Source organism: Streptomyces sp. NPDC000878 (assembly GCF_053599695.1).
In genome coordinates this window covers 1-55,594 of the sequence record NZ_JBSFMT010000069.1, presented here as the reverse complement: position 1 = coordinate 55,594, position 55,594 = coordinate 1, and the positions used below count along the sequence as shown (strand labels likewise).

54 protein-coding genes (1 of these 54 cut by a window edge) are annotated in these 55,594 nt (G+C 71.0%); 23 read left to right on the top strand and 31 right to left on the bottom strand.

Annotation, left to right across the window (positions count from 1 at the left end):
• Both ACWDR4_RS39745 and ACWDR4_RS39740 read right to left on the bottom strand, forming a co-directional pair.
• Positions 1-127: the beginning of an NfeD family protein gene (locus ACWDR4_RS39745; protein WP_450415791.1), read on the bottom strand. It extends 308 nt beyond the left edge of the window; the window shows 127 of its 435 coding nt (coding positions 1-127); the start codon lies at positions 125-127; the stop codon falls past the left edge of the window.
• Between the two features lie 104 nt (positions 128-231).
• Complete coding sequence (locus ACWDR4_RS39740; protein WP_450415789.1) at positions 232-1,023, bottom strand: ABC transporter ATP-binding protein; 792 nt, start codon at positions 1,021-1,023, stop codon at positions 232-234.
• 129 nt (positions 1,024-1,152) lie between these two features.
• Between ACWDR4_RS39740 and ACWDR4_RS39735 the strand changes: the two genes are divergently transcribed.
• Positions 1,153-1,935 carry a hypothetical protein gene (locus tag ACWDR4_RS39735; RefSeq protein WP_450415788.1) on the top strand — a complete coding sequence of 261 codons (783 nt, stop codon included), beginning with the start codon at positions 1,153-1,155 and terminating at the stop codon, positions 1,933-1,935.
• A 224-nt stretch (positions 1,936-2,159) separates the two neighbouring features.
• Here ACWDR4_RS39735 and ACWDR4_RS39730 read toward each other — a convergent pair whose 3' ends face one another.
• The 4 genes from ACWDR4_RS39730 to ACWDR4_RS39715 form a co-directional block, all read right to left on the bottom strand.
• Positions 2,160-2,399, bottom strand: a complete 240-nt coding sequence (locus tag ACWDR4_RS39730) for a chaplin (RefSeq protein WP_450415786.1) — start codon at positions 2,397-2,399, stop codon at positions 2,160-2,162.
• Between the two features lie 151 nt (positions 2,400-2,550).
• Positions 2,551-2,796, bottom strand: coding sequence for a chaplin ChpE (gene chpE, locus ACWDR4_RS39725; protein ID WP_450415785.1), 246 nt, complete (start codon positions 2,794-2,796; stop codon positions 2,551-2,553).
• A 147-nt stretch (positions 2,797-2,943) separates the two neighbouring features.
• Positions 2,944-3,585 carry a response regulator gene (locus ACWDR4_RS39720; protein ID WP_450415783.1) on the bottom strand — a complete coding sequence of 214 codons (642 nt, stop codon included), beginning with the start codon at positions 3,583-3,585 and terminating at the stop codon, positions 2,944-2,946.
• Positions 3,578-4,723 carry a GAF domain-containing sensor histidine kinase gene (locus ACWDR4_RS39715; protein ID WP_450415782.1) on the bottom strand — a complete coding sequence of 382 codons (1,146 nt, stop codon included), beginning with the start codon at positions 4,721-4,723 and terminating at the stop codon, positions 3,578-3,580. Before ACWDR4_RS39715 ends, ACWDR4_RS39720 begins: the two co-directional genes overlap by 8 nt.
• Positions 4,724-4,908: 185 nt before the next feature.
• On the opposite strand from ACWDR4_RS39715, the gene ACWDR4_RS39710 reads away from it, so the two are divergent.
• The 3 genes from ACWDR4_RS39710 (at position 4,909) to ACWDR4_RS39700 (ending at position 7,732) form a co-directional block, all read left to right on the top strand.
• Entirely contained in the window at positions 4,909-5,604 is a 696-nt protein-coding gene (locus ACWDR4_RS39710) for an SDR family NAD(P)-dependent oxidoreductase (RefSeq protein WP_450415780.1), read from the top strand.
• A complete protein-coding gene (locus tag ACWDR4_RS39705) occupies positions 5,601-6,650 on the top strand; it encodes an S-adenosylmethionine:tRNA ribosyltransferase-isomerase (RefSeq protein WP_450415779.1) in 1,050 nt (349 codons plus the stop codon). The genes ACWDR4_RS39710 and ACWDR4_RS39705 overlap by 4 nt, the downstream gene beginning before the upstream one ends.
• Positions 6,651-6,991: 341 nt before the next feature.
• A complete protein-coding gene (locus ACWDR4_RS39700) occupies positions 6,992-7,732 on the top strand; it encodes a transglycosylase SLT domain-containing protein (RefSeq protein ID WP_450415778.1) in 741 nt (246 codons plus the stop codon).
• Positions 7,733-7,808: 76 nt separating this feature from the next.
• Here the strand turns inward: ACWDR4_RS39700 and ACWDR4_RS39695 are convergent, their stop codons facing one another.
• Positions 7,809-10,328 (bottom strand): FHA domain-containing protein, encoded by a 2,520-nt coding sequence (locus ACWDR4_RS39695; RefSeq protein ID WP_450415776.1) that lies wholly within the window; start codon positions 10,326-10,328, stop codon positions 7,809-7,811.
• A gap of 239 nt (positions 10,329-10,567) precedes the next feature.
• On the opposite strand from ACWDR4_RS39695, the gene ACWDR4_RS39690 reads away from it, so the two are divergent.
• Both ACWDR4_RS39690 and serB read left to right on the top strand, forming a co-directional pair.
• Entirely contained in the window at positions 10,568-12,748 is a 2,181-nt protein-coding gene (locus ACWDR4_RS39690) for a streptophobe family protein (RefSeq protein ID WP_450415775.1), read from the top strand.
• 105 nt (positions 12,749-12,853) lie between these two features.
• On the top strand, positions 12,854-14,056 hold the full coding sequence (serB, locus tag ACWDR4_RS39685; RefSeq protein WP_450415774.1) for a phosphoserine phosphatase SerB: 1,203 nt from the start codon (positions 12,854-12,856) through the stop codon (positions 14,054-14,056).
• 159 nt (positions 14,057-14,215) lie between these two features.
• Here serB and ACWDR4_RS39680 read toward each other — a convergent pair whose 3' ends face one another.
• The 4 genes from ACWDR4_RS39680 to ACWDR4_RS39665 form a co-directional block, all read right to left on the bottom strand.
• Complete coding sequence (locus tag ACWDR4_RS39680) at positions 14,216-14,734, bottom strand: SixA phosphatase family protein (protein ID WP_450415772.1); 519 nt, start codon at positions 14,732-14,734, stop codon at positions 14,216-14,218.
• 85 nt (positions 14,735-14,819) lie between these two features.
• Positions 14,820-15,026: a hypothetical protein gene (locus ACWDR4_RS39675; RefSeq protein ID WP_369033738.1), complete on the bottom strand. Its 207-nt coding sequence runs from the start codon at positions 15,024-15,026 to the stop codon at positions 14,820-14,822.
• A 157-nt stretch (positions 15,027-15,183) separates the two neighbouring features.
• Positions 15,184-15,300, bottom strand: coding sequence for an SGM_5486 family transporter-associated protein (locus ACWDR4_RS39670; RefSeq protein ID WP_105974872.1), 117 nt, complete (start codon positions 15,298-15,300; stop codon positions 15,184-15,186).
• Between the two features lie 96 nt (positions 15,301-15,396).
• On the bottom strand, positions 15,397-16,770 hold the full coding sequence (locus ACWDR4_RS39665; protein ID WP_450415770.1) for a CynX/NimT family MFS transporter: 1,374 nt from the start codon (positions 16,768-16,770) through the stop codon (positions 15,397-15,399).
• Positions 16,771-16,828: 58 nt separating this feature from the next.
• Here ACWDR4_RS39665 and ACWDR4_RS39660 point away from each other — a divergent pair, with 58 nt between their 5' ends.
• Positions 16,829-17,518 (top strand): FadR/GntR family transcriptional regulator, encoded by a 690-nt coding sequence (locus ACWDR4_RS39660; protein WP_450415768.1) that lies wholly within the window; start codon positions 16,829-16,831, stop codon positions 17,516-17,518.
• Here ACWDR4_RS39660 and ACWDR4_RS39655 read toward each other — a convergent pair.
• The 3 genes from ACWDR4_RS39655 to fabG all read right to left on the bottom strand — a co-directional run bounded on the left by ACWDR4_RS39655 (position 17,493) and on the right by fabG (position 19,506).
• The gene (locus tag ACWDR4_RS39655; protein WP_450415766.1) at positions 17,493-17,846 is read right to left on the bottom strand and encodes a hypothetical protein; all 354 of its coding nucleotides are present in this window, start codon (positions 17,844-17,846) and stop codon (positions 17,493-17,495) included. The genes ACWDR4_RS39660 and ACWDR4_RS39655 overlap by 26 nt on opposite strands.
• Positions 17,847-18,028: 182 nt before the next feature.
• Positions 18,029-18,796, bottom strand: coding sequence for an enoyl-ACP reductase FabI (gene fabI / locus ACWDR4_RS39650; protein ID WP_450415764.1), 768 nt, complete (start codon positions 18,794-18,796; stop codon positions 18,029-18,031).
• Between the two features lie 5 nt (positions 18,797-18,801).
• Positions 18,802-19,506: a 3-oxoacyl-[acyl-carrier-protein] reductase gene (gene fabG, locus ACWDR4_RS39645; RefSeq protein ID WP_450415763.1), complete on the bottom strand. Its 705-nt coding sequence runs from the start codon at positions 19,504-19,506 to the stop codon at positions 18,802-18,804.
• 257 nt (positions 19,507-19,763) lie between these two features.
• Here fabG and ACWDR4_RS39640 point away from each other — a divergent pair, with 257 nt between their 5' ends.
• The 3 genes from ACWDR4_RS39640 to tyrS all read left to right on the top strand — a co-directional run bounded on the left by ACWDR4_RS39640 (position 19,764) and on the right by tyrS (position 24,018).
• Positions 19,764-21,287, top strand: coding sequence for a TldD/PmbA family protein (locus ACWDR4_RS39640; RefSeq protein WP_450415761.1), 1,524 nt, complete (start codon positions 19,764-19,766; stop codon positions 21,285-21,287).
• A complete protein-coding gene (locus ACWDR4_RS39635) occupies positions 21,284-22,678 on the top strand; it encodes a metallopeptidase TldD-related protein (RefSeq protein WP_450415759.1) in 1,395 nt (464 codons plus the stop codon). Before ACWDR4_RS39640 ends, ACWDR4_RS39635 begins: the two co-directional genes overlap by 4 nt.
• A gap of 74 nt (positions 22,679-22,752) precedes the next feature.
• Complete coding sequence (tyrS, locus tag ACWDR4_RS39630) at positions 22,753-24,018, top strand: tyrosine--tRNA ligase (protein WP_450415757.1); 1,266 nt, start codon at positions 22,753-22,755, stop codon at positions 24,016-24,018.
• An 83-nt stretch (positions 24,019-24,101) separates the two neighbouring features.
• Here tyrS and ACWDR4_RS39625 read toward each other — a convergent pair whose 3' ends face one another.
• The gene (locus ACWDR4_RS39625; protein ID WP_450415801.1) at positions 24,102-24,377 is read right to left on the bottom strand and encodes a GlsB/YeaQ/YmgE family stress response membrane protein; all 276 of its coding nucleotides are present in this window, start codon (positions 24,375-24,377) and stop codon (positions 24,102-24,104) included.
• A gap of 244 nt (positions 24,378-24,621) precedes the next feature.
• Here ACWDR4_RS39625 and ACWDR4_RS39620 point away from each other — a divergent pair, with 244 nt between their 5' ends.
• Together ACWDR4_RS39620 and ACWDR4_RS39615 are read left to right on the top strand one after the other, a co-directional pair.
• Complete coding sequence (locus ACWDR4_RS39620; protein ID WP_450415755.1) at positions 24,622-25,020, top strand: DUF3099 domain-containing protein; 399 nt, start codon at positions 24,622-24,624, stop codon at positions 25,018-25,020.
• A gap of 220 nt (positions 25,021-25,240) precedes the next feature.
• Positions 25,241-25,468 carry a hypothetical protein gene (locus tag ACWDR4_RS39615; protein WP_450415753.1) on the top strand — a complete coding sequence of 76 codons (228 nt, stop codon included), beginning with the start codon at positions 25,241-25,243 and terminating at the stop codon, positions 25,466-25,468.
• 90 nt (positions 25,469-25,558) lie between these two features.
• Here the strand turns inward: ACWDR4_RS39615 and moaA are convergent, their stop codons facing one another.
• From moaA to ACWDR4_RS39600, 3 genes are all read right to left on the bottom strand, one after another.
• Positions 25,559-26,548: a GTP 3',8-cyclase MoaA gene (gene moaA / locus ACWDR4_RS39610; protein WP_450415752.1), complete on the bottom strand. Its 990-nt coding sequence runs from the start codon at positions 26,546-26,548 to the stop codon at positions 25,559-25,561.
• 177 nt (positions 26,549-26,725) lie between these two features.
• Positions 26,726-28,351 (bottom strand): solute symporter family protein, encoded by a 1,626-nt coding sequence (locus ACWDR4_RS39605; protein ID WP_450415750.1) that lies wholly within the window; start codon positions 28,349-28,351, stop codon positions 26,726-26,728.
• Positions 28,348-28,704: a DUF485 domain-containing protein gene (locus ACWDR4_RS39600; RefSeq protein WP_450415749.1), complete on the bottom strand. Its 357-nt coding sequence runs from the start codon at positions 28,702-28,704 to the stop codon at positions 28,348-28,350. Before ACWDR4_RS39600 ends, ACWDR4_RS39605 begins: the two co-directional genes overlap by 4 nt.
• A 462-nt stretch (positions 28,705-29,166) precedes the next feature.
• On the opposite strand from ACWDR4_RS39600, the gene ACWDR4_RS39595 reads away from it, so the two are divergent.
• From ACWDR4_RS39595 to ACWDR4_RS39580, 4 genes are all read left to right on the top strand, one after another.
• Positions 29,167-30,702 (top strand): S8 family serine peptidase, encoded by a 1,536-nt coding sequence (locus ACWDR4_RS39595; protein ID WP_450415748.1) that lies wholly within the window; start codon positions 29,167-29,169, stop codon positions 30,700-30,702.
• An 84-nt stretch (positions 30,703-30,786) separates the two neighbouring features.
• Positions 30,787-32,316 carry a S8 family peptidase gene (locus tag ACWDR4_RS39590; protein WP_450415746.1) on the top strand — a complete coding sequence of 510 codons (1,530 nt, stop codon included), beginning with the start codon at positions 30,787-30,789 and terminating at the stop codon, positions 32,314-32,316.
• Between the two features lie 110 nt (positions 32,317-32,426).
• The gene (locus ACWDR4_RS39585; RefSeq protein WP_450415744.1) at positions 32,427-33,827 is read left to right on the top strand and encodes a CoA transferase; all 1,401 of its coding nucleotides are present in this window, start codon (positions 32,427-32,429) and stop codon (positions 33,825-33,827) included.
• A 143-nt stretch (positions 33,828-33,970) separates the two neighbouring features.
• Positions 33,971-34,975, top strand: coding sequence for a CopD family protein (locus ACWDR4_RS39580; RefSeq protein ID WP_450415743.1), 1,005 nt, complete (start codon positions 33,971-33,973; stop codon positions 34,973-34,975).
• Here the strand turns inward: ACWDR4_RS39580 and ACWDR4_RS39575 are convergent.
• A complete protein-coding gene (locus ACWDR4_RS39575) occupies positions 34,941-35,648 on the bottom strand; it encodes a lysoplasmalogenase (protein WP_450415742.1) in 708 nt (235 codons plus the stop codon). The two genes, ACWDR4_RS39580 and ACWDR4_RS39575, sit on opposite strands and share 35 nt — an antisense overlap.
• Positions 35,645-36,517: a sterol desaturase family protein gene (locus ACWDR4_RS39570; RefSeq protein ID WP_450415740.1), complete on the bottom strand. Its 873-nt coding sequence runs from the start codon at positions 36,515-36,517 to the stop codon at positions 35,645-35,647. Before ACWDR4_RS39570 ends, ACWDR4_RS39575 begins: the two co-directional genes overlap by 4 nt.
• 164 nt (positions 36,518-36,681) lie before the next feature.
• On the opposite strand from ACWDR4_RS39570, the gene ACWDR4_RS39565 reads away from it, so the two are divergent.
• The 6 genes from ACWDR4_RS39565 (at position 36,682) to ACWDR4_RS39540 (ending at position 44,652) form a co-directional block, all read left to right on the top strand.
• Complete coding sequence (locus ACWDR4_RS39565) at positions 36,682-39,771, top strand: NACHT domain-containing protein (protein WP_450415738.1); 3,090 nt, start codon at positions 36,682-36,684, stop codon at positions 39,769-39,771.
• Positions 39,772-39,810: 39 nt separating this feature from the next.
• Positions 39,811-40,815: a DEDDh family exonuclease gene (locus ACWDR4_RS39560; protein WP_450415737.1), complete on the top strand. Its 1,005-nt coding sequence runs from the start codon at positions 39,811-39,813 to the stop codon at positions 40,813-40,815.
• 79 nt (positions 40,816-40,894) lie between these two features.
• Positions 40,895-41,128, top strand: coding sequence for a hypothetical protein (locus tag ACWDR4_RS39555; RefSeq protein WP_450415735.1), 234 nt, complete (start codon positions 40,895-40,897; stop codon positions 41,126-41,128).
• Positions 41,129-41,183: 55 nt separating this feature from the next.
• The gene (locus ACWDR4_RS39550) at positions 41,184-41,996 is read left to right on the top strand and encodes an SURF1 family cytochrome oxidase biogenesis protein (RefSeq protein ID WP_450415734.1); all 813 of its coding nucleotides are present in this window, start codon (positions 41,184-41,186) and stop codon (positions 41,994-41,996) included.
• Positions 41,997-42,073: 77 nt separating this feature from the next.
• On the top strand, positions 42,074-43,891 hold the full coding sequence (locus ACWDR4_RS39545) for a glycoside hydrolase family 15 protein (RefSeq protein WP_450415732.1): 1,818 nt from the start codon (positions 42,074-42,076) through the stop codon (positions 43,889-43,891).
• Positions 43,892-43,896: 5 nt separating this feature from the next.
• Entirely contained in the window at positions 43,897-44,652 is a 756-nt protein-coding gene (locus ACWDR4_RS39540; RefSeq protein ID WP_450415731.1) for an SDR family oxidoreductase, read from the top strand.
• A 93-nt stretch (positions 44,653-44,745) separates the two neighbouring features.
• Here the strand turns inward: ACWDR4_RS39540 and amaP are convergent, their stop codons facing one another.
• From amaP to ACWDR4_RS39495, 9 genes are all read right to left on the bottom strand, one after another.
• Positions 44,746-45,324 (bottom strand): alkaline shock response membrane anchor protein AmaP, encoded by a 579-nt coding sequence (gene amaP, locus ACWDR4_RS39535; RefSeq protein ID WP_450415729.1) that lies wholly within the window; start codon positions 45,322-45,324, stop codon positions 44,746-44,748.
• 6 nt (positions 45,325-45,330) lie between these two features.
• Positions 45,331-46,029: a DUF6286 domain-containing protein gene (locus ACWDR4_RS39530; protein WP_450415727.1), complete on the bottom strand. Its 699-nt coding sequence runs from the start codon at positions 46,027-46,029 to the stop codon at positions 45,331-45,333.
• Positions 46,026-46,376 (bottom strand): hypothetical protein, encoded by a 351-nt coding sequence (locus ACWDR4_RS39525; protein WP_450415800.1) that lies wholly within the window; start codon positions 46,374-46,376, stop codon positions 46,026-46,028. The genes ACWDR4_RS39530 and ACWDR4_RS39525 overlap by 4 nt, the downstream gene beginning before the upstream one ends.
• Positions 46,377-46,431: 55 nt before the next feature.
• The gene (locus ACWDR4_RS39520; RefSeq protein ID WP_450415725.1) at positions 46,432-46,617 is read right to left on the bottom strand and encodes a hypothetical protein; all 186 of its coding nucleotides are present in this window, start codon (positions 46,615-46,617) and stop codon (positions 46,432-46,434) included.
• A 53-nt stretch (positions 46,618-46,670) separates the two neighbouring features.
• On the bottom strand, positions 46,671-47,171 hold the full coding sequence (locus ACWDR4_RS39515) for an Asp23/Gls24 family envelope stress response protein (protein WP_450415724.1): 501 nt from the start codon (positions 47,169-47,171) through the stop codon (positions 46,671-46,673).
• 139 nt (positions 47,172-47,310) lie between these two features.
• The gene (locus ACWDR4_RS39510; protein WP_450415723.1) at positions 47,311-48,411 is read right to left on the bottom strand and encodes a threonine synthase; all 1,101 of its coding nucleotides are present in this window, start codon (positions 48,409-48,411) and stop codon (positions 47,311-47,313) included.
• A gap of 389 nt (positions 48,412-48,800) precedes the next feature.
• Complete coding sequence (locus tag ACWDR4_RS39505) at positions 48,801-49,607, bottom strand: enoyl-CoA hydratase/isomerase family protein (protein ID WP_450415721.1); 807 nt, start codon at positions 49,605-49,607, stop codon at positions 48,801-48,803.
• Between the two features lie 116 nt (positions 49,608-49,723).
• Positions 49,724-49,945, bottom strand: a complete 222-nt coding sequence (locus ACWDR4_RS39500) for a helix-turn-helix domain-containing protein (protein ID WP_006123601.1) — start codon at positions 49,943-49,945, stop codon at positions 49,724-49,726.
• Positions 49,946-50,331: 386 nt separating this feature from the next.
• A complete protein-coding gene (locus ACWDR4_RS39495; RefSeq protein WP_450415719.1) occupies positions 50,332-51,930 on the bottom strand; it encodes an ABC-F family ATP-binding cassette domain-containing protein in 1,599 nt (532 codons plus the stop codon).
• A gap of 265 nt (positions 51,931-52,195) precedes the next feature.
• Between ACWDR4_RS39495 and ACWDR4_RS39490 the strand changes: the two genes are divergently transcribed.
• A complete protein-coding gene (locus ACWDR4_RS39490; protein ID WP_450415718.1) occupies positions 52,196-52,609 on the top strand; it encodes a VOC family protein in 414 nt (137 codons plus the stop codon).
• A gap of 26 nt (positions 52,610-52,635) precedes the next feature.
• Here ACWDR4_RS39490 and ACWDR4_RS39485 read toward each other — a convergent pair whose 3' ends face one another.
• Together ACWDR4_RS39485 and ACWDR4_RS39480 are read right to left on the bottom strand one after the other, a co-directional pair.
• Entirely contained in the window at positions 52,636-54,042 is a 1,407-nt protein-coding gene (locus ACWDR4_RS39485) for a hypothetical protein (RefSeq protein WP_450415716.1), read from the bottom strand.
• 254 nt (positions 54,043-54,296) lie between these two features.
• Entirely contained in the window at positions 54,297-55,424 is a 1,128-nt protein-coding gene (locus ACWDR4_RS39480; protein ID WP_450415714.1) for an alpha/beta hydrolase family protein, read from the bottom strand.
• Positions 55,425-55,594: the final 170 nt, after the last annotated feature.

Below are 55,594 nucleotides of genomic sequence, written 5' to 3'. Positions count from 1 at the left end.
CCGCGCAGGCAGCCGCCAGGGCGCCCACGGCCAGCATGCCGAGTTCCGGCATCGCGGTCACCACGAGCGGGATACCCAGCGCCGCCGCGCCGACGAGCCACCACACCCATGCGTCGATGTCGTCCACGTCGTCATGGTAGGTCCGCGGGCCTGGTCACCGACAGGGCGCCGATCAACTTGGCACAGGCTTCTTCCAGTTGTTTTACAAGGCAGCTCATGTGCCGTGCGCCGTCAGGCCATTGGCAGGCCCTGCGCGGTCCAGCGTTCGCCGCGCTGCTCGACGACGAGGGGGAGGCCGAAGCACATCGACAGGTTGCGGGAGGTGAGTTCGAGTTCCAGGGGGCCGGCGGCGAGTACCTTGCCCTGCCGGATCATCAGGACGTGGGTGAAGCCCGGCGCGATCTCCTCCACATGGTGCGTCACCATGATCATGGAGGGCGCGATCGGATCACGGGCGAGACGGCCGAGACGGCGTACAAGGTCCTCCCGGCCGCCGAGGTCGAGGCCGGCGGCGGGCTCGTCGAGGAGCAGCAGCTCGGGGTCGGTCATCAGGGCGCGCGCGATGAGGGTGCGCTTGCGCTCACCCTCGGAGAGGGTGCCGAAGCGGCGGTCGAGGAAGTCGCTCATGCCGAGGCGGTCGAGGAACGCGCGGGCGCGCTGCTCGTCGATGTCCTCGTACTCCTCCTGCCAGCCGGCCGTCATGCCGTACGCGGCGGTCAGCACCGTCTGGAGCACGGTCTGGCGCTTGGGCAGCTTGTCGACCATGGCGATGCCGGCCATGCCGATGCGCGGGCGCAGTTCGAAGACGTCGACCTTGCCGAGGGTCTCGCCGAGGATGGTGGCGGTGCCCTGGCTGGGGTAGAGGTAGCTGGACGCGAGGTTCAGGAGGGTCGTCTTACCGGCGCCGTTCGGGCCGAGGATGACCCAACGTTCGCCCTCCTTGACCGACCAGGAGACCTGGTCCACCAGAGCCCGGCCCTCGCGGACCACGGATACGTCCTCCAGCTCCAGAACATCGCTCATGAGCGGGTTGTCTCCCATTGAAGTGTCGGCCAGTCTCGCGTTCGTGTGCGCCTGTGGGCGCAGCCCCCCACGAAATCTACGCCACCGGTCGGCCGGTCCCGCCCCTCGGTCGGTCCTTAGGGTGGAGGCATGCTCTCGGAACCACGCTCAGGACGACTGGCCGCATGGGGAAATGCCCTGTTGGCCGGACTTGTTTCGCCGGACGACGCGGTAGTGGCCATCGTCGGGGAGGATGCCGTGCACCGGGTCGAGGGGCTGCCCGGTGAATCGGCGCCCGTCGGTCTCACGCTCGCGCTGGGGCGGCTGCGGACGCTCGGTGCGTCCGGGCTGCGGATCGCGCTGCCCGCGCCCGGGCATCCGCTCGGGCTGAGCGGGCCCCCCGAGTTCAACGCGCGGGCGCTGGACGCGGAGGAGGCGGTGATCTGCGAGGACGCCGCGCTGGGGCTGGTGCCTGAGGTGTACGAGGCCGGGCCGGCCGGGGACGTACACGTCGAGGTCGTCTGGCACTGTCTGCCCGTACGGGAGGCGCCGCCCGCCGATGTGCCGTCCCTCGGGGAGGCCGAGCGGGAGTTGGCGGAGGCGTTGCGGGACGCGACGGCGGTGTTGTCGCGGCTGGACGTCGCCGGGTCGGGGCCGGTCGCGGAGGCGGCGATCGACGCGTACCGGGCGCGGGCGGAGGTTGGGCGCGAGGTGTTGGCGCCGGGGTATCCGCCGCGGGCGGTGCGGGTGCTGGAGTTGGCGCAGCGGGTGGGGTTGCTGATCTCGGTGGCGTCCGAGAACGGGCCCGGCGGGGCGGTCAGCGCGTCGGAGATCGCGGCGCGGGCTGAGGCGTTGCGGCCGGTGGAGCGGACGGCTCGGCGGGCGCAGGTCGCGGCGTACAACTCCGTTGTGGTGGAGCGGGGGGTGCGGTGAGGTGTGATCGGGGCTGCGGGTCGGTTGGTGTGGGCGTCTCTGGGGGCTGCCGCCCCCAGGCCCCCGCTTCGGCCTGGACGGCCTCGTCCTCAAACGCCGGACGGGCTGAAGATGCGGGCCGGTGCTTGAGCGGCTCACCCTCGGACACCGGGACGGGCTGACACTCAACGCCGAGAGCCCCGCGAACCGTTCTCGTTCGCGGGGCTCTCTGGGACCGTCCGGCGTCAGTCGTTCACGCCGTTGTTGCCGAAGGCCGGGTTCAGCAGGCCGATGACGTTGACGCTGTTGCCGACGGCGTTGACCGGGACGTGCACGGGGACCTGGCCGAGGTTGCCCGAGCCGACGCCCGGGGACTTCGCGGTCACGCCGTGGGCGCCCGAGTCTGCGACCGCGATACCGGCACCCGCGCCCGCGGCGGCACCGGCGATGGTGACGGCCACGGCGGCCTTCTTGGCGATGTTCATGGGAAGCGTCCTCCTGCGATTGCGTGGGCGACCCGGCCGCGGGTCGTACGCTGCGCAACGCGGGAGGGGTGCCGGGCGATACGGATCCCTACGACGAAATGCCCGTTTGGGGCAATCCGCGACACCCGGCCGGCCTCCTCTCCCCGGTTCCTCAGTGGTTGAGGCCGAGGTTGCCGAACGCGGGGTTCAGCACGCCGATGACGTTGACGCTGTTGCCCACCGCGTTCACCGGGATGTGCACCGGGGCCTGGATGAGGTTGCCCGAGGCGACACCCGGCGAGCCGACGGCCTTGCCGTCCGCGTGCGCGCCGTCCGTGGCGGAGGCGAAACCGGCGCCGGCGGCGACCAGGCCACCCGCGACCATCGTGACAGCAGCGGCCTTCTTCAGGTTCTTCACTTCTGAGCCCTCCCATTGCGTTCACCGCGGCAGGTCGCCGCAGCACGCACTGAAGAACGCCGGAGATCCCCGAAGGATGCGCCATCCGGGGGACATTCCCACGACGGTATGAATCTCAGCCCGGAAGGGAACGCTCCGAATTGCCGGTCATCCGGTCACACCATGACGTACCGCCCACAACGCCGCCTGCGTCCGGTCCGCCAGGTCGAGTTTCATCAGGATGTTCGAGACGTGTGTCTTGACCGTCTTCTCGGACAGGACCAGGGCTCTGGCTATCTCCCGGTTCGAGCGGCCGTCCGCGATCAGGGTCAGTACTTCCCGCTCCCGCTCGGTGAGCGAACCGCCCCTCCCCTGGCCCGAGTGGGTCTCCTCCTGGGTCAGCAGCGCGCCCGCGACCTCGGGCTGGAGCAGGATGTGCCCGGCGTGCACGGAGCGGATGGCGCCCGCGAGGGCGTCGGGGTCGATGTCCTTGTAGACGTACCCGGCGGCGCCCGCGCGCAGGGCCGGGACCACCGTGCGCTGCTCCGTGAAGCTCGTGACGATCAGCACGCGCGCGGGGTTGTCGAGTTCGCGGAGCTTGCGCAGCGCCTCGACGCCGTCCATGCCCGGCATCTTGACGTCCATGAGGACGACGTCGGGTTTGAGTTCCTCCGCGCGGTCGACTCCCTCGGCGCCGTCCGACGCCTCGCCCACGACCTCGATGTCGCCCTGCACTTCGAGGAACGTGCGCAGGCCGCGGCGGACCACTTGGTGGTCGTCGACGAGCAGCACCTTGATTGCGTCAGCCACCGGGGACCTCCATCTCGATCGTGGTGCCCTTTCCGGGCACCGACTGCACATCCAGCCGGCCGCCGGCGCCGCTCGCCCGGTCCCGCATGGAGACCAGGCCGAGGTGGCGTCCGGCGCTGCGTACCGCCGTCGGGTCGAAGCCGCCGCCGTCGTCGGTGATGCGCAGGGCCGCGCCCTGGCCGCGCTTCGTCAGGGTCACCTCCACCAGGGCCGCCCCGGAGTGCCGCAGCGCGTTGTGCAGGGCCTCCTGGGCAACCCGCAGCAGCGCCTCCTCCTGGGCCGCCGGCAGGGCACGTACCCCGCGGCTGTCGAAGGTCACGCGCGCGGAGTGCGCGCGGTCGAGGACCTGGACGTGGGTGGCGAGCGTGGCGATCAGGCCGTCCTCGTCCAGGGCGGCGGGGCGCAGTTCCACGACCGCGGCGCGCAGTTCGTCGGCCGCCTCCGCGGCGAGCGCGGCCACCTGCTGCAGCTCGCCCTTGGCGCGGTCGGGGTCGCGGTCCACGAGGGTGGCGGCGGCCTGGGCCGTCAGGCGCAGGGAGAACAGCTTCTGGCTGACCGCGTCGTGCAGTTCGTGGGCGAGGCGGGAGCGTTCCTCGGCGATGGTCAGTTCGCGGCTGCGTTCGTAGAGGCGGGCGTTGGTCAGGGCGATCGCCGCGTGCTGGGCGAGGATCGACAGGAGTTCCTGGTCGTCCTCGGTGAAGCCGCAGCCGCCGTCCTGCTTCGCGGAGTTCTTGTTGGCCAGGAACAGGGCTCCGAGCACTTCGTCGCCGTCCCGGATCGGCAGGCCCAGGAAGTCGGACATGTCGGGGTGGGCGGAGGGCCAGCCCTCGAAGCGCGGGTCCTTGCGGACGTCGGCGAGGCGCTCGGGCCGGGCCTCCTGCAGCATCGCGGCGAGGATGCCGTGCTGGCGCGGAAGCGGGCCGATGGCCTTCCACTGGGCGTCGCTGACGCCGTCGACCACGAACTGGGCGAAGCCGCCGTGGTCGTCCGGGACGCCCAGCGCCGCGTACTGCGCGTCGAGCAGCTCTCTGGCGGAGGCGACGATCGTCTTGAGGACGTCGCGCACCTCCAGATGCCTGCTCATGGCCAGCAGCGCGGCGCTCACCGCGGACAGACCGGACCGTGGTCCTTGACTCATGTCCTCACGGTACCGGCGGGGTGTGACAGTGCGTATCGGACCTGTGGCGGGCCTGCCTGGGTCCGATGGCCTAGGCCGAAGGGCCCCACCCTATTGCGGCCCCCGGACGAGGCGGCCCGGACGGTCCCGTTCCTACGTTGGGTGCACTGCCGATCACGGCAGCCTGGGACGAGGGGACGCATGTCATGCCGGTAGCGATCATCACGGGGGCTTCCAAGGGTCTGGGGCGGGCGCTGGCCTCGGCGCTCGCACAACGCGGCTGGGACCTCGTCCTGGACGCCAGAACCCCGGAGGCCCTGCATGCCACCGCCGAGGCGCTCTCGGCGCACGGAGGGCGGGTGGAGGCCCTACCAGGGGACGTCACGGACGTCGGTCACCGGGTCGGGCTGGTCTCGGCGGCGTGGAACCTGGGCGGCGTCGATCTGCTGGTGAGCAACGCGAGCGCGCTGGGCGCCGAACCCCTCGTACGGCTGGAGGGGCTGCCCCTGGAGGGACTGCGGCGGGCGCTGGAGGTGAACGTGGTGGCCGCGCTGGGCCTGGTCCAGGAGGCGCTGCCGCTGCTGCGGGAGTCCGCGGCCGGGACGGTGATCGCCGTCAGTTCGGACGCGGCGGCCGAGGCGTACGAGACATGGGGCGGCTACGGGGCGTCCAAGGCGGCCCTCGATCAGCTGGCGGCGGTGCTCGGGGAGGAGGAGCCCGGGGTGCGGGTCTGGGCGGTCGACCCCGGTGACATGGGGACGGACCTGTACGCGGCGGCCGTACCGGACGACGACGATCCGCGTCCCGAGCCCGGCAGCGTCGTACCCGCGTTTCTGCGGCTGCTGGACGAGCGGCCGGCCAGCGGGCGGTACTCGGCGCCGTCCCTGCTGGAAGTGCGATGACGCTGACAGTGCGGGTGCCGGAGGAGTTGTCGGCGCGGGTGCCGGCCGAGCAGCGGGGGCCGGGGCTGGACCGGGACGACGTACGGCTGCTCGTGTCGCAGGGGACCGCGGTGTCGCATCACGCGTTCGCCGAGCTGCCCCGGCAGTTGCGGGCCGGGGATCTGCTCGTCGTCAACACGTCGCCGACGCTGGCCGCCGCCGTGGACGGGTGGATCGGGCACGCGCGCGTGGTGGTGCATTTCTCGACGCGCGGGGACGACGGGCGGTGGGCCGTAGAGCTGCGGGATCCCGACGGAACGGGCACCACGCGCGCGCGTGCGGGCGGGCCCGCGGGAACGGCCGTACGGCTGCCCGGGGGCGTACGGCTGGCCCTGGAGGAGCCGCTGACCGCGTGCGGTGCCCGGCTGTGGTGGGCGCGGGCGGACGGGCAGGTGCCGCCCGTGCTGCGGGCGCACGGGCGGCCCATTCGTTACTCCTATACGGAACGGGACCAGCCGCTGGCCCTCTACCAGACGGTGTTCGCGCTGCCGTCCCGCGACGGGGCGGGCAGCGCGGAGATGCCGAGTGCCGCGCGGCCCTTCACCGCTCGGCTGGTGGCAGAGCTGGTGAGCCGGGGTGTGCAGTTCGCGCCCGTCCGGCTGCACACCGGGGTCGCGTCGGCGGAGGCGCACGAGCCGCCGTACCCGGAGCGGTTCGCGGTGCCGGAGACCTCGGCACGGCTGGTCAACGCCGTACGCGCCGGGGACGGGCGGGTCGTGGCGGTCGGTACGACGGCGGTGCGGGCCGTGGAGTCCGCGGCCGGGCCGGACGGTGTGGTCCGGGCGGCCGAGGGGTGGACCGACCTGGTGGTGACGCCCGAGCGCGGGGTACGGGTCGTCGACGGGCTGCTGACGGGGCTGCACGAGCCTCAGGCGTCGCATCTGCTGATGCTGGAGGCGGTCGCGGGGCGGGCGGCCATCGACCGTGGGTATGAGGAGGCGCTGCGCGAGCGGTACCTGTGGCACGAGTTCGGGGACGTGCATCTCCTCCTTCCGGCGGAGGCCTGAATCAGGAGCCTCACGCTGAGCATTGCTCTCGCAACTATTGGTGAGATGCGCCTGCGGCCCGTGTGACCCCGCACATAGGACGCACATCACTTACTAGGGGGCATAGGAGACAAAGACTCACACGGTGAGCGGGAAAGACGCTCCGATCTGTCCTATTTTGCCCTTCACGGGTCCACTACCCCTCGTAGTACGTCACACCTTTGCCACACAATTTTGCGGCCGCTAAGAATGGCAGCCGTCGCTCAGCGCCGCGGGTTCCGCCCGCGGCGTTCGTGCCGGAAGCACCACTGTCCCCACCGGACGCCGAGCGACCTCCGCGCTATTCGAAGAGGTCCACCGCCATGCCCAAGAACACCGCCACTTCCGGTCATAGTCGCAAGCTGACCAGGATCCACAAGTTCTCGATCGCCGGTGTCGCCACGCTCGGCGCCGCCGCCCTCGCGTTCACCGCGGTGCCGGGCAACGCGCAGACGACGTCCGAGGCCGTCTCCGCCGCCCCGGTGGTGTTCAGCCAGAGCCAGATCAAGGACGTGAAGGCGAGCGTCACCGACCAGCTGGCCGGCGCGACCGTGAAGGCGGAGGCCGCCGCGGCGAAGAAGAAGGCAGCCGACGCGGCTGCCGCCAAGAAGGCCGCCGCCGCGAAGAAGGCAGCCGCCAAGAAGAAGGCCGCGGCGAAGGCGGCGAAGGCGCGCGCCGCGAAGGCGGCCGCGAGCCGGTCCGCCAAGCGCGCCGCGATCAAGAAGGCCGCCGTCAAGTCGTACAGCAACAACCTCGACGGCTGGATCAAGGAGTCCCTGGACATCATGAAGTCCAAGGGCATCCCCGGTACGTACAACGGCCTGTACCGCAACATCATCCGGGAGTCCTCGGGCAACCCGAACGCGATCAACAACTGGGACATCAACGCGATCAACGGCACCCCGTCGATCGGTCTGCTGCAGATCATCAAGCCGACCTTCGACGCGTACCACGTCTCGGGCACCGTCCACAGCCAGTACGACCCGGTCGCCAACATCACGGCCGCCGCCAACTACGCGGCCGACAAGTACGGCTCGATCGACAACGTCAACGGCGCGTACTGAGGCCGCGCGGACCTCTCGTACGCCGAAGGGCGGCACCCCCACCGGGGTGCCGCCCTTCACCGTCGTACGGGCACGGTCACTTGCGCATGACCTCGGGCTCGTGGCGGCGCAGGAAGCGGGCCACGAAGAAGCCGCAGATCACGCCGAGGGCGATCAGGGCGACCATGTCGATGCCCCAGGCGGTGGCCGTGTGGTCCCACAGGGGGTCCGTGTTGCCGGGGTCGTCGACGTTCGGGCTGATCTTGTTGAAGTCCAGCGTGGCGCCGGCGGCGGCGACCGCCCAGCGGGACGGCATCAGGTACGAGAACTCGTTGACGCCGATGTTGCCGTGCAGGATGAACAGGCAGCCGGTGAACACGACCTGGATGATCGCGAACATGACGAGCAGCGGCATGGTCTTCTCGGAGGTCTTCACCAGGGACGAGATGACCAGGCCGAACATCATCGAGGTGAAGCCGAGCGCCATGATCGGGATGGAGAGTTCGAGCAGCACGAACTTGCCGAAGATCAGACCCTCCTCCGGGATCGTGCGGCTGGCGAAGCCGATCGCGCCGACCATGAGGCCCTGAAGGACCGTGATGAAACCGAGGACGATCACCTTGGACATCAGATACGCGGAGCGCGACAGGCCGGTGGCGCGCTCCCGTTCGTAGATGACCCGTTCCTTGATCAGTTCGCGGACGGAGTTCGCGGCGCCGGCGAAGCAGGCGCCCACCGCGAGGATGAGGAGGACGGTGGTGGCCGTGCCGTTCGGGATGTTGACGCCGTTCCTGGCCAGCTTGCCGGGCAGCAGGGTCTTGTCCGGGTCGATGAGCAGGCTCACCGCGCCGAGCACCGCGGGCAGGATCACCGTCAGCGCCAGGAAGCCCTTGTCGGAGACGATGACCGCCGTGTACCGCCGGATCAGGGTCATCAGCTGGGAGCCCCAGCCCTGCGGCTTGGGCGGGCGCATGGCCTGGGCGGGCGGCATGTGTACGGACTGCGGGGCGACGGCGTCGATGTCCGCGGCGTACATCTGGTAGTGCTGCGAGCCCTTCCAGCGGCCCGCCCAGTCGTAGTCGCGGTAGTTCTCGAAGGCGGAGAAGACATCGGCCCAGGTGTCGTACCCGAAGAAGTTCAGGGCCTCCTCGGGCGGACCGAAGTACGCCACCGCGCCGCCCGGCGCCATCACCAGGAGCTTGTCGCACAGCGCGAGTTCGGCCACGGAGTGCGTGACGACGAGGACCGTACGGCCGTCGTCGGCCAGGCCGCGCAGCAGTTGCATGACATCGCGGTCCATGCCCGGGTCGAGGCCGGAGGTCGGCTCGTCCAGGAAGATCAGCGACGGCTTGGTGAGCAGCTCCAGGGCCACCGAGACGCGCTTGCGCTGGCCGCCGGAGAGGGAGGTGACCTTCTTCTCCTTGTGGATGTCGAGCTTCAGCTCGCGCAGCACCTCGTCTATGCGGGCGTTGCGCTCGTCCGTCGTGGTGTCGGCGGGGAAACGTAGTTTGGCCGCGTACTTGAGGGCCTTCTTGACGGTCAGTTCCTTGTGCAGGATGTCGTCCTGCGGGACCAGGCCGATGCGCTGGCGCAGCTCGGCGAACTGCTTGTACAGGTTCCGGTTGTCGTAGAGGACATCGCCCTTGTTGGCCGGCCGGTAGCCCGTGAGCGCCTTCAGGAGCGTCGACTTGCCGGAGCCGGACGGGCCGATGACCGCGATCAGCGACTTCTCCGGTACGCCGAAGGAGACGTCCTTGAGGATGTCCTTGCCGCCGTCCACGGTGACCGTCAGATGGCGGGCCGAGAAGGAGATCTCGCCGGTGTCGACGAACTCCTCGAGCCGGTCGCCGACCAGGCGGAACGTGGAGTGGCCGACGCCGACGATGTCGTTCGGGCCGAGCAGCGCGGTACCGCCCTTGGCGATCGGCATGCCGTTGACGTACGTGCCGTTGTGCGAGCCCAGGTCACGGATCTCGAAGCGGCCGTCGGGCGTCGCGTGGAACTCGGCGTGGTTGCGGGAGACCTGGAGGTCGGAGACGACCAGGTCGTTCTCCAGCGCGCGGCCGATGCGCATCACCCGGCCGAGGAGCAGCTGGTGGAAGGTGGTCGGGCTGCGGTCGCCGTACACCGGCGGCGCCCCCGCGCCCGGCTCCGGCCCCTGCTGCTGCGGGATCGCGGCGGGCTGCTGCTGCGGCTCGGACCGCGGCCAGCTCTGCTCCGGTGCCTGCTGCTGCGGCGGCTGCTGAGCCCAGCCGGGGCTCGCGCCCTGGGCCGCGAACGGCTGCTGCTGCGGCTGTGCCACCTGCGGTGTCGCGACCGAGGCGGCACTGCTGGACAGGTTCAGCCGCGGGCCGTCGGTGGCATTGCCGAGATGGACGGCCGAGCCCGGCCCGATCTCCATCTGGTGGATGCGATGCCCCTGCACGAAGGTGCCGTTGGTGCTGCCGTGGTCCTCGATGGCCCAGCTCCGGCCCCCCCAGCTGATCGTGGCGTGCCGCCAGGAGACCCTGGCGTCATCGAGCACGATGTCCCCCTGCGGATCACGTCCGAGGGTGTAGGGCCTGGACGAATCGAGCGTCCAGGTCCGTCCGTTCAATTCGAGTACGAGTTCAGGCACTCCAGCCCCACTGAGTTGTCCCCCGAAATTAGCCCCAACACGGGGAGTCTAGGGATGTCGAACATCGTGGGGAACTATTTCAGGCTCAGCCCCCTGACCGAAAGTCGGGCCTTGCGGACGGCGCGTGCAAGCGGGCGGCCACGCGCCGTTGACGGGGTGGAAACCGGCCCGGAGAGTGGTAATCCCACGCGAGGGGGACACGCGGGGTGGACCGCCGCCGCGCGGATCGGGGGCTGACGATGAGCATCGAGACCGCCGAGCACGGCAGGAGGCTGCCGTGGGGAGACGTACTGCTCTCCGCGATCGCCGCTGTGAGCTGGGCGTTGATCGGAATGGCGGGCACGGCCGCGCTCGGACTGCATCTGCTGGAGGCGGACTCCACGGCGTCGCTCGGGCCGATGACCGCGGCGGTTGTGGCACTTGGGGCGGGTGGTTCGGTCACCCCGACCGGTGATGTGTCGGCCTTCGGCCTGAAAGGAGCGGAGGCGGCCACCGCCATCGAGATCACGCCACTGGGCGTCGGCCTGGTGGGCGCGGTGCTTCTGTCCTGGTTCTTCCTACGGTCCCTGCGTGGAGCGGGACTTGTGATCTCCCGGTCCGAACTCCTCACGCGCGCGGGTGCGGTGATCGCCCTCTTCGTCGCGACCCTGGGCGGGCTGGCCTGGGCGGGGCACGATGTCATCACGATCGACGGCGGGGCTCTGGGCCTCGACGATCTGCCGGGCACGGGCGGCGGGGGCGGTGGTCTCGACATCCCCGGGCTCGGTGACATCAGCGGTCTGCTGCCCGACCGGGTCGGCGACCTGGTCGACGCGAAGGCGGCGGTCGGCTTCACCGTCGACACGCTGCCCACCCTGCTCGGCGGCCTGGTCTGGGCAGCCGGAGTCCTGACGGTCGCCCTCCTCGCCTCCCGCCGCACTCCCCTGCCGCCCGGCTGGGAAGCGGTCCACCGTGTCGTACGTCCGGCTGCGTCCGCCCTGGTCACGGTACTGCTGGTGGCGGTGGCGGCGGGGCTCGCGGCGGCTGCGTACGCGGCGATCGGCGACGACCATCCCAAGCGCATCGCGGGCGCGGCCCTGCTCGGCGCCCCCAACGGGGTCTGGCTGGGCGTCCCGATCGGCCTGTTCGTCCCGTTCGACGGCAGCGCGTCCGGAATCCTGGTGAACGTCCTCCCGGACCCCCTGGACCGGCTCCTCAGCAGCTCGGCGACCGATCAGTCGGTCAGCCTCGGCAAACTGGCCGAACTGGACAGCCGGGTGTGGCTGTTGGGCGTCGCGGCGGTGCTGATGATGGTGCTCGCGGGCATCCTCGCGGCGGCCCGGACACCGCTGGCCCGCGGTGTCGGCCCGGACGACGTCAACGGACGGGTGCCTCTCGCCGTACGGGATCCGGGCGCCCTGCGTTTCGCCGGTCGCTGCGCGTTGCGGCTGGGGGTGGTGACGGCGGTGGCGCTGCCGCTGCTCTCCTGGCTGGCGGAGGTGTCAGTGGACGCCTCGATCTCGGTCCTGGGCTTCGACGCGTTCGGCGCCGGAATCCAACTCCACGGGCAACTGGTCGCGGCTGTGCTGCTGGGCGCGCTGTGGGGCTCGGGCGCGGGAGCCGCCGGCGCACTGCTGGCGTACGCGAGCGGGGCGGCGGGGTGGCGGGCGGTGCCGTTGGCACTGGGTGACGCGTGGGCGGGTCCGGCCGGACCGGGAGGGGCGGGAACGGCGACCGGGGCCACCGGGGCGCTGGGGGCTGTGGGGACGACCGGGGTGACGGGTACGGCCGCCGAGGAAGCGCGGTACGGCGGCCACCCGGAGCAGGCCGGCGGGCCCGGGCCGTATCCCGGCCCGTATCCCGGACCGCCTTCCGGACCGTACGTGCCCGGTTCGTCGTACCCGCCGCCCAACCGCGACACCAATCCGTATCTGCGGCTGCCCGACGGGCTGCTGGAACCCGAGGACGCCCGGCCGGCCGAGCCGGAGCGGCCTTACGGGGGCGGGCAGCAGCCGGGGTCCGGAGCCGGTCAGCAGTACGAGAGCGGTCGGATCCCGTACGGCCGACAGCCGTACGAGGGCGGGTGGGCGCCCGATGCCCCGGGTACGGGAGCGGGGTCGCCCGAAAGGAGCAGTGGGCCCGGGCGGGCCGGTTCCGGCGACGATCCCGGTGGGAGGGGCGGCTCCGGTGAGTGGAGCGAGAGCGGGAGCGGTTCGGGTGAGGGGCTCGGCCCGGGTGAAGGGCGCGGCTCAGGTGAAGGTGAGCAGCCGCCCGAGAACTTGTACGGCCTTCCCACCATGGCCAAGCCGGTGTCGCCGCCGCCGCGACGGCCCGGGTGGCGCAGGGGCGGCTCGCCGGAGTCCACGCCGGAGAAACGGACCCCTCCCCCGCCACCGCCGCCTCCGCCCCCACCGCCACGCACCCCCAAGGGACGGCGCTGACCTGCGCGTAGGGTTTTCGTCACACACCCGAAACGTATTGTTCCCCGTCCGTCAGGCGGACCACGTGCGCGGTGGGCACTGGGTGCCGGATACGGTGGAAACACCATGAACGCTGCGCAGACAGTTGACGTACCTACTCTTCTCGTCAAAATCTTCGGCAAGGACAGGCCGGGCATCACCGCCGGTCTGTTCGACACACTTGCCGCCTACTCCGTGGACGTCGTCGACATCGAGCAGGTCGTCACGCGTGGCCGCATGGTGCTGTGCGCGCTCGTGACACAGCCGCCTGCCGGGCTCGAAGGGGATCTTCGGGCCACCGTCCACAGCTGGGCGGAGTCCATGAAGATGCAGGCCGAGATCATCTCCGGGCTCGGGGACAACCGGCCGCGCGGGCTCGGGCGTTCGGTCGTCACCGTGCTCGGACATCCGCTGACCGCCCGGTCGACCGCCGCCATCGCCGCGCGGATCACCAGGACCGGCGGCAACATCGACCGTATCTTCCGGCTCGCCAAGTACCCCGTGACGGCGGTCGAGTTCGCCGTCTCCGGCGTCGCGACCGAGCCGCTGCGCACCGCCCTGGTCACCGACGCGGCGGCACTCGGTGTCGATGTCGCGGTCGTCGCGGCGGGGCTGCACCGGCGGGCGCAGCGTCTGGTCGTCATGGATGTGGACTCGACGCTCATCCAGGACGAGGTGATCGAGCTCTTCGCCGCGCACGCGGGCTGCGAGGACGAGGTCGCCCAGGTGACCGCCGCCGCGATGCGCGGGGAGCTGGACTTCGAGCAGTCGCTGCACGCGCGCGTGGCGCTGCTCAAGGGGCTCGACGCGTCGGTGGTGGACAAGGTGCGCAGCGAGGTCCGGCTCACGCCGGGGGCGCGCACGCTGATCCGTACGCTGAAGCGGCTCGGCTTCGAGGTCGGGGTCGTCTCGGGTGGGTTCACTCAGGTCACGGACGATCTGAAGGAGCGGCTCGGGCTGGACTTCGCCCAGGCCAACACCTTGGAGATCGTCGACGGGAAGCTGACGGGCAAGGTCGTCGGCGAGATCGTGGACCGGGCGGGCAAGGCCCGGCTGCTGCGGCGGTTCGCCGCGGAGGCGGGGGTGCCGCTGGATCAGACCGTGGCGATCGGTGACGGGGCGAACGACCTGGACATGCTGAACGCGGCGGGGCTGGGCGTGGCCTTCAACGCCAAGCCGGTCGTGCGGGAGGCCGCGCACACGGCGGTGAACTTCCCCTTCCTGGACACCGTGCTGTATCTGCTGGGGGTCACTCGGGAAGAGGTCGAGGCGGCGGACACCCACGAGTAGCCCTCTGGGAGTTGGGCGGGGCGGCGACTCTTGGGTGGGGCTTGCTCGTCGTCGCCGGGTGCGGGTCGCAGGCTGTGCCCACCCGTTCCGCCCTGCGGAACGCCTGCCCACAGCCTGTGCCGCCTGCCGCCTGCCGCCTGCCGTGACCGAACCGGGGATTTACTCCGTCGGGGCCCAGTAGTCGAGCAGTGTTGCCGTGCCCGGTTCCAGGGCCTTCCAGGAGCCCTCGAAAGACAGCACCGTGAAGGCCGCTGCCGGGAAGCCTCGGTTGTTCAGCCTGGTGCGGGTGTCGCTCTCGGTGTCGCCGCTCAGGATGTCAGTGAGGGCCTGTACTCCGGGGTTGTGGCCGATCAGGACCACGTTGCGGGTGTCTTCCGGGGTTTCGTTGAGCAGGGCGATGAGCTCGCCGGGTGAGGCATCGTAGATCCGCTCCTCGTAGACCGTCTTCGGCCGTTGCGGGAGTTCCTGGACCGCGAGTTTCCACGTCTCGCGGGTCCGGGTGGCCGTGGAGCACAGGGCCAGGTCGAAGGCGGTGCCGGTGTCGGCCAGCCTGCGCCCGGCGACAGCGGCGTCCTTGCGGCCCCGGTCAGCGAGCGGGCGCTCGTGGTCGGTCACCTCGGGCCAGTCGGCTTTCGCATGCCGGAAGAGGACGATCCTGCGGGATTCTGCGACGCTCATGGCAACCAGCTTCGCATGAAACACGCCATGGGGCGCAGGGAGTTGACGGGCGGCTCCGCAGGTGGGAATGAGGCATTCACGGCGCTCAACGCACCACCAGCTCCCGCGCGCGCTCAAGGAAGTGGGCGATCACCGGGTCGCCCGTCGCCGCCTGTGCGTCGGTCGGGTTCAGCATCAGCGCGAGCAGCACGACGAACGCGAGCGTCGGCAGGGCCAGGGCCCACCATGGCAGCCGTATGTCGACTCCACGCGTGGTCGCCGGAAGGGGCCGGGAGTGCGTGCGGGCCGACATGATGCCTCCGTGGGTCTTCGAGCCGTCCGTGGCTCGCGCCTCGCGGCCACACCTCGAAGTTACGGAACCGGCGGGCCTCAACCCATCCGGAGATCCACCCACTTGACCCTGAGACTCGCCCCCTAGGGGATGGTGGGGATACCCCCACCAACGGCCCTCACGGTGAGGCGATCGTCGCGATGACGGCGATGATCACGAAGATGGCGAAGAAGGAGCCGAAGACGAGCAGCATCTTCTTCTGGCCGTTCTGGGGGTTCGGGTCGAGCACTGGCATACGGCCAGTCTCGCACCAGTCGCACCGGCCCGTGCCTCCGGGGTGCCCGGGGGCCCCGGAGTGCCTTTGGGTCTCCGCGACGCCCCTGGGGTGGGGTCAGCGGGCCGCCTCCGCCTCGTCCTCGACCGTGCGATCGCGTCCGGCCAGTACGCCCACCACCATCTGCGGCAGCATCAGACCGGCCATCAGCGCGAGCGGCAGCCCCCAGCCGCCGCTGTGCTGGTAGAGCACGCCCACGAGGAGCGGCCCGGGGATGGAGATCAGATAGCCGGTGCTCTGCGCGAAGGCCGACAGCTGGGCGACGCCCGCACCCGTCCTGGCCCGCATCCCGACCATCGTGAGGGCCAGCGGGAAGGAGCAGTTGGCGGTGCCGAGCAGGACCGCCCAGACCCAGGCGCCGCCGGCCGGCGCGAGCCACAGGCCCGCGTACCCGAGGAGTCCGCACACGCCGAGGAAGATCACGATCGGGCCCTGGCGGGGCAGGCGTGTGGCGACGCGCGGGATGAAGAAGGCGAGCGGCACGCCCATCGCCATGGTCACGGCGAGCAGCAGTCCGGCGGTGCCGGCCGGGACGCCCGCGTCCCGGAAGATCTGCGCCAGCCAGCCCATGCTGACGTAGGCGGCGGTGGCCTGGAGCCCGAAGAACACGGCGAGCGCCCAGGCGGTACGGCTGCGGGTGATGCGCAGTGCACCGGCCCCCTGCCCGGTGACGGACGTCCCGCGCGCGGGTGACGGCACGGAGGACTGCATGGGGGACGGCGCGGGAGACGCCTCCCGCTGGTCACCGCCCGGGCCCCGTTCCCGTACGAGCGGAAGCCAGGGCACCACGGCCACCGCCGCGAGAACCGCCCAGACGGTCAGTCCCGCCTGCCAACTCCCGCCCAGCGCCTCGGTCATGGGCACGGTGACCGCCGCCGCGACGCCGGTCCCGAGGGAGAGGGCCATCGAGTACAGGCCCGTCATGGAACCGACCCGGTCCGGGAACCAGCGCTTGACGACGACCGGCATCAGGACGTTGCTGACCGCGATGCCCATGAGGGCGAGCGCGCTGGCGGCCAGGAAGCCGGCGGTGGTGCCCGTGTAGGGCCGGATCGCCAGTCCTGCGGCGATGGCGGCCATACCCCCGCACACGACCGCGCCGACGCCGAAGCGCCGGGCCAGGCGCGGTGCCATGACCCCGAAGAGGGCGAAACAGAACGAGGGCAGGGAGGTGAGCACTCCGGCCAGGGTTCCGCTCATGCCGAGTCCGTCGCGCACCTCTTCGAGGAGGGCGCCGAAACTGGAGATGGCGGGGCGGAGGTTGAGGGCCGCCAGCACGATGCCGACGACGACCAGCCGCGTGAGCCACGCGCGCGGGGCAGTTCCCCCGGCTTCGCTCTGCGGCCCGGCGGAACTTCGTATGGACGTGGACGTGGACGGGGACATGGACGTGGGCGTGGACGTCGTCGTCCGGGTTTCCTTGCTCACCATGGCCACTATCATAGAATCATGGGATGATTGGCTGTAGTCCCCCGTGCGAAGATGTGCCATGCCACCGCTGAGCCACCCTCGCCGTTCGGCCCTGTCCGAGCAGGTCATCGCCGCGCTGCGGAGTCAGATCACCTCGGGCGAGTGGCCCGTCGGCGCCCGTATCCCGACCGAGCCGGAGCTGGTCGAGCAGCTCGGAGTGGCCCGGAACACCATCCGTGAGGCGGTCCGGGCCCTCGCGCACAACGGGCTGCTGGACATCCGCCAGGGCTCGGGCACCTACGTCGTGGCGACCAGTGAGCTGGCCGGGGTGATGCACCGCCGGTTCGCCGACGCGGACCCCCGGCACATCGCCGAGCTGCGGTCCACGCTGGAGTCGGGCGCCGCCGAACTGGCGGCCCTGCGCCGTACCGAACGCGACCTCAAGCAGCTGGACGCGCTCCTGGCGCGCCGGGAGGAGGCCTGGGCCTCCGGCGACGCGGAGGCGTTCGTGACGGCCGACGCGAGCCTGCACATGGCCGTGGTGGCCGCGTCCCACAACGACGTGATGACGGCGATGTACGCGGACCTGGGCGAGGTGCTGCGGGACTGGCTGCGCGACGACGTGGGCGAGGAGCTGGCCCATCGGTCGTACGTGGAGCACGCGCCGCTCGTCGACGCGATCCGCGCGGGCGACGCGGCGGCAGCCGCCAGGGAGGCGGCGGGCTATCCGTTCTCGTGCCGGCTCAGGTCGTCCGCTTCTCGTGGCTGACCCACACCGAGCGGACTTCCTTCCAGCAGCGGCCGGTGAGCCGTACGGTCTGTGCGGGCCCGGCCTCGACCGAGGTGCCGTCGCTGTCGAGGTCCCACCAGCGGTCGCACTCGATGTGCAGCCGGACGCGGTCGGTGGCCACGTAGGGGTTGTGGCAGTACGCGGTCACCTCGGAGCCGGTGACCCGGGTACGGCACGTGGCGCCGAAGGGATCGGGCCGCTCCGGCTGCCGTGCCTCCACGCGCGCGTGGGGAACGGCCTCGTACGGAAGGGCGCCGGCGAGGGCTACGGCGACGAGCAGCGGGGCGAAGCTGCGGGACAGGCGCACAAGGGAGACCTCCTCGGCCGTGCTGGGGAGGAACGCGCGGTGAACGCGTAATCCAGAGTGCCCAGTTACCCCTGTCCCCCGCTCGGCCGGATGAGCCGAACGGGTGACGCGCCGAGGGCCCGCGCCGGAACGGAACGCGAGCCCTCGGATGTCGGCCGAGCCTCAAGGGGCGTCGGCAGTGGTCACGCGCCGATCGCGTGCAGCCCGCCGTCCACGTGGATGATCTCGCCGGTGGTCTTCGGGAACCAGTCGCTGAGCAGGGCGACGATGCCGCGGCCGGCCGGCTCCGGGTCCTTGAGGTCCCATTCCAGGGGCGAGCGGTTGTCCCACACGGCGGCCAGGTCGCTGAAGCCCGGGATGGACTTGGCGGCCATCGAGGCGAGCGGGCCCGCGGAGATGAGGTTGCAGCGGATGTTCTGCTTGCCCAGGTCGCGCGCCACGTAGCGGCTGGTGGCCTCCAGGGCGGCCTTGGCCGGACCCATCCAGTCGTACTGCGGCCAGGCGTACTGGGCGTCGAAGGTGAGACCGACGACCGAGCCGCCGTTCTGCATCAGCGGCAGGCAGGCCATGGTGAGCGACTTCAGGGAGTACGCCGAGACGTGCATGGCGGTGGCCACGGACTCGAACGGGGTGTTGAGGAAGTTGCCGCCCAGGGCGTCCTGCGGCGCGAAGCCGATGGAGTGGACGACACCGTCGAGGCCGCCGAGCTCCTCACCGACGACGTCGGCCAGGCGCCCGAGGTGCTCGTCGTTGGTGACGTCGAGCTCGATGACCTTGGTGGGCTTGGGGAGCTTCTTGGCGATGCGCTCGGTCAGCGTGGGCCGCGGGAACGCGGTCAGGATGATCTCCGCGCCCTGCTCCTGGGCCAGCTTGGCGGCGTGGAAGGCGATGGAGGACTCCATCAGCACACCGGAGATCAGGACGCGCTTGCCCTCGAGAATTCCGCTCATGGTGATCAGTGACCCATTCCCAGTCCGCCGTCAACGGGGATGACGGCTCCAGTGATGTACGAGGCGTCGTCCGAGGCGAGGAACCGCACCGCTGCGGCGATCTCCTCCGGCTGCGCGTACCGGCCGAGCGGCACCTGCGAGACGATGCCCGCGCGCTGCTCGTCGGTGAGGACCTTGGTCATGTCGGTGTCGACGAAGCCTGGCGCGACCACGTTGAAGGTGATGTTGCGCGAGCCCAGCTCACGGGCGAGGGAACGGGCGAAGCCGACCAGGCCGGCCTTGGAGGCGGCGTAGTTGGCCTGCCCCGGCGAGCCGTACAGCCCGACGACCGACGAGATCAGTACGACACGGCCCTTCTTGGCGCGCAGCATGCCGCGGTTGGCACGCTTGACGACACGGAAGGCGCCGGTGAGGTTGGTGTCGACGACGGACGTGAAGTCGTCCTCCGACATACGCATCAGGAGCTGGTCCTTGGTGACACCGGCGTTGGCGACGAGGACCTCGACCGGGCCGTGCTCGGCCTCGATCTCCTTGTAGGCCTGCTCCACCTGCTCGGTGTCGGTGATGTCGCACTTGACGGCGAGGAAGCCGGCCGGCGGCTCACCGGAACGGTATGTGACGGCGACCTTGTCGCCTGCATCGGCGAACGCGCGGGCGATGGCGAGGCCGATGCCCCGGTTGCCTCCGGTGACGAGAACCGAGCGGCTCAACGGATCACCCTTTCGTTAGCGGTTCAACACCTGTCCGAACACCCGGTTGACAGGCTGCTTCTCCGAAAACCTATCGGTCCGTCCGCATCCGCGGACAATCGGGCACCGACAGTGGCGCACCCCTGGTCCTGTCGGGTCTCTACAGTCGATGGGCCCGGACCGAACGAAGCGAATCCGTTGGAAGCCTCGCTGTCAGACCTGCATGATTCACTGCGAGACAGACGCATCACACTCACCGTGACAAGGAGAGGCCGCTCATGGCCCATGAGGTCGATCAGTCATTCCTGGCACTGCCCCTACGTGCCCTGGCCGACGCCGCCCTCGCACGCGCGCGTGCGCTCGGTGCCGACCACGCGGACTTCCGGTTCGAGCGGGTGCGCAGCGCGTCCTGGCGGCTGCGGGACGCCAAGCCGTCCGGATCGTCCGACACCACGGACCTGGGGTACGCGGTGCGGGTGGTGCACGGCGGTACCTGGGGGTTCGCGTCGGGCGTGGATCTGAGCATGGACGCCGCCGCGAAGGTCGCCTCGCAGGCCGTGGCCATGGCGAAGCTCTCCGCCCAGGTGATCAAGGCCGCAGGGTCCGACGAGCGCGTGGAGCTGGCCGACGAGCCCGTGCACGCGGACCGGACGTGGGTCTCGTCGTACGAGATCGACCCGTTCACCGTGCCGGACGAGGAGAAGGCCGGGCTGCTGGCCGAGTGGAGCGCGCGGCTGCTCGCGGCGAACGGCGTCAACCACGTCGACGCCTCGCTGCTCACGGTGCACGAGAACAAGTTCTACGCCGACACCGCGGGGACCGTCACCACACAGCAGCGGGTGCGGCTGCACCCGCAGTTCACGGCCGTCTCCGTCGACGAGTCGAGCGGCGAGTTCGACTCGATGCGGACGATCGCGCCGCCCGTCGGGCGCGGCTGGGAGTACCTCACGGGCAGGGGCTGGGACTGGGAGTCCGAGCTGGAGCAGATCCCCGAACTGCTCGCGGAGAAGATGCGGGCGCCGAGCGTCGAGGCGGGGCTGTACGACCTGGTCGTCGACCCGTCCAACCTGTGGCTGACCATCCACGAGTCCATCGGCCACGCCACCGAGCTGGACCGGGCCCTCGGCTACGAAGCGGCGTACGCGGGCACGTCCTTCGCGACCTTCGACCAGCTCGGCAAGCTGAGGTACGGCTCCGACCTGATGAACGTCACGGGCGACCGCACCGCCGAACACGGCCTGGCGACCATCGGGTACGACGACGAGGGCGTCGCCGGGCAGTCGTGGGACCTGGTGAAGGACGGGACGCTGGTGGGCTACCAGCTGGACCGGCGGATCGCGAAGCTGACCGGGTTCGATCGGTCCAACGGGTGCGCGTACGCGGACTCGCCGGGGCATGTGCCCGTGCAGCGCATGGCCAATGTGTCGTTGCAGCCGGACCCGGCCGGGCTGTCGACCGAGGATCTCATCGGCGGGGTCGACCGCGGGATCTACGTCGTCGGGGACCGGTCCTGGTCCATCGACATGCAGCGGTACAACTTCCAGTTCACCGGGCAGCGGTTCTTCAGGATCGAGAACGGCCGGATCACCGGGCAGCTGCGGGACGTGGCCTACCAGGCGACGACCACCGACTTCTGGGGCTCCATGGCGGCCGTCGGCGGTCCGCAGACGTACGTCCTGGGTGGCGCCTTCAACTGTGGCAAGGCCCAGCCGGGCCAGGTCGCGGCCGTGTCCCACGGCTGCCCGTCGGCCCTCTTCAAGGGCGTCAACATCCTCAACACCACGCAGGAGGCCGGTCGATGAGCGCCCGAATGAAGAAGCCGCACGAGGTTGTCGAGCGGGCCCTCGAGCTGTCCCGGGCCGACGGGTGCGTCGTCATCGCCGACGAGGAGTCGACCGCCAACCTGCGCTGGGCGGGCAACGCCCTCACCACGAACGGGGTCACGCGCGGGCGCACGCTCACCGTCGTCGCGACCGTCGGCGGCAAGCAGGGCACGGCCTCGGGGGTCGTCTCCCGCGCGGCCGTAACCACCGACGATCTGGAGCCGCTCGTACGGGCCGCCGAGGCCGCCGCGCGCGGTGCCGGGCCCGCGGAGGACGCCCAGCCGCTGGTCGCGGGCGTGCCGTCGTCCCCCGACTTCACGGACGCGCCCGTCGAGACCTCGTCCGCGGTGTTCGCCGACTTCGCGCCGGCGCTCGGCGAGGCGTTCGCACGCGCGCGTGCGGGCGGCCGGGAGCTGTACGGCTTCGCCAACCACGAGCTGGTGTCGAGCTATGTGGGTACGTCGACGGGGCTGCGGCTGCGCCATGACCAGCCCAACGGGACGCTGGAGCTGAACGCCAAGTCCCCGGACCGTACGCGGTCCGCGTGGGCCGGGCGGTCGACGCGGGACTTCAAGGACGTCGACCCGGCCGCCCTCGACGCGGAACTCGCCGTACGCCTCGGCTGGGCGGAGCGGCGGATCGAGCTGCCGGCCGGGCGGTACGAGACTCTGCTGCCGCCGACGGCCGTCGCCGACCTGCTGATCTACCAGCTGTGGTCGGCGTCCGCGCGGGACGCCGCGGAGGGGCGCACGGTGTTCTCCAAGCCGGGCGGCGGGACACGCATCGGCGAGAAGCTCACCGAGCTGCCGCTGACGCTGCGCAGCGACCCGAACGAGCCGGGTCTTGAGTCCTCCCCCTTCCTGCTCGCCCACTCCTCCGGCGACGACCAGTCGGTGTTCGACAACGGGCTGCCGCTGAGTGCCACGGAGTGGATCCGCGAGGGCGAGCTGAACCGGCTGATCACCTCCCGGCACACCGCCGGGCTGACCGGCCTGCCCGTGTCCCCGGCGATCGGGAACATCGTCCTGGACGGGGGCGAGGACAAGTCCCTGGAGGAGATGGTCGCGAACACCGAGCGCGGGCTGCTGCTGACCTGCCTCTGGTACATCCGCGAGGTCGACCCGGCCACCCTGCTGCTGACCGGCCTGACCCGCGACGGGGTGTACCTCCTCGAGAACGGCGAGGTCAGCGGGGAGGTCAACAACTTCCGGTTCAACGAGTCGCCGGTGGACCTGCTCGGGCGGGCCGTCGAGGCGGGGCGTACGGAGAAGACGCTGCCCCGGGAGTGGAGCGACTGGTTCACCAGGGCCGCGATGCCCGCGCTCAGGGTGCCGGACTTCAATATGAGCTCTGTCAGTCAGGGCGTATAACCTCGTAGCCGGTAGTCACTCGACTGCCGTACAACTGACTGTACGAAGACCATTCACAAGGAGATACGAGAACCGTGACGGACATCGTCGACGAGCTGAAGTGGCGGGGGCTGTTCGCCCTGTCCACTGACGAGGACGCTTTGCGTAAGGCGCTCGCGGACGGTCCCGTCACGTTCTATTGCGGTTTCGACCCGACGGCGGCCAGTCTGCACGTCGGTCACCTGGTGCAGGTGCTCACCATGCGCCGCCTCCAGCAGGCGGGCCTGCGTCCGCTGGCCCTGGTGGGTGGGGCGACCGGCCAGATCGGCGACCCGCGTCCCACGGCGGAGCGCACGCTGAACGACCCGGAGACGGTCGCGAACTGGGTGACCCGGCTGCGCGCGCAGATCGAGCCGTTCCTGTCCTTCGAGGGCGAGAACGCCGCGGTGATGGTGAACAACCTGGACTGGACGGCCGGTCTGTCGGCCATCGAGTTCCTCCGGGACATCGGCAAGCACTTCCGCGTCAACAAGATGCTGACGAAGGACTCGGTCGCCCGGCGGCTGGAGTCCCAGGAAGGCATCAGCTACACGGAGTTCAGCTACCAGCTGTTGCAGGGCATGGACTTCCTGGAGCTGTACCGGAGGTACGGCTGCACTCTCCAGCAGGGCGGCAGCGACCAGTGGGGCAATCTCACGGCGGGCCTCGACCTGATCCACCGGCTGGAGCCCGACGCCGAGGCGCACTGTCTGGCGACGCCTCTGATGGTCAAGGCGGACGGCACCAAGTTCGGCAAGACCGAGGGCGGCGCCATCTGGCTCGACCCGGAGATGACGACGCCGTACGCGTTCTACCAGTTCTGGCTGAACGTGGACGACCGGGACATCTCGACGTACATGCGCATCCTGTCCTTCCAGTCTCCGGAGGAACTGGAGGCGCTGGAGGCGCAGACCGCGGAGCGTCCGCAGGCGCGGGCCGCGCAGCGCGCGCTCGCCGAGGAGCTGACGACGCTGGTGCACGGCGCCGAGCAGACGGCCGCCGTGATCGCCGCGTCCAAGGCACTCTTCGGCCAGGGCGAACTGGGTGACCTGGACGAGCGGACGCTGACCGCGGCCCTCTCCGAGGTGCCGCACATCCAGGTCGCCGAGGCGGGACCGGTCGTCGACCTGTTCGCCGAGGTCGGCCTTGTGGCCAGCAAGTCGGCCGCGCGGCGCACGGTGAAGGAGGGCGGCGCGTACGTGAACAACGCGAAGGTCGCCACCGAGGACGCGGTCCCCTCGAAGGAGGACCTGCTGCACGGGCGGTGGCTGGTCCTGCGCCGGGGGAAGAAGAACCTGGCGGCGGTGGAGGTCACCGGCTGACCGGTGACCGGCCAGTCCGTACGTGGTGGGTACGTGTGAAGGGGGCGGCCCTGTCGATCGGGCCGCCCCCTTCACACGTACCGCTAGGCTCGCTCTTTCTTGCCGCGCATCGCCGAGTACGCCATGTCTCCCAGGAAAACGATCACGACGGCCGCCGCGAGCTGGAGCGCGTGGCGCCCCCAGTCGATGCCGCTTGTCTCGTCGATGCCGAAGCCTCGTGCGATCGCGTTGCCGATGACGGCGCCGATGATGCCGAAGATGGTCGTCAGCCAGAGCGGGCTGTGCTGCTTGCCCGGAATGATCGCCTTGGCCAGCAGACCCAGCACGAATCCCACGATGATCGCCCACAACCAGCCCATGGCTGCCTCCTCGTCGGCTCTGGTGAGCATTACGCCCAGTGTCGGTGCGTTCGCGCTACGGCGCATGTCGGGGATCTCGGTACGCGGTACGGCGCAGAGGGGTCACCCCGACGGAAGGTGCCCCGGTCTCGTAGGCGACGCAGACGCGGCGTAACGTGGAAGCTGTCCGGATCCTGGTTCCCCGACCGGGTTCGGCGCGGGTACGGGCCGGGGCGTGTCCGATTCGGGTGGACGGTGGAACGTGATGCGGAAGCAGAGCAGCAGTGGCGGCGCCCAGGTCTTCCGGATCACCGGGGCCCGGCAGGGGCTCGCTGACGATGTGCGCGCCAGACAGCGCCGGTACATCATCTCCATGTCCGTGCGGACGGTGGCCGTGGTCCTCGCGGCGGTGCTCTGGAACGTCGAACGGCACGTCGCGTTCGTGGCGTTGGTGCTGGGCATGGTCCTCCCCTACATCTCCGTGGTGATCGCCAACGCCGGCCGGGAGAACGCGCCGGGGCTGCCGTCGACGTTCGTGACGGCTCCGGTGCGGCCGATGATCGCGCCGCCCCGGCCGGAAGAGGACTTCGCGGAACCCGCAGCGGAAGACTCCGGGGGCGATCAGGGGGCCGACGTGCGGGGCAATCCGCGCGAGCGGGCCTGACCAAAAGTCAGTGCGGGCGGCTTCGCCAAGCTCAAGAAAAGCTCAGATCAATCATGTTGTTCCAGTGCCGGTCGGACGCTTACCCATGACATACTTCGTACGCGCTCCGCATCCCCCGTCGGAGCGACAGACCGACGCCGGGCAGCTCCCCCCGTGGCTGCTCGGCGTCGCCTTTTGAGTGCTGTTCCGGCCGGGTTTTCGGCCGGGTTAGGGTCAGCAGATGTTCGGTCCTGACTCTGACTCCCCCATCTGTTCCGCCAAGGCATGCCGGGCGGACGCCGTGTGGGTCCTTGCCTGGAACAACCCGAAGCTGCATACGCCTGAGCGGCGGAAGACGTGGCTGGCTTGCGAGGAGCATCGCGAGCACTTGTCGCAGTTTCTGGGGGTGCGGGGGTTTTTGAAGGACGTGGTGAAGCTGGAGGAGTGGGAGTCTCCTCCGGAGGGGTGAGCTGGGCATCGTCTTTTGGCTGCGGGTCGTGTGTGGCTTGTCGCGCAGTTCCTCGCGCCCCTATGGGGCGCTCCTATGGGGCGCCCCTGCTCAGCCGCCGATCGCTGACATCGGGCGGTCCGGCTGGACGAACTCCGGGTCGTCCAGGCCTGCTCCTGCCTTCTTGCCCCACATTGCCTCGCGCCAGATGCGGGCTATCTCCTCGTCGGGGGCGGTGGAGCGGAGGGCCGCGCGGAGGTCTGTTTCCTCGCGGGCGAAGAGGCAGGTGCGGATCTGGCCGTCGGCCGTCAGGCGGGTGCGGTCGCAGGCGGCGCAGAACGGGCGGGTGACCGAGGCGATGACGCCCACGACCTGCGGGCCGCCGTCCACCAGCCAGCGCTCCGCCGGGGCCGAGCCCCGCTTCTCCGAGCCCTCCTCCGTCAGCTCGAAGCGGGTGCGCAGGGACTGCAGGATGTCGCCCGCCGTCACCATGCCCTCGCGCTTCCAGCCGTGCTGGGCGTCCAGGGGCATCTGCTCGATGAAACGCATCTCGTAGTCGTGCTCGACCGCCCAGGCCAGGAGGTCGGGGGCCTCGTCCTCGTTGAGGCCGGGCATCAGGACCGCGTTGACCTTGACCGGGGTCAGACCGGCCTCACGGGCGGCTTCCAGGCCCGCGATGACGTCCTTGTGGCGGTCGCGGCGGGTGAGCGTCTTGAAGACGTCAGGGCGCAGGGTGTCCAGGGAGACGTTGACGCGGTCCAGGCCGGCCGCCTTCAGCGCGGTCGCCGTACGGACCAGGCCGATGCCGTTCGTCGTCAGGGACATCTGGGGGCGGGGGGCCAGGGCGGCGACCCGCTCCACGATGCCGACCAGGCCCGGGCGCAGCAGGGGCTCGCCGCCGGTGAAACGGACCTCCTGGATGCCCAGCAGGCGGACGGCTATGTCTATGAGGCGGACGATCTCGTCGTCCGTGAGCAGGTCAGGCTTGGCCAGCCACTGCAGGCCCTCCTCGGGCATGCAGTACGTGCAGCGCAGGTTGCAGCGGTCGGTCAGTGAGACGCGCAGGTCGGTGGCCACTCGGTTGTAGGTGTCGATGAGCACGTGGGCCCCCTCCCTCGTAGCGGATCGCGTGCGGATCGTGTGCGGAGCACAGTTTCTCCGACACCTGCGAGCCTACGTGACCCCACTGACATCGAGACCGCCCCGATGCCACAAGACGTGGAGCGGGGCCGCCGTAGATCCCTACGACGGCCCCGCTCCGTGTGCGCGGCGGAACGCCTAGTGCGCTCCGGTTCCCGTGAGGGACCGCACCTCCAACTCCGCGTACTTGCCGGTGTCGGGCTCCTCCTTGGAGAGGACCGTGCCGAGCCAGCCCATGAGGAAGCCGAACGGGATGGAGATGATGCCGGGGTTCTTCAGCGGGAACCAGTGGAAGTCGACGTCCGGGAACATCGCCTTCGGGTCGCCGGAGACGACCGGCGAGAACAGCACCAGGCCGACCGCCACGATCAGGCCGCCGTAGATCGACCAGAGGGCGCCCTGGGTGGTGAACCTCTTCCAGAACAGGCTGTAGAGGATCGTCGGGAGATTGGCCGAGGCGGCTACCGCGAACGCCAGTGCGACCAGGCCGGCCACGTTGAGGTCGCGGGCGAGGGCTCCCAGGGCGATGGAGACGACGCCGATGAGGACGGTGGCCCAGCGGACCGCCTTCATCTCCTCCTTCTCGGTGGCCTTCCCCTTGCGGATGACGTTGGCGTAGATGTCGTGCGCGAAGGACGACGACGAGGCCAGCGTGAGGCCGGCGACGACGGCGAGGATCGTCGCGAAGGCGACCGCCGAGATCGTCGCGAGCAGTACCGCGCCCCAGGCCGAGTCGACGCCGCCGATGTGCAGGGCGAGCAGTGGCGCGGCCGTGTTGCCCGATGGGTTGGAGTCGGTGATCTCTTTCTGGTCGATCAGCGCGGCGGCGCCGAAGCCGAGCGCGATCGTCATCAGGTAGAAGCCGCCGATGATGCCGATCGCCCAGATCACGGACTTCCGGGCGGCCTGGGCCGTGGGCACCGTGTAGAAGCGGATCAGGATGTGCGGCAGACCGGCGGTGCCGAGGACCAGGGCGATGCCCAGGGAGATGAAGTCCAGCTTGGAGGTGCCGGTGGCGCCGTACTGGAGGCCGGGCTCCAGGAACGCGTCGCCCTTGCCGCTGCGTTCGGCGGCGGTGCCGAGCAGATCGGAGATGTTGAAGTTGAACTTCAGCAGCACCAGGAACGTAATGAGGATCGTGCCGCTGATGAGCAGCACGGCCTTGACCATCTGGACCCAGGTGGTGCCCTTCATGCCGCCGATGGAGACGTACACGATCATCAGGACGCCGACGAGGGCGACGATGGCGACCTTGCCCGCGTCCGAGGTGATGCCGAGGAGGAGCGAGACGAGGACGCCCGCGCCGGCCATCTGGGCCAGCAGGTAGAAGATCGAGACGACGATCGTCGACGTACCGGCGGCCGTGCGGACCGGGCGCTGGCGCATGCGGTACGCGAGGACGTCACCCATGGTGTAGCGGCCGGAGTTGCGCAGCGGTTCGGCCACCAGGAGCAGGGCGACCAGCCAGGCGACGAGGAAGCCGATGGAGTACAGGAAGCCGTCGTACCCGAAGAGGGCGATCGCGCCCGCGATGCCGAGGAAGGACGCGGCGGACATGTAGTCGCCGGAGACCGCGAGGCCGTTCTGGAAGGCGCTGAACTGGCGCCCGCCGGCGTAGAAGTCGGCGGCGCTCTTGGTCTGGCGGCCCGCCCAGACGGTGATGACGAGGGTCGCGACGACGAACACCGCGAACAAGGAGATGATCAGCGGCCGGTGCTCACTGGCCTCACCGGCGGCGAGAACACTCTGTTGTACGGGGCTCATGCGCCGCCCTCCATCCGGGACTTGATCGCCTCACCCTTGGGGTCGAGGTTCGCGGAGGAGTACCGCGCGTACCACCAGGCGATGAGGAACGTGGTGACGAACTGGGCGATGCCGAAGACGAAGGCGACGTTGATGTGGCCGAAGAGCTTGGTGCCCATGAAGCCGCCCGCGTAGTTCGACAGCAGGACGTACAGCAGGTACCAGGTGATGAAGCCGACGGTCAGCGGGAAGGCGAAGGAGCGGTGGGCGCGGCGCAGTTCACCGAACTCGGCGCTCTGCTGCACCTCGACGAACTCCTCCGTGGAGGGGGAATGGGGCTCTGTCTTCGAGGGGGGCGGTGCGTCGGTAGCCACGGAGTCTCCTCGCGTTGCGGGTGCGGTGACGACAGCGGACGGGGGTGATGAGTCCTCGTCCGGGGACGGGGTCGGGCTGGGTACGGACATGGCTCTTTTCTGACCTCGCGGTGATCTGGATCACGGGGTCGGCTCGCGATGGTAGGGCCCACACGCGTGATCCGACAGGGGGCTCGATGGTGCTCGTGCTCCCTGTCCAAGGTCACGGCGCCACGCGAGGGCCGGTTCAACTCCCCGCGCTTCTTTCCGAACTGGTCTCCGGAAGTCATTGCTGGCCAGCGACGACGCGGGATAGCTTCGGCCTGTACCACCCGTCATGTACCTGCAATATCGGCGGTGCGGGCCATGCGCCCGTGCCCGCCTTTTTCGCGCGTACTCACTTGTTGTCCGTCCCTGCTACGCGCCTGCCCGGCAACCATCCTTGTCCGGGCCGGCCTCGTTTCCGGATGATGTGGAGATCCCATGGCTCATCTGCGCTCCAGACGCCGGCTCGCTCTCGCGGTGCCGGTCGTGCTGTCCCTGACCGCCTCCCTCAGCTTCCTGCCCGTGGCCGCGTCGGCCGCCGAGCCGGCCGCCTCCGCCGCCGTCACGGCCGCGGAGGGTCCGAACCTCGCGTATGTCGTCAACACGAAGAGCACCGACCGTCACACGATCGGGGCGGTGACGAAGGCGGTCTCCGCGGCCGGCGGGACCGTCGTGGTCACGTTCAAGAAGATCGGTGTGATCGTCGTCCACTCCACGAACCCCTCCTTCGGGGCGGAGATCCGCGCGGTGCGCGGGGTGAAGTCCGCGGGTGCGACGCGGACCACGCCGCTGGTGGCCGCCGGGACGACCGACGAGGGTGCGGCGGACTATCTGACGGCCGCGGAGGCAGCCAAGGTCGAGGCCGTGTCGGCCACGGTCCCCGAGAGCGAGCCCCTCGAAGCCGACCAGTGGGACCTGCGGTCGATCGGCGCCGACAAGGCCGCGAAGATCAACCCGGGCAGCCGCAAGGTCACCGTCGCCGTGATCGACACCGGCGTCGACGACACCCACCCCGACCTCGCCCCGAACTTCTCCGCCGCCCAGTCCGCGAACTGCGTCGGCGGCGTCGCGGACACCAGCGCGGGTGCGTGGCGCCCGTACACCGCCGGGGACTACCACGGCACCCACGTGGCCGGTGAGATCGCCGCCGCCCGCAACGGCGTCGGTGTGGCCGGTGTCGCGCCCGGTGTGAAGGTCTCCGGCATCAAGGTGAGCGACCCGGACAACGGGCTCTTCTACCCGGAGAGCGTCGTGTGCGCCTTCGTGTTCGCCGCCGATCACGGCGTCGAGATCACGAACAACAGCTACTACGTTGATCCGTGGCTGTACAACTGCATGGACGACCCCGATCAGCGGGCCATTGTTGACGCGGTCAACAGGGCGCAGCTGTACGCGCAGAACAAGGGCACGCTCAACCTGGCGTCGGCGGGCAACTCCAGCCACGACCTGGCCTCCGACGCGATCGTCGACGACTCCAGCCCCGACGACTCGACGCCGGTCACGCGCACGATCGACCCGCACGAGTGCTTCGACGTACCGACCCAGCTCCCGGGTGTCGTCACGGTGAGCGCCACGGGCGTCGACAACGTGAAGTCGTACTACTCCACCTATGGCAACGGCGTCATCGACATCGCGGCGCCGGGCGGCGACCGCCGGTACCAGATACCGGACACGCCGTCGCGGGACGGCCGCATCCTGTCCACCATGCCGAACGGTGCGTACGCCTTCCTGCAAGGCACCTCGATGGCCTCGCCGCACGCCGCGGGTGTCGCCGCGCTGCTGAAGTCGAAGCACCCGTGGGCGACCCCGGCCCAGCTGCAGAGGCTGCTCAAGGCCCAGGCGGACAACCCGGGCTGCCCCGAGTCGTACGACCAGGACGGTGACGGCGCACAGGACGCGGTGTGCGAGGGCGGCGATCGGGTCAACGGATTCTTCGGGGCCGGGATCGTCGACGCGCTGCGCGCGGTCCAGTAGCCCGCGAGGTCCTCCGAGTCTTCCCGTCTTCCCGTCTTCCCGCACGGCCCGTACGTCCCACGAACGAAGGAACTGGAGACCCCTATGACAGCGCCTCACCCGCGCTCCCGTCGCGCCGTGGCGATCCCGGTCGGGATGGCCATGGCGACGGCGTTCGCCTTCCTGCCGAACATCGACGCCGTCGCGGCCGACGCCACGCCCGTGGCGGCCACCGCCGCCGACGCGACATCGCTCAGCTATGTCGTCAACGTGTTCCCCGGGCTCGGCTCCGCCCACTACCTGAAGAAGGCCATCGCCCAGGCCGGCGGCACGATCGTGACGTCGTACGACCGGATCGGCGTGATCGTCGTCCACTCGGCGAACCCCGACTTCGCCAAGATCGTCCGCAAGGTGCCCGGCGTGCAGTCGGCCGGCAACACGCGCAACGCGCCGCTGCCCGCGCAGTCGACCACCGACATGGGTGCCCCGAAGGTGCTCTCCGCGGCCGAGGTCGCGAGCGCCACCGCCGACGCCACCGCGGCCCAGGACCCGCTGGAGCCGTTGCAGTGGGACCTGCCCGCCATCAAGGCGGACAAGGCGCACGAGAAGTCGCTCGGCAGCTCCAAGGTGACCGTCGCCGTGATCGACACCGGCGTGGACGACACCCACCCCGACATCGCGCCGAACTTCGACCGCAAGGCCTCCGTCAACTGTGTGACGGGCAAGCCCGACACGACCGACGGGGCCTGGCGGCCGACCACGGGCGAGAGCCCGCACGGCACGCACGTCGCCGGTGAGATCGCCGCCGCGAAGAACGGCGTCGGCGTCACGGGCGTCGCGCCGGGCGTCAAGGTGTCCGGCATCAAGGTGTCGACCACGGCCGGCTACTTCTACACGGAGGCCGTCGTCTGCGGCTTCGTGTGGGCGGCCGAGCACGGCGTGGACGTCACCAACAACAGCTATTACACGGACCCCTGGTACTTCAACTGCAAGAACGACCCGGACCAGAAGGCCCTGGTCGACGCCATCACGCGTGCCTCGCAGTACGCGGAGCACAAGGGCGTCGTCAATGTCGCGGCGGCCGGCAACGAGAACTACGACCTCGCGGCCGACGAGATCACCGACCCGGTCTCCCCGAACGACGCGACGCCCTCTGACCGGGTCATCGACCCGTCCGAGTGCTACGACATCCCGACCCAGCTCCCGGGCGTCGTGACGGTCGCCTCGACGGGCGCCAAGGGCATCAAGTCGTCGTTCTCCAACCACGGCCTGGGCGTGATCGACATAGCTGCCCCGGGCGGCGACTCGACCCGCTACCAGACCCCGGCCCCGCCGGCCACCAGCGGTCTGATCCTCGGCCCGCTGCCCGGCGGCACCTGGGGCTACATGGCCGGTACGTCGATGGCGTCCCCGCATGTCGCGGGCGTGGCCGCCCTCATCAAGTCGACGCACCCGCACGCCTCCGCCCGCCTGGTGAAGGCGCTCCTGTACGCCGAGGCGGACGCCACGACGTGCACGGACCCGTACGACATCAACGGCGACGGCAAGGTCGACGCGGTGTGCGAGGGCCCGAAGAACTACAACGGCTTCTACGGCCACGGCATCGCGGACGCACTGGACGCGGTGACGAAGTAGCTCCACATCGGTATTGATCCTCTGCGGCGGGCCGGACAGCGTTGAGCTGTCCGGCCCGCCGTGTTGATCCCGTACACATGTTGATCCAGTACACACGGCATAGTGACCGTATGACGGTGTTGAGCACATTGAGCACGGAGTACACCTGGGCCGCACTGGGTGGTGATCCCGCCGCCCCCGCCCGGGTCTCGACCGTCGCCCGCACCGGAGTGCTCGCATCACGGCTTCCGGTACGGGAGTTGGCGCGGGCCTGCGTCGGCTCCTGCGCGCTGGCCGCCGCCGAACTGGGCGCCCTCCGGTCCGGGCTGCCGGAGCTGCCCGGGGTCCGCGTGGACGACGGCGCGGTCGCCACCGCCCTCGTCAGCGAGAGGCATCTGCTGGTCGACGGACGTGCACCGGTCACCTTCGCGCCCCTGTCGCGCTTCTGGCGGACGGCGGACGGCTGGGTGCGCACGCACGCCAACTACCCGCACCACCGGGCACGTCTGCTCGCGGCCCTGGGCACGTCCGAGGACCCGGCGTCCGTGGCCGCCGCGTTCGCCGAACGCTCCGCCGCGGAGGCCGAGGAGACCGTGTACGCGGCCGGAGGCCTCGCCGTCGCGCTGCGTACGGCGAAGGAATGGACCGCGCACGAGCAGGGCGCGGCGGTGGCCGCACGCCCCCTGGTCGAGCGTGGGCGGCTGGACTCGGCACCCGCGCGCGTGCTCACGCCGATCGGCACCGGCCCCCTGCTGCCCGCCGCCGGAATCCGCGTCCTGGACCTGACCCGGGTCATCGCGGGCCCCGTCGCCACCCGCACGCTCGCCCTGCTCGGCGCGGACGTGCTGCGCGTGGACGCGCCCCGGCTGCCCGAACTCCCGGACCAGCACGCCGACACGGGCTTCGGGAAGCAGTCGGCGGTGCTGGATCTGGCGGCCGACCGGAGTGCCTTCGAGGAACTGCTCGCCGACGCGGACGTCGTCGTCACCGGGTACCGGCCCGGTGCCCTGGACCGGTTCGGGCTGTCGCCGGAGGCGCTGGCCGAGCGCCGGCCAGGGGTGGTCGTGGCGCAGTTGTCGGCGTGGGGCGCGTACGGGCCCTGGGGTGAACGGCGGGGCTTCGACAGCCTGGTGCAGGTCGCCACGGGCATCGCGGCGATCGAGGGGACGGCGGCGGAGCCGGGTGCGCTGCCCGCGCAGGCGCTCGACCACGGCACGGGGTATCTGCTGGCGGCGGGGGTGCTGCGGGCGCTGAGCGACCAGGTGCGGGAGGGCGGCAGCCGGTTCGTACGGCTGGCGCTGGCCCGGACGGCGGGGTGGCTGATGAGCGGCGCGGAGCGAGGACAAGGGGCTCCTGTGAGCGACTCCACGCATGAGGCGTACGACGGGCCGGAGGCGTGGCTCGCCGAGCGGGACAGCGCGCTGGGGCGGCTGCGGTACGCGCTGCCGCCGGTCTCCTTCGCGGGCGGGCCGGTCGACTGGGCGCGGCCTCCCGGGATTTGGGGGACGGATCGTCCCCACTGGGTGTATTGAGATAGACACAGCGTGGGCCCTTGGGGAGGGGCGCCGGGGTGAGTCGTCGGGCGACCGGAGACGTACCTACGGCTGGTGAGGATCTTGGGGTGGGCTTGATACGACCGACTGACGGGCCGTCCGACGAGGACGGGCCCGCGAGAATGCCCGATGCCGGGCGCCCTGGTGCCGGGCAACCCGACAACGGACGATCCGGTACCGGGCGGGCCGTCGCCGTGCTCGTGCTGGTGGCGCTGGCCGCGCTGATACCGCTGCTCGGCCCGTCCGCCGCGCTGGACGGCACCGGGGAGGCCGCCGCGCCCGGCGTCCCCGGGATCGCCCTGCTGCGGACGGTGCTGTTCGCCGCGCTGTGCGTGCCGGTGGGCGAGCTGTTCGTGCGGCAGCTGGCCGGCAGGCTGCCCGGGGCGCCGCCGGAGCGGGCGCGGAGTTGGGCGCCGTACGCGGCCGGTGTCGGTTTCGTCGCCGCGCTGGGGCTGGCCTCTGTGGTGTCGACCGGCAACCTCGTACCGGACAGCCTGGCCGTGATCGATGTGGGCGGGCTGTACGCGTCCCGGGACGGCAAGCTCGCGCTGCTGGAGGTCAACGGGTTCGCGGCGGCGGGCCTGTGCGCCCTCTCGGCCCGTCCGGTGATGCAGGTCTGGCCGTTGGCCGCCGTGGCCGTGGCGGAGGCGCTGCGGGCCCATCCGGCGCCGGAGCTGGATCCGCTGACCGGCTCGGCGCTGACGTTCGTGCACCTCACGTGCGCGGCGCTGTGGGTGGGCGGACTGCTGTACGTCCTGCGGACGTTGCCTCTCTGGGGGGCGGCAAGTGAGGCGCGCGTGGCGTTGCTGGGCCTCTACGCGCGCGTGGCGGCCGTTCTGCTCGCCCTGATCACCGCGACGGGCATCTGGAGCACGCTGCGCCGGATGCCGGCGGACACGGTCCTGGAGCAGCTGACGTCGACGGCGTACGGCCGCACACTGCTCGCCAAGGTGATCGTCGTGGCCGCCGTCGCCGTACTCGCCCTCTGGGCGCGGCTGCGGCTGGGCCGGGCGGCCGACCCGCTGACGGCCTGCTCCCCCGCGCGCGCGGAGGTCGTCGCGCTGGGGCTGGTGGTCGCGGTGTCGGGGCTGCTCACGGCCCTGCCGGTGCCGATCCGCTGGACGTGAGGGGTGACCGCGCCGCGGTTCTCGCCGCCGCCGCGTGGACGCCGACGGTCAGGAGCCCCTGCGCCGCGAGGTACGTGAGCATGATCCAGAAGTCGGGCTTCGGGAACTGGGGCAGGTCCGCGACGCCGCTAGCGATGAGCGTGTCGGAGAGCAGGAAGAGCGCGCCGCCCGCGCCGGTGAGAAGGCCGAGTGCGGTGGCCCGCCACGCCATCGCGGTCAGCAGGAGGCTGTAACCGGCGACGGGGAAGCGGAGTTCGGCGGGGAGCCCTGGCCAGAGGACGGCGAGGGTGACGGCCAGGGCCAGGGCGTAGGCCCCGGCAAGGCCGTGGCGGGCGGCACGCGCGCGTGGGGGGCCGTCAGACGTGCGGTCCTCGTGGCCGTACGCCCTGAAGAGGACGAGGTAGCAGACGTGGCCGGCCGCGAAGGAGGCCATGCCCGCCAGGAACGCCGGGTCGGTGTCGGCGAGGAGCAGGACGTCGCCCGCCCAGCCGAGGAGGAGGGCGACGGTGAGGAGTCGGGGGGCGCCGCGCAGGTGGGCGTGGGCGGCGAGGAGGGGCATCAGGAGGGGCTTGGCGAGGACGTGGCCGGTGTCGGAGCCGCCGGCGAGGGAGATCAGGTCGACGGCTGCGGCGAGGGCGAAGGCGGCGAGGAGAACGCGGGCCGGTCGTCTCACGCGACGACGGTCTCTTCGGCCGGCTGCTCCTGCCGTACCGGCGCGGGCTGCCAGCCGGGCCCCCGGAACACCCGCCCGGCGCGCTCGCGCCAACTGCCCGCCGCCTTGATGTCCTTGACGATCGCGACGTACTCATGAGTGGCGACCTTGATCGGGTTGAACGTGTTGATGTTCTTCGTCAACCCGTAGACAGGCCGTTCGGTCTCCGCGACGAACGAGCCGAAGAGCCGGTCCCAGACGATGAGGATTCCGCCGAAGTTCCGGTCCAGATAGCCCCCTTGGGAGGCGTGGTGGACGCGGTGGTGGGAGGGCGTGTTGAAGACGTACTCGAACCAGCGGGGCATGCGGTCGATCCGCTCGGTGTGGATCCAGAACTGGTACACGAGGTTCGCGGAGGAGCAGAAGGCGAGCGCGGCCGGATGCACACCGAGGGCGACGAGGGGGACGTAGAACGGCCAGACGGTGAGCGTGGTCCAGGGCTGGCGCAGCGCGGTCGTGAGGTTGAACTTCCGGCTGGAGTGGTGGACCACATGACAGGCCCACAGGATGCGGATGACGTGGTGCCCGCGGTGCGACCAGTAGTAGAAGAAGTCCTGGCCGAGCAGCATCAGCGGGACGGTCCACCAGAGGACGGGGACCCGGAGTGGGGTGAGTTCATAAATGGCCGTGTAGACGGCGACGATCGGGATCTTCCAGAGGAAGTCGAAGGCCAGGCTCCCAAGTCCCATACCGACACTGGTCGCGGCGTCCTTGGTCTCGTACCCGGCGTCGTCCTCATCGGGGTGGATCCGGACACTGATCATTTCTATGACGGTGAGCAGCACGAAGGCGGGTATCGACCAGGCCACGACGTCGGGGAGGTTGGGCATGGCTGCACGTTAGGGCGGTCGGTGGGCCACGCCTAGACGTTGTTACTGACAAGTATTCGACGCAGTACGCGCTTGCTTGTTGGTGGTCTCCACCAACGGGCGCCTCGCCGCGGCCTACGCTTTCCGTCTGCCCGAACGGGCGGGGAGACCGGGGAGGACGCCGGATGCAGGGGCTCGAAGTGGTGCTCGTCCGGCTGGCGGCGACGGTGGCGGCGACGGTCGCGAAGTCCGCACTGGCGCCACGGCCGGGGGCGGGGCTGGTGTCCCGTCCGGTACGGCCGCTGCCGAAGCCGCCGGGGCCGGAGAAGCTGGCGCGGGTCCTGGGTGACCGCATCGCGTCGGCGTACGCACCCCTGCCGGAGAACGAACGGCTGGCCGCAGTGGCGGCGGTGCAGGACACGTTCGGGGCGGCGGGGACGATCGACGCGGAGCGGTTGTTCGCCGTGGACCTGGACGCCGAGCGCCTGGCCGCCGAACTCCGGCGCCCTGCTGCCGACTTGGCGCCACGGGCCCGGGAGCTGTACGGGGAGCTGCTGGCGCTGTGCTGTGCGCATCTCGTCGAACAGCTCACCGCCCAGCCGTCGTTCATGGCCCGGGCGGCGGTGGAGCAGACGCGGCGGTCGGGGCGCGCGGAGGAGTTGCTGCGCGGGTTACGCGGGCCTCGCCCGGATTCACTCGCGCTCGACTTCGAGGAGCGGTACGCGCGATACGTGGCCGAGACGCACGGTCGGCTGGAGTTGTTCGGGCTGACGCTGGGCCGGTCGGGGAGCGACTGGCCGCTGGACACGTCGTACATCAGCCTGGCGGTGACCGGGGTCGGCGGCCGGCCGACCGCCTTCGACCTCCCCCACCAGGGCCTCGCCACCCTCAAGGCCGAACAGGCGCTGGCGAGTTCGGACCGCGTCCTGCTGCGCGGCCCGGCCGGTTCGGGCAAGTCCACGCTCGTGCAGTGGCTCGCGCTGAACGCCGCCCGGCGCGGCTTCGGGCCCGAACTCGCCGACTGGAACCGGTGCGTGCCGTTCGTCCTCCGGCTGCGTTCGTTCACGGCCGCCGAGTCGCTGCCGTTGCCGGAGGATTTTCTGCGCGCCTCCGGTGTCCCGCTGACGCCCGCGCCGGGCTGGGCGGAGGAACTGCTGGCGAGCGGGCGGGCGCTGGTGCTGGTGGACGGCGTGGACGAGGTGCCGAGCCGGTTGCGGGCGCGTACGGAGGCGTGGCTGAAGTCGCTCGTCGCGGCCTTCCCCGAGGCCAGGTATGTGGTGACGACCCGCCCGTCGGCCGTCGCGGAGGACTGGCTGTCGCCCCAGGGGTTCGTCGCGCACTCCCTGCTGCCGATGGGCCGGGACGACATCCGGACGTTCGTCGCGCGCTGGCACGAGTCGGCGCGGCTGGAGTGCCGGGAGGGGGACGACCGGGCGCGGCTGGACACCTACGAGAAGGCGCTGCTGCACGCGGTGAAGACACGGCGGGATCTGGGCCGACTGGCCACCAACCCGCTGATGTGCGCCCTGCTCTGCGCGCTGAACCGGGACCGGCGCATGCAACTCCCCCGCGCCCGCAAGGAGTTGTACGACGCGGCGCTGGAGATGCTGCTGGTACGGCGGGACACGGAACGGGAGATCCTGGACGTCGAGGGGGTCACCCTCACCCGGGACGAACAGACGGCGCTGCTCCAGCGGTTGGCGTACTGGCTGATCCGCAACGGCCAGGTCGAGGCGGCGAAGAGCGAGGCCGTCGACATGGTCGCGGAGTGGCTCGCCGCCATGCCCCAGGTCGAGGGCGACGCCGGGCAGGTGTTCCAACACCTGCTGATCCGGAGCGGGTTGCTGCGCGAGCCGGTGCCCGGGGCCGTCGACTTCGTCCACCGCACCTTCCAGGACTACCTCGGCGCGAAGGCGGCGGTCGAGGCCCGGGACTTCGGGGTCCTGGTGAGCAACGCGCACGACGACCAGTGGGACGACGTGGTGCGCATGGCGGTGGGGCACGCGCGGGTCGAGGAACGGGGGCGGCTGTTACGGCAGTTGCTGCGGCGGGCGGACCGGGCGCCGCGACTCCGGCACCGGTTGGTGCTGCTGGCCGCCGCATCCCTTGAGCATGCGGCCGAGTTGGAGCCGGAGGTGCGGGCGGAGGTCGAGAAACGGGCTGGTGAACTCGTACCGCCACGGAGCAGGGAGGCCGCGGAGGAGCTTGCGAAGGTCGGGGAGCTGGTCCTGGAACTCATGCCGGGCGCCGAGGGCTTGGACGAGGAGACTGCGGCTGCGGTGGTGCGTACGGCGGGACTCGTCAAGGGGGACGCGGCACTCGACGTGATCTCCAGGTTCCGGCAGGACGGGCGAGGAAGAGTGGCCAACGAGGTCTGCGGCGCCTGGGCCTCGTTCGACAGCCGCCGCTATGCGGAGGAGGTGCTGTCCGGCAACGACTGGGACTCGTTGTGTCTCCACGTGTACACCCCGGACCAGCTTCTGACGCTTCCGCAGCTGCCGGGTACCCGCCAGGTGTCCGTGCACGGCGCCCATAGCGACCTGTCACCGCTGACTGGGCTCGACGAGGTCCGGGAGCTCTTCCTCTCGGCCAACACCGTGCTCCAGGATCTTTCCGTCCTCGCCACCATGCCGTCCCCGTCGCACCTCGACCTCGACTCGTGCGACCGTGTCCGAGATCTGTCGCCGGTCGCCCGCCCGGGCCTCGATCGCCTCTGTCTGCGGGACATGCCGTTCGAACTCCCCCTGGAACCCCTCCACGAGATGCCCGACCTGCGGAACCTCCTGCTCGCCTATCCCCCGCTCATCGAGAGCCTCGCCGAGCTGCCGGTAGGCCCCCAACTGACCCATTTGCACCTGTTCGTGGAGACCCGGTACGTGGCACTGGACGGCATCGAGCGCTGGCCCGGACTCACCTCGATGACCTTGGCCAGCGAGACACAGATCCGCGAACTGCCCCGGTTCCCGTCGCTCCACGGCCTGACAGACCTGTCGCTCCAACGTCAGGACCCACTCGAACTGAAGCCGATCCTCCACCTCACCGCGCTCCAGAAACTGTTCCTGTGGCATTGCGAGGCGCCGCAAGGACTCAGTCTCCTGCGCGAGTTGCCCGAGCTCACCTCGCTGACCCTCTCCTCGTGCGCCCAGTCCGGCAGGCCGATCGACATCGGCCCGCTGGCCGACCGGGAGGACCTCACCATCAGGTTCACCGGAGCGCCCACTCCGGTCCTAGGCCTGGAGCACTTCGCCCCCGAACGGATCATTCGGCCGTCCTGAGCCACGGACTGTCAGTCGCGGCCCGTATTCTCTGACACCATGCTCGAAGACCTGACGCCCACGCCGTCCCCCACCCCGTGGCCGACCGCATATCCCCAGGGATACGCGGTCGTTGACGTCGAGACCACCGGTCTGTCCCGGGACGACCGGATAATCTCCGCAGCCGTCTACCGGCTCGACGCGCGCGGTGAGGTCGAGGACCACTGGTACACGACAGTGAATCCGGAGCGGGATCCGGGGCCGGTGTGGATCCACGGGCTGACGAGTGACGTGCTGGAGGGCGCACCCCTCTTCGTCGAGATCGCCGAGGAGTTCGCGTCCCGGCTCGCCGACCGTGTGCTCGTCGCGCACAACGCGGTCTTCGACTGGTCGATGATCGCCCGGGAGTACGCGCGCGCGGAGCGCGAGGCGCCGGTGCGGCAGCGGCTGTGCACCATCGCGCTCTCCAAGGAGCTGGGGCTGCCGCTGCCCAACCACAAGCTGGAGACACTCGCCGCGCACTACGGGGTCGTCCAGCAGCGCGCCCACCACGCCCTGGACGACGCGCGCGTGCTCGCCGAGGCGTTCCGGCCCAGTCTGCACGCGGCTGCCCGGGGCGGCGTACGACTGCCGCTGCTGGAGTGCCGGCCGCTGACGGAGTGGTCGGCCGCCACGAGCGGAGCCGCGCGACCCCAGATCGGGCGGCAGGCCTCCGGGGGCTACGGGAGCTACCAGCCGACCAGTTGGCGGCCGTCCCGTAAGCGGCCCGCGTGTCCGTACCCCAATCCGGGGCGGTACGAGGACGGCAGGCCGCTCAAGCAGGGCATGCGGGTGGCGTTCTCCGGGGACACCTCGGTCGAGCGCGACCTGCTGGAGGACCGGGCCGTCGAGGCGGGGCTGCATGTCGCGACGAGCCTGTCCCGGCTGACCAGCCTGCTCGTCACCAACGACCCCGACTCCATGACCTCGAAAGTGGTCAAGGCCCGGCAGTACGGCACACCGGTTGTCGACGAGGCGGCCTTCGGGCAGCTGCTGCGGGATGTGGAACCCGCGGCGGAGGGATGACCGTACGGACGGGTGATTGGCGCCCGACTCGCCCGGCACGGTCTCGCTCGTACGGCCCCGACGGCCCACCCTGTGGCGCATGGCGACCTGTGAAGTCTGCGGCAACAGTTACGGCATGACCTTCGAGGTGCACGCGCAGGGCTCGGTGCATGTCTTCGACTGCTTCTCCTGCGCGATCCACCGCATGGCACCCATCTGCGAGCACTGCCGCGTCCAGATCATCGGTCAGGGCGTGGAGGCCGACGGCCACTGGTACTGCGGGGCGCACTGCGCCCGCGCGGAGGGGAGGGTCGGGATCATCGACAGAGTCTGAGCCCAGCCCGTACCCCCCTGAATGCACCCCACGGGCGAGTTGTACCGTCAGTGGGGTGTACCGCTTCCTCTTGTCCCGGCAGTGGGTGATCCTCACGCTGGTCGCCCTCCTCCTCATCCCCACGATGATCAGGCTGGGCATCTGGCAGATGCACCGCTACGAAGAGCGCACCGCCCGCAACCAGCTGGTCGCCGACGCGCTGTCCGCCGACCCGGTGCCCGTGGAGAAGCTGACCTCGCCCGGACACACCGTCACCACCGGCGAGCGGTACCACACGGTGAGCGCGAAGGGCCGGTTCGACACCGACGACGAGGTCGTCGTCCGGCGCCGCACCAACTCCGACGACGAGGTCGGCTACCACGTCCTCACCCCCTTCGTCCTCGACGACGGCAAGGTCCTGCTGGTCAACCGGGGCTGGATCCCCGCGGACGGCCCGAGCCAGACCGCGTTCCCCAGCATCCCGGCGCCCCCGAAGGGCGAGATCACCGTCACCGGACGGCTGATGCCCGCCGAGACGACCGCGGCGAGCGGCATCAAGGACCTCAAGGGGCTGCCGGACCGCCAGATCATGCTGATCAACAGCGAGCAGGAGGCCCGGCGGCTCGGCGCCGAGGTGCTCGGCGGCTACATCGTGCTGACGACGCCCGAGCCGAAGGGCGACACGCCCGAGCTGCTCGGCAAACCCGGCAACGAGAACGCCGCTCTGAACTATGCCTACGCCATCCAATGGTGGCTGTTCTCCGCCGCCGTCCCCCTGGGCTGGGTGATCCTGGTGCGCCGGGAACGCCGGGACCTGGCGGAGGCCGCGGCCGAGTCGGCGGCACGCGAGGCACAGGAGTCACCGGACGGCGAGCCCGCCGCCGTGTGACGTAATCGGGGGCTCTCGGCGAGGGACGGGACCTACGCGCCCGAATGCGCATGCCGTATGCAGGGAACCCGCCCGTCGTGCACCCTCAACAGAACCCCCCTCATCCTCATGTCCCTCGCATCGAGGACTACGCCCTCGTCGGCGACCACCAGACCGCAGCGCTCATCGGCATGGACGGCAGCGTCGACTGGCTCTGTCTGCCCCGCTTCGACTCGGCCGCCTGTTTCGCCGCGCTGCTCGGCGACGAACGCAACGGGCACTGGCGGATCGCCCCCGAGGGCGCCGACCGGTGCGTCCGGCGCGGCTACCGGCCCGGCACCCTCGTCCTCGACACCGAGTGGGAGACCGACGAGGGCGCGGTACGCGTCACCGACCTGATGCCGCAACGCCACCAGGCCCCCGATCTCGTACGGATCGTCGAGGGCGTACGCGGCGAGGTGACCGTCCGCTCCACGCTGCGGCTGCGGTTCGACTACGGGTCGATCGTGCCGTGGATGCGCCGGAAGGACGGGCACCGGGTGGCCGTCGCCGGGCCGGACGCGGTGTGGCTGCGCACCGAGGAAGGGGTGCGCACCTGGGGGCGGGACTTCACCACGTACTCGGAGTTCACGATCTCGGAGGGCGAGCGGGTCGCGTTCGTGCTGACCTGGCATCCCTCGCACGAGCCGCATCCGCCGTTCGTCGACCCCTACGAGGCACTGGACACGGCTGTCTCGGACTGGGAGGCCTGGTCGGCGCGCTGTACGTACGACGGGCCGCACCGGGACGCCGTAGTGCGCTCGCTGATCACGCTGAAGGCCCTGACGTACGGACCGACCGGCGGCATCGTGGCCGCCCCCACCACCTCGCTCCCGGAGGAGCTGGGCGGCGTACGCAACTGGGACTACCGCTACTGCTGGCTGCGCGACTCCACGCTCACCCTGAACGCCCTGCTGGCGGTGGGCTATCACGAGGAGGCCGAGTGCTGGCGTGACTGGCTACTGCGCGCGGTCGCGGGAGACCCGGCGGACCTCCAGATCATGTACGGGCTCGCCGGTGAGCGCCGGCTGCCGGAGTTCGAGCTGGACTGGCTGCCCGGGTTCGGCGGCTCGGCCCCGGTACGGATCGGCAACGCGGCCGTACGGCAGCTCCAGCTCGACGTGTACGGCGAGGTCATCGACTCGCTGGCGCTGGCCCGGCGTTCGGGACTGCCGTCCAAGCCGCACATGTGGCGGGTGCAGGTCGCGCTCATGGAGTTCCTGCGGAAGACCTGGCGGCAGCCCGACGAGGGGCTGTGGGAGGTGCGCGGACCGCGCCGGCACTTCGTGCACTCGAAGGTGATGGCCTGGGTGGCCGCCGACCGCGCGGTACGCCAGCTCGAACTCAACCCGAAGCTCGCCGACGGCGACATCGACGGCTGGCGGGCCATGCGCGACGAGGTGCACCAGGAGGTGTGCGAACGCGGGTACGACCCGGAGCGCAACACGTTCACCCAGTTCTACGGCTCCCGCGAACTCGACGCCGCCGTGCTGCTCCTGCCCCGCGTCGGCTTCCTGCCGCCGGACGACCCGAGGATCGTCGGAACCGTCGACGCCGTCCGGGACGAGCTGGGGCACAGCGGGTTCGTACGCCGCTACAGCACGGACGGTCCCGCGGTCGACGGACTGCTCGGTGACGAGGGCGTGTTCCTGGCCTGCTCCTTCTGGCTGGCGGACGCGCTGCACATGATCGGCCGTACGGAGGAGGCGCGCGAGTTGTTCGAACGCCTGGTCGACGTCACCAACGACGTGGGGCTGCTGGCCGAGGAGTACGACCCGGTCGCGGGCCGGCAGCTCGGCAACTTCCCGCAGGCGTTCAGTCATATCGGCCTCGTCAACACGGCCCTCGCCCTCTACGGCGACCAGCGGGCAGGATAGGGACCATGGATCTTGGACTGAAGGACCGGGTGTACGTCGTCACCGGAGCCACCCGTGGGCTGGGCAACGCCGCCGCGCGCGAACTCGTCGCCGACGGCGCGAAGGTGGTCATCACCGGGCGGGACGAGAAGACGGTCGCGGAAGCCGCTGCCGCGCTGGGCCCGGAGGTGGTGGGCGTCGCCGCGGACAACTCCGACCCGGAGGCCGCGGAGCAGCTCGTCGCGGCGGCCCGTGAGCGCTTCGGGCGCTTCGACGGCATCCTCGTCAGCGTGGGCGGGCCCGCGCCCGGGTTCGTCGCCGACAGCACGGACGAGCAGTGGACGGCCGCGTTCGAGTCCGTGTTCCTGGGCGCGGTGCGGCTCGCTCGCGCGGCGGTGGCGGAGCTGGAGGAGGGGGGAGTCGTCGGGTTCGTGCTGTCGGGGTCGGTGCACGAGCCGATTCCTGGGCTGACCATCTCCAACGGGCTGCGGCCGGGGCTCGCCGGGTTCGCCAAGTCCCTCGCGGACGAGGTGGGCCCGCGGGGGATTCGGGTGGTGGGGTTGTTGCCGGCGCGGATCGACACGGATCGCGTGCGCGAGCTGGACGGGTTGTCTGCTGACCCTGAGGCGACTCGGGTCGCCAATGAGTCGCGGATTCCGTTGCGGCGGTATGGGAGGCCGGAGGAATTTGGGCGTGCCGCCGCGTTTTTGCTTTCGCCTGCGGCGAGCTATTTGACTGGGGTCATGGTGCCTGTTGACGGGGGGATGCGCCACGGGTTCTGAATGGGCCTGTAGTCGGGCGTCTGCGGGTCCGTTGTGGCTGGTCGCGCAGTTCCCCGCGCCCCTAAAGGCAGGTGGGTGCGCCCACCCTTGGTGTCAACTGACCCTCTCCGCGCGGTGCTTTACCGCCCTCAGGTCCACCTCCGTCGGGAGGGACTTGAGGCCTGCCGAGTCTCGGGCGTTTGTCAGGGCCTCGGCTGTGAGGCGGACTACCGCGTCGCCCGGGGACGCGTGGGGCTGGAGGAGGAGTTGGACTCGGGCCTCGGGGGCCGTTCGGCGGCCCGTCAGGGTTACCTGGGCTCGCGCCACGCCCTCAAGGCGGGCCGCCTCCCCTGCCACCGCGCTCTCCATGGCCCGGCCTCGCAGAAGGGCGCCCTCACCGTCGCCGGTGTCGACCAGGACCTCGGTCAGGCGGCGTCGGCGCAGGACCGCGGCCAGCCACCACAGGGACAGGAGGACCAGGACGGCCAGGATCGCCAGTACCGTCGGCCACCACCAGCCGGCGTCCCGGTAGTGGGTGCGTTCGGCGTTGCTGAGCAGTACGTCCTTCTTGTCGTCGTGGATCCACCAGGTCGGCCAGCTGCCGCCCAGGCCCATGGCGAGGACCGAGCCGCCGGCCACCATCAGGGCCAGGCCCGCCAGCCCCAGCAGTACGCGGTTGACGATGCGCTGCATCCGTCCTCACCCCTTCTTCGGGCCGGGGCGGCCGACATGCACCGACAGGGCGGGCGGCCGGGACAGGCCGAGGCCCCTGACCGCGTCGGCGAGCACGTCGTCCAGGTCGGCCCGGACGTCGTCGAGTTCGCGGAAGTGGGAGACCGCGCGGATGTCGGCCCTGGTGCGGGTCATCCGGACCTGGACCGACTGCACGCCGGACACCTCCACGGCCCGGTCGCGCAGCACCATCGCGGCAGCGGCCCGGTGCAGGCCTGCCCGGACGTCCACGTGGGTGCGCCGCATCGGCAGGACACCGCGCAGGCCCGGCGTGGCGGCGAGGATCAGCAGCCAGGCGCCGAGGGCGACGGCGATCCCGGCGCCGACCAGGACCCAGGTGTCGTCGAGGGGGCGTTCCGCGAGCTGCCTGGCCAGCGATTTCCGCCAGCTCATGGCCGGGCGGTCGGCCCGTACCGCGGTGATGTCGTAGAGGAACGCGCCCGCGCCGACGAGCAGGAGCAGTGCGAGGACTGTCGCGGGGACTCTGCGCGCCGACCAGAAGCGGCCGTTCCTGTCCTCCCCGGCGCCGAGGATGGGCAGGGGGTCGTAGGCGGCGGACGAGGGCTGTCCCTGTCCAGTGGTGTCGGCCGCCGTGTCGCTCGTTTTCTCCAGTACCGGCAGTCGTTGGGTGCTGTTGGAGCCGTCGGAGCCCTGGGGCTCGCTCATCGCGTCCTCCCCTGTGCCTTCCCCGGTGTCACGCCGTGCGTCTGTGCCAGGTGCAGCCGCTCGATCTCGACGGCGACCTCCGGCACCTCCATTCCCGCCAATGCCTCTACCCGCGAAGCGACCCGCCGACGCACCGTCGCGCACTGGTCACCGATGTCGGATGGGTACGGGAGTTCGAGGCTCACGCGGACGCGTGCCCTGTCGTGGTGGACGACGACCGTGGCGTGCGGGGGTACCGCGTCCGGGGGCAGCCCGGCCAGTGCCTCGCGGGCCGCCTGTGCGGCGATCTTCGCGACGACCCGGTCGGCGATCCGGGTCGCGCCGCGGTCGCCCGGCGGCACTGCCATCGTGGCCGTACCGGGCGTACGCGTCTGCCCGGGCTGTTCCTCGGTCACGAGAGGCTCACCGCCGTTTGTCGTCGCGGGTACGGAAGAAGTCGCCCAGGTCCAGGTCGCCCTCCAGGAACCGGCCGACGACGAAGCCGAGGGCGCCCAGGGCGGCCACCAGCAGAAACGCGCCGAAGCCGCCGAAGTACCCGGCGAATCCCAGCGCCATTCCGGCGATCATGCCGATGACGGCGATGCTCATGCTGCCTGCCTTCCCGGTTCCTTCCCGGTCCCTTTGCCGATGCCCCGGATCCGTCATTGCAGACGGGACTCGGGTTCTTCTTCCTCTTCCTCGGGCAGCTTGACGTCGGTCACCGCGATGTTGACCTCGACGACTTCGAGGCCGGTCATGCGCTCGACGGCCGCGATGACGTTCTCGCGTACGGCCCGGGCGACGTCGCCGATCGAGACGCCGTACTCGACGACGATCTCCAGGTCGAGGGCGGTCTGCACCTCGCCGACCTCGGCCTTCACCCCACGGGTGGCGGATTTCGCGGCGCCGCCGGGCACCCGGTCGCGGACCGCGCCGAAGGTCCGGGAGAAGCCGCTGCCCATGGCGTGCACACCGAGGACGTCACGGGCGGCGAGCCCGGCGATCTTCTCGACGACTCCGTCGGCGATCGTGGTGCGCCCCCGGTCGGCCGGGTCGCCGCCGCCGCGTTTGGTGACGCTCGTCTTCCGGAGCTGGGTGGGCGTCGGGTCGTCGCCCTCGCCCTCGGGCCGTTCCGGCCGGTTCCGCTGGGTCATGTCGGTCATCGCCGTACATCCCTTTCGGTCGTCCTCCACGACCCACAGTAAGCGGGGTCCGACGGACGCGCGCCGGGGATGCGGCAGGCAGGCGAAGCGGGCGGGGGCGTGGGCCGAGGGGCGGGGGCGGACAGTGGTCCGGTGTCGGTCACATCCCCTTGAGGCCGTGGGCCGTCGCCACCGCCACCACCAGTGAGCCGGGCTCGATCGCCCCGGAGACGCGTGCGTCGGCCACCGCGACCAGCGCCGCCGCGCTGCTGGGTTCGAGCGGCAGGCCCGTGCGCCACAGCCGGTGCGTCTCGGCGGTCACCGTGTCGTCGTCCACCACCTGCGCGCGCCCGCCGGAACGGCGTACGGCCTCCACCGCCTGGATCGCCACGGAGTTGCCCCCGAGGGACGGCATCACGGCGGTCCTGCCGGGGAACTCGCCGTACGGATCGGCGCCGTCGAGGACGGCCGACACCCTGGGGTACGGCTCGACCAGGCACAGCCGGGGCACCGGACGCTCCCCGCACACCTCGCGGAAGCCCAGATACATGCCCCAGGCCAGATCACCGCGCGAGGTCGGGACAACCACCCAGTCCGGCCGGGCGCCCGCCAGATCGGTGAGGATCTCGGCGGCGAGCGCCTTGTAGCCCTCGATGCCGAACGCGCTGCTGCCTACGGGCGGCAGCTGGAAGTTGGTGACCGGCAGCACGGTCGGCGAGCCCACGTGGGCGGCGAGATGCCGCCACCGTGCCGCCGCCGCGGGGAAGGAGACGACATGGGCGCCGAGGTCACGCATCAGCGTGGCGACGCGCCCGGGGATGTCGTCCGTGACGGCGATCTCGCAGCCGAGACCGGCGCGTCCGCAGTAGGCGGCCAGCGACACACCCGCGTTGCCGGAGGAGGCCGCCGCGACGGCCCGGTAGCCGGCGTGCAGGGCGCGGGCGACGGCGAACGCGCTGAAGCGGTCCTTGTGCGAGCCGGTCGGGTTGGCGCCCTCCCACTTCAACCGCAGGTCGACGTCCAGGTCGATGTCGGCGCGCAGCAGGGGGGTCCGGCCCTCGCCGAGGGTGAAGGGCACGGTGTACGGCAGCTGTACGCCGCCGGAGGTGCCGCCCGCCGGTTCGTACACGCAGGCCACGTTGGCGGGGGTGCCGTTGGCGAGGCAGGCCGGACAGCCGCGCGGGAGGTCCCCCACGGGGTGGTGGGTGCCACAGCGGAGGCAGACAAGGGAGCGCAGGGCGGGGTTCTGGGCAACGGTCACCGTGCCGACGGTAGTGCGGGACACCCGCCTCGCGTGCCGCTTCCACCGCCGGAGCACGGTGAGCGCGGGCGACGCCTCGTGGCCCAGGCACGCGCGCGGGTGCCGCTGCCCACCAGCAGCGGCCCCCGCGCGCGGGGGGGGGCCCGGTCTGCCGGTCGCCGGGGCGGGCTTGTCAGCAGCACCCGCGCGCGGTAAGTGGGAGGCCTGGTCCATGTCCCGCTTGGCCCGTGTCAGCGGCCCTCGCGCGCGTGCGGTGGGGCGGTCTCCAGACCCTGGCGCGGCGCAACCTCGGAAGCGGCCCCCGCGCGCGTGCGGTGGGGCGCTCCGTCCAGAACGGCACCTCGTTGCCGACGCCGCGGCCCCCGCGCGCGTGCAGTGGGGCGGACGCCTCAGTCGCCGACGCCCGCCAGGTCCCGCAGTCGGCGCGCCTGGGCGGCACGCTCGGCGGTGCGCTGTTCGTCGTACGTCCGGCCCTGGACGCCGCGCAGCAGCGCCTTCGTCTCGACGAGGGCGTCGCGGGGCGCGGCGAGCAGCGCGGCCGACAGGTCACGTACGGCGTCGTCGAGCCGCTCGGCCGGTACGGCGATGTTGGCAAGGCCCGTGTTCACGGCCTCCTCGGCCGCGACGAAGCGGCCGGTCGCGCAGATCTCCAGCGCGCGGGCGTAGCCGACCAGGCCGACGAGCGGATGGGTGCCCGTAAGGTCGGGGACCAGGCCCAGGCTGGTCTCGCGCATGGCGAACTGCACGTCGTCGGCGACAACGCGCAGGTCACAGGCGAGCGCGAGCTGGAAGCCCGCGCCGACGGCATGCCCCTGGACGACGGCGATGGACACGAGGTCGCTGCGCCGCCACCAGGTGAAGCCCTCCTGGTACTCGGCGATGGTGCCGTCGAGCGTGGCGTCGTCACTGCGCGCGAGGTCGATGAACGACGGCTCGCCGTCGAACCCCTCGGGCGTGAACGCCTGACGGTCCAGTCCGGCCGAGAACGACTTGCCCTCGGCACGCAGCACGACGACACGCACGGTGCCCGGCAGTGACCGCCCAGCCTGCGCCAACGCCCGCCACAGAGCAGGACTTTGGGCGTTGCGCTTGGCCGGGTTGGTCAGCGTCACCGTGGCGATCGAGTCGTCGACGGTGAGCCGGACGCCGTCCTTGTCGAGTACAGGACCGAGGGGGTCCTTTTCGGGCGAAGCCATGGGGCGCCTCCGATGAGTGCGGTCAGCAGAGCTGAGCTAAGTGACTGCACAGTAACCACCCGACCGGTCAGCCGACCGACCGGGTGGTCACCATCGAAGCCGACGAGTCGCCGGGGTCAGGCCGAAGCGGCCTTCTTGCCCCTGGTCGCCCCGCCCCGACCACGGAGCGTGACGCCTGACTCGCTGAGCATCCGGTGTACGAAGCCATACGAGCGACCGGTTTCCTCGGCCAGCGCTCGAATGCTCGCACCGGAGTCGTACTTCTTCTTCAGGTCTGCCGCGAGCTTGTCGCGCGCGGCGCCGGTTACCCGGCTGCCCTTCTTCAGAGTCTCGGCCACCCGTGCCTCCTCGTGGGAAGTGCGCTCTGGTTCCTCTCATGATCACCCCTCAAGCGCCTCATGGCCACCCATTCGGCAAGGTCCGTGAGGCAAGGTTTTGACGACAGGAGCGCATCCCCACAAGCGGAATTAGTAATTCCGCAGCATGTTGTCCGTACGGCCGAACGAGTTGTTTCGCGAATTGCCTGGTCAGGAACGTGCGACGGCCGGGCCCTTGTCGATGAAGGGCCCGGCCGTGAAATGGATGTAGGACACACCTCGGTATGAGGAGATCTCACACAGATGATGGATCACGGATCGGCCGAATGATCCATAGGGAGTGGATCAGCGATTCGATCACGTGATCGTGACCACTGGATCGTGGTCGTACGAAGATCGGGCGGGGGTCAGGCGAGGGCCACCAGGTCCGCGTAGTCGGCTCCCCAGAGGTCCTCCACGCCGTCCGGCAACAGGATGATCCGCTCCGGCTGGAGCGCGTGTACGGCACCCTCGTCGTGGGTGACGAGGACGACGGCGCCCTTGTACGTGCGCAGCGCGCCGAGGATCTCCTCGCGGCTGGCCGGGTCGAGGTTGTTCGTCGGCTCGTCGAGGAGCAGCACGTTCGCGGAGGACACCACGAGGGTCGCGAGCGCGAGGCGGGTCTTCTCGCCGCCTGACAGCACGCCGGCGGGCTTGTCGACGTCGTCGCCGGAGAACAGGAACGAGCCGAGCGTCTTGCGGACCTCGACCAGGTCCAGGTCGGGGTTGGCGGAGCGCATGTTCTCCAGGACCGTGCGCTCGGGGTCGAGGGTCTCGTGCTCCTGCGCGTAGTAGCCGAGCTTGAGTCCGTGGCCCTCGATGACCTCGCCGGTGTCGGGCTTCTCGGCGCCGCCGAGGAGCCGCAGGAGGGTCGTCTTGCCGGCGCCGTTCAGGCCGAGGATGACGACCCTGGACCCCTTGTCGATGGCCAGGTCGACGTCGGTGAAGATCTCCAGGGAGCCGTACGACTTCGACAGGCCCTCCGCCATGAGCGGGGTCTTGCCGCAGGGCGCGGGCTCCGGGAAGCGCAGCTTGGCGACCTTGTCGGAGACGCGCACCGCGTCGAGCCCGGCGAGCAGCCGGTCGGCGCGCTTGGCCATGTTCTGCGCGGCGACCGTCTTGGTGGCCTTGGCGCGCATCTTGTCGGCCTGCGAGTGCAGGGCAGCGGCCTTCTTCTCGGCGTTCTGGCGCTCGCGCTTGCGGCGCTTCTCGTCGGCCTCGCGCTGCTGCTGGTAGAGCTTCCAGCCCATGTTGTAGACGTCGATCTGGGCGCGGTTGGCGTCCAGGTAGAACACTTTGTTGACGACCGTCTCGACCAGGTCGACGTCGTGGGAGATCACGATGAAGCCGCCGCGGTACGTCTTCAGGTAGTCGCGCAGCCAGACGATCGAGTCGGCGTCGAGGTGGTTGGTCGGCTCGTCGAGCAGCAGGGTGTCCGCGTCCGAGAACAGGATGCGGGCCAGCTCGATACGGCGGCGCTGACCACCGGAGAGCGTGTGCAGGGGCTGGCCGAGCACCCGGTCGGGCAGGTTGAGCGCGGCGGCGATGGTGGCGGCCTCGGCCTCGGCGGAGTACCCGCCCTTGGTGAGGAACTCCGTCTCCTGGCGCTCGTACTGCCGCAGGGCCTTCTCGCGGGTGGCGCCCGAGCCGTTGGCGATGCGCTGCTCGTTCTCGCGCATCTTGCGGATCAGGGTGTCCAGCCCGCGCGCGGAGAGGATGCGGTCGCTGGCCAGTACGTCCAGGTCGCCGGTGCGGGGGTCCTGGGGGAGGTAGCCGACCTCGCCGGAGCGGGCGACCTGGCCCGCGGCGGGCTGGCCCTCGCCCGCGAGGACCTTGGTGAGGGTCGTCTTGCCGGCGCCGTTGCGGCCGACCAGGCCGATGCGGTCGCCCTTGGCGATACGGAAGGTGGCGGACTCGATGAGGACACGGGCGCCGGCGCGCAGCTCGATACCGGAGGCGGAGATCACGGACAGACTCCAGGGCAGGGTTGTTGGCGGGGTGGACGACTGAGGACGTTCCCGCCGTCTAATGCGCGAGGAGACAGGCCATGGGACAAGTCTAACGGGGTCGTGCAAGCACTTTTTCTGCGTTCTGGTGTTCGGGCCGGGAGCGGTCTTCCCCATGGGCTTCCCGACGGGGCGTTGTCAGTGGTCGGTGCCAGACTGGGCGCAGGCGATTTTTCCGGATTCCGGTTCTCGGTCTCCGGTTTTCCGGTGCGAGGGAGTGATGGGCATGGCAGGCGCGGGCAGCGGGCGTCCCAGCATCTATCCGACGCTGGTGTACGCGGACGCGAAGGCGGCGATCAAGCAGCTCACGGAAGCCTTCGGCTTCACCGAGGCGTCGGTGTACGAGGGGGAGGACGGCAAGGTGCTGCACGCCGAGCTGGTGCAGGGCAACGGCGCGGTGATGCTCGGCTCGAAGGGCACCGGCAGTGTCTTCGACACGGCGATGAAGAGCGCGGGCCCCTGCGGGGTGTACATCGTCGTGGACGACGTCGACGCACACCACCAGCAGGCCCTGGAGCACGGCGCGGAGATCCTGATGCCCCCGACGGACCAGGACTACGGCTCGCGCGACTACATGGCACGCGACGCCGAGGGCAACATCTGGAGCTTCGGCACGTACGCCCCCGAGATACAGGCCTGAGCCTCTCCGTCCGCCCCTGACCGGGCCTAGCCTCCCGTGTGTACCTGGAAGGCGGCCCGGCGTACGGCCTTGGCGAGGGCCGGGTCGGGGTGGGCGGCGGCGAGGGCGACCAGGACCTGGACGGTGCGGGGGTGGCCGACCGCGCGCACCTCGTCGAGGAGCGCCGGGATGGTGGGCTGCACCGCGGACTCCAGATGGCCTACGAGGAGCGGTGCCTCGCCGTGGTCGGCGACGGCCGCGGCGGTGTCGACCCACATCCAGGTGGCCTCCTCGCGGGTGAGCACCTCGTGGGCGTCCTCCGGATCGATCCCGTCGTGCTCGGCCAGCCACAGCAGGGCGTACGGCCGCAGCGGGGTCTTCTCCGCCACGGCGCGCACATCGGGCTCGGCGGGGCCGCCGACCACGCGGAGCGCCTCGAAGGCGAGACCGCGCAGCAGGGCGTCCTCTCCCCGGGCGGCGTCGAGCAGCTCGGCGACGGCACTGCCGACGGGACGGGCGGCGAGCCAGGCGCGGTACTCGGCGCGGGCCGCGTTGGGCCGCAGCTGGGAGCAGCCGCGCAGCATGTCCTCGGCGTTCTGCTCGATGTTCCCGGCCGGGCTCTGCGCGGCGACGCAGATCTGCTCCAGCTTGACCCACACCGCCCAGCTGCCGAGCGGGGTGAGCGTGGCATGGCCGTCGCCGTAAGTGAGGGCGCCGACGGAGGCCAGGGCGTGCAGGGCCCAGTCGAGGAGGGGGGCTAGCGGGGTGTCGACGGCGTCGGCCTCCGGCTGCTGCGGCAGCGGCTCGGGCTGGGGGCCGTACGGGATCTCGCAGCGCTCGGTGCGCAGTTCCGTGACCCGCTGCTCCAGCAGGTCCAGGAGCTGCTCCATGGGGACGGGCCCCGCGGACAGCTGGAGGAAGGAGAGCACCTGGGGCATCGCGGAGACGACCTCGGCGACGGCGGCGGGCTCGTGGTCCGCGGCCTCCGGGTGGGCCAGCGACCAGGCGTCGAAGAGGGCGACCCAGCCGCGCAGTACGGCGCTGTCGTCGCGGTTCCAGGCGCGCAGCCGCCAGCCGGGGCGCGCGGTGTCGCCGTGCACCTCGACGAGACCGGCGAGCCGGGCGGTGTCCCAGTCGTGGCGGACCTGATCCGGGGTCAACCCCAGTTCGGCGGCGGCCCGTTCGGCGGTGGCCTCGGACAGGGTGCCCCTGCCGTCGGAGGCCCCGCCGTCATGGCCGGGCCGCAGGGCGGGGTCGGCCCAGCGGGCGACGCGGGCCGCGCCGGCCAGACCGGAACGAGCCATTCGGGCCAGTTCCGACGGTGCCGGTGTGCCCTCGGGCGGACGTGGGGCGGGGCGGCGCGAGCGCCGCTGGTTCATCGCTCGTGGGGCGGCGGCCAGGGGTCGCGGGCGGACGAGTCGAAGCCTGGAGTCGCGCGGGATACGGGACGTCACGGGTGCAGTCTTCCGGTTGACGGTCCGAAAACCCAAACGGAATGTCACGGCGGGCCACAGGGCTGGCCAAGGCAGGGGGTTCGGGCGGGGGCCGAGGGGGGTGTTCAAGCCAGTGGTCCAGCCTTAAACGGAATCAGGTTCGCGATCGGGCGGCACATGGGCGAGACGCTGCGGACCAGGTGTTTTCGCGGGCGGGCGGCGGTCGGAGCCACCCGGCGCCCCGGTAACCGGATCGCCCGCGCGGGCCGCGTCGGCTACATCAGCGGGGTCAGAAAACGGCGCAGGGCTTCCTCGTACGTCGCCGGGTCCGCGTTCCACATCGCGCCGTGCGGGGCGTTCGGGACCGGGTGCAGGGTGATCAGGTCGGGGCGGCGGGCCGCGAGGCGCCGGGAGGGGGCCCAGGGGGCGATCGTGTCGGCGGGGCCGTGCAGGATCAGGATCGGGACGGTGAGCCGGGCGGGATCGGCGGCCTCGTCGATGCGGTCGCCGTGCAACCCCGTGCGGCCCTGGGCGGCGCGCACCGCCAGCGGCAGCAGCGCGCCCGGGGTGCGGCGAGCCGTCGCGAGGGCGCGCAGGGTGGTCTCCCAGCTGAGCACCGGCGAGTCCAGGACCAGCCCGGAGACCCGGTCGCGCAGCGCGGAGTGGGCGGCGGCCCGCAGGGCCATGGTGGCGCCGGTGGACCAGCCGTACAGGACGACGTGCTCGGCGCCGTGGCTCAGGGCGTGCCGCATGGCCGCGTCGAGGTCGCGCCACTCGGTCTCGCCGAGGTGGCCCAGGCCGTCCTGGGGCCGGGGAGCCCCCGGGTCGCCCCGGTAGGCGAGGTCGATGACCGGGAAGCGCTGGCGGTGCAGGAACGGCAGGACGTTCAGGGGATGCTCGCGGGTGGCGCCGAGGCCGTGCACGGTGATCACCCAGGTGGTGCGCACCCCGGGCACGAACCACGCGGGCAGGGCGCCGAGTTCACCGGGGATCGCGATGTCCTGGTGGTCGAGTCCGAGGGCGGTACCGGGGTCGCCGACGTACACGTTCGGGGTGAGCCAGACCTTGTCGCGGGGTTCCAGGGAGCCGTGGGTGACGCGTTCGAGGCGGCGTACGACGGTGTCGGCGGAGTGGGCCGCGTGGTTCAGGACGGCGCCGACGACCGCGTGGGAGCCGTCGCCGGCGAGGCCGTAGGTGCCGGGGCGCTGGGAGGCCAGGGCGCGGGTGAGGGTGACCCGGCCGGCCGCGGTGGAGTGCACGGTGAGCCGGGGTTCGGTGGGCAGGGGTTTGCCCGGCGGCGCCTTGAGGGCGGCGTCGCTGGCGTAGCGGCCGGCGGCGACACTGGCGGCGCCGGCCGCCAGGGCTGCGGTGACGGCAGCGGCCGTCGCGGTGACTGGGCGCACGGGTCCAGTCTCGGGGCGGAGCCCTCCGGGGGCCAGCGGGAGGACGGGACTGGGGCGGGCGGCAGGGGGTTTTCTCGCCCCCGCCGCCCCTACCCGTCCCATCCCGTTCCTGGGGGCTGCGCCCCCAGACCCCCCTTTCGGCCTGAACGGCCTCGTCCTCAAACGCCGGA

Bases quoted from the DNA above. Each gene is read 5' to 3' on its own strand.
- ACWDR4_RS39740 (WP_450415789.1), bottom strand. From the start codon at position 1,023: ATGAGCGATGTTCTGGAGCTGGAGGACGTATCCGTGGTCCGCGAGGGC.
- ACWDR4_RS39735 (WP_450415788.1), top strand. From the start codon at position 1,153: ATGCTCTCGGAACCACGCTCAGGACGACTGGCCGCATGGGGAAATGCC.
- ACWDR4_RS39730 (WP_450415786.1), bottom strand. From the start codon at position 2,399: ATGAACATCGCCAAGAAGGCCGCCGTGGCCGTCACCATCGCCGGTGCC.
- ACWDR4_RS39715 (WP_450415782.1), bottom strand. From the start codon at position 4,723: ATGAGTCAAGGACCACGGTCCGGTCTGTCCGCGGTGAGCGCCGCGCTG.
- ACWDR4_RS39710 (WP_450415780.1), top strand. From the start codon at position 4,909: ATGCCGGTAGCGATCATCACGGGGGCTTCCAAGGGTCTGGGGCGGGCG.
- ACWDR4_RS39705 (WP_450415779.1), top strand. From the start codon at position 5,601: ATGACGCTGACAGTGCGGGTGCCGGAGGAGTTGTCGGCGCGGGTGCCG.
- ACWDR4_RS39700 (WP_450415778.1), top strand. From the start codon at position 6,992: ATGCCCAAGAACACCGCCACTTCCGGTCATAGTCGCAAGCTGACCAGG.
- ACWDR4_RS39690 (WP_450415775.1), top strand. From the start codon at position 10,568: ATGAGCATCGAGACCGCCGAGCACGGCAGGAGGCTGCCGTGGGGAGAC.
- serB (WP_450415774.1), top strand. From the start codon at position 12,854: ATGAACGCTGCGCAGACAGTTGACGTACCTACTCTTCTCGTCAAAATC.
- ACWDR4_RS39680 (WP_450415772.1), bottom strand. From the start codon at position 14,734: ATGAGCGTCGCAGAATCCCGCAGGATCGTCCTCTTCCGGCATGCGAAA.
- ACWDR4_RS39675 (WP_369033738.1), bottom strand. From the start codon at position 15,026: ATGTCGGCCCGCACGCACTCCCGGCCCCTTCCGGCGACCACGCGTGGA.
- ACWDR4_RS39670 (WP_105974872.1), bottom strand. From the start codon at position 15,300: ATGCCAGTGCTCGACCCGAACCCCCAGAACGGCCAGAAGAAGATGCTG.
- ACWDR4_RS39665 (WP_450415770.1), bottom strand. From the start codon at position 16,770: ATGGTGAGCAAGGAAACCCGGACGACGACGTCCACGCCCACGTCCATG.
- ACWDR4_RS39660 (WP_450415768.1), top strand. From the start codon at position 16,829: ATGCCACCGCTGAGCCACCCTCGCCGTTCGGCCCTGTCCGAGCAGGTC.
- fabI (WP_450415764.1), bottom strand. From the start codon at position 18,796: ATGAGCGGAATTCTCGAGGGCAAGCGCGTCCTGATCTCCGGTGTGCTG.
- ACWDR4_RS39640 (WP_450415761.1), top strand. From the start codon at position 19,764: ATGGCCCATGAGGTCGATCAGTCATTCCTGGCACTGCCCCTACGTGCC.
- ACWDR4_RS39635 (WP_450415759.1), top strand. From the start codon at position 21,284: ATGAGCGCCCGAATGAAGAAGCCGCACGAGGTTGTCGAGCGGGCCCTC.
- ACWDR4_RS39625 (WP_450415801.1), bottom strand. From the start codon at position 24,377: ATGGGCTGGTTGTGGGCGATCATCGTGGGATTCGTGCTGGGTCTGCTG.
- ACWDR4_RS39620 (WP_450415755.1), top strand. From the start codon at position 24,622: ATGCGGAAGCAGAGCAGCAGTGGCGGCGCCCAGGTCTTCCGGATCACC.
- ACWDR4_RS39615 (WP_450415753.1), top strand. From the start codon at position 25,241: ATGTTCGGTCCTGACTCTGACTCCCCCATCTGTTCCGCCAAGGCATGC.
- ACWDR4_RS39605 (WP_450415750.1), bottom strand. From the start codon at position 28,351: ATGAGCCCCGTACAACAGAGTGTTCTCGCCGCCGGTGAGGCCAGTGAG.
- ACWDR4_RS39595 (WP_450415748.1), top strand. From the start codon at position 29,167: ATGGCTCATCTGCGCTCCAGACGCCGGCTCGCTCTCGCGGTGCCGGTC.
- ACWDR4_RS39590 (WP_450415746.1), top strand. From the start codon at position 30,787: ATGACAGCGCCTCACCCGCGCTCCCGTCGCGCCGTGGCGATCCCGGTC.
- ACWDR4_RS39585 (WP_450415744.1), top strand. From the start codon at position 32,427: ATGACGGTGTTGAGCACATTGAGCACGGAGTACACCTGGGCCGCACTG.
- ACWDR4_RS39580 (WP_450415743.1), top strand. From the start codon at position 33,971: ATGCCCGATGCCGGGCGCCCTGGTGCCGGGCAACCCGACAACGGACGA.
- ACWDR4_RS39570 (WP_450415740.1), bottom strand. From the start codon at position 36,517: ATGCCCAACCTCCCCGACGTCGTGGCCTGGTCGATACCCGCCTTCGTG.
- ACWDR4_RS39565 (WP_450415738.1), top strand. From the start codon at position 36,682: ATGCAGGGGCTCGAAGTGGTGCTCGTCCGGCTGGCGGCGACGGTGGCG.
- ACWDR4_RS39560 (WP_450415737.1), top strand. From the start codon at position 39,811: ATGCTCGAAGACCTGACGCCCACGCCGTCCCCCACCCCGTGGCCGACC.
- ACWDR4_RS39555 (WP_450415735.1), top strand. From the start codon at position 40,895: ATGGCGACCTGTGAAGTCTGCGGCAACAGTTACGGCATGACCTTCGAG.
- ACWDR4_RS39540 (WP_450415731.1), top strand. From the start codon at position 43,897: ATGGATCTTGGACTGAAGGACCGGGTGTACGTCGTCACCGGAGCCACC.
- amaP (WP_450415729.1), bottom strand. From the start codon at position 45,324: ATGCAGCGCATCGTCAACCGCGTACTGCTGGGGCTGGCGGGCCTGGCC.
- ACWDR4_RS39530 (WP_450415727.1), bottom strand. From the start codon at position 46,029: ATGAGCGAGCCCCAGGGCTCCGACGGCTCCAACAGCACCCAACGACTG.
- ACWDR4_RS39525 (WP_450415800.1), bottom strand. From the start codon at position 46,376: ATGGCAGTGCCGCCGGGCGACCGCGGCGCGACCCGGATCGCCGACCGG.
- ACWDR4_RS39520 (WP_450415725.1), bottom strand. From the start codon at position 46,617: ATGAGCATCGCCGTCATCGGCATGATCGCCGGAATGGCGCTGGGATTC.
- ACWDR4_RS39515 (WP_450415724.1), bottom strand. From the start codon at position 47,171: ATGACCGACATGACCCAGCGGAACCGGCCGGAACGGCCCGAGGGCGAG.
- ACWDR4_RS39505 (WP_450415721.1), bottom strand. From the start codon at position 49,607: ATGGCTTCGCCCGAAAAGGACCCCCTCGGTCCTGTACTCGACAAGGAC.
- ACWDR4_RS39490 (WP_450415718.1), top strand. From the start codon at position 52,196: ATGGCAGGCGCGGGCAGCGGGCGTCCCAGCATCTATCCGACGCTGGTG.